This is a genomic window from Enterobacter sp. CC120223-11, assembly GCF_900215375.1.
In the GTDB taxonomy this organism is placed as follows: Bacteria; Pseudomonadota; Gammaproteobacteria; order Enterobacterales; family Enterobacteriaceae; genus Scandinavium.
On sequence record NZ_OBEF01000001.1, the window covers coordinates 286,847 to 342,789 of the forward strand.

General features: G+C 55.9%; 58 protein-coding genes (2 of these 58 running past the window's edge). 29 read left to right on the plus strand and 29 right to left on the minus strand.

From position 1 onward, the window contains the following. Positions 1-730, plus strand: the 3' portion of a protein-coding gene (locus CRO87_RS01290) for an L-cystine transporter (protein WP_097161119.1). It extends 662 nt beyond the left edge of the window; only the last 730 of its 1,392 coding nucleotides appear in the window; the start codon falls outside the window, past its left edge; the stop codon is at positions 728-730. Positions 731-785: 55 nt separating this feature from the next. On the opposite strand, the gene dpiA is transcribed toward CRO87_RS01290, so the two are convergent. After that, positions 786-1,472, minus strand: a complete 687-nt coding sequence (gene dpiA / locus CRO87_RS01295) for a two-component response regulator DpiA (RefSeq protein ID WP_097161302.1) — start codon at positions 1,470-1,472, stop codon at positions 786-788. Continuing rightward, the gene (dpiB, locus tag CRO87_RS01300) at positions 1,441-3,102 is read right to left on the minus strand and encodes a sensor histidine kinase DpiB (protein ID WP_097161120.1); all 1,662 of its coding nucleotides are present in this window, start codon (positions 3,100-3,102) and stop codon (positions 1,441-1,443) included. Before dpiB ends, dpiA begins: the two co-directional genes overlap by 32 nt. Before the next feature lie 364 nt (positions 3,103-3,466). On the opposite strand from dpiB, the gene citC reads away from it, so the two are divergent. Genes citC through CRO87_RS01335 form a run of 7 tightly spaced genes read left to right on the plus strand, consistent with a single transcriptional unit; the run spans position 3,467 to position 10,159 of the window. Beyond that, entirely contained in the window at positions 3,467-4,525 is a 1,059-nt protein-coding gene (gene citC / locus CRO87_RS01305; protein WP_097161121.1) for a [citrate (pro-3S)-lyase] ligase, read from the plus strand. Beyond that, the gene (gene citD, locus CRO87_RS01310; RefSeq protein ID WP_097161122.1) at positions 4,522-4,818 is read left to right on the plus strand and encodes a citrate lyase acyl carrier protein; all 297 of its coding nucleotides are present in this window, start codon (positions 4,522-4,524) and stop codon (positions 4,816-4,818) included. The genes citC and citD overlap by 4 nt, the downstream gene beginning before the upstream one ends. Further along, positions 4,815-5,723, plus strand: coding sequence for an aldolase/citrate lyase family protein (locus CRO87_RS01315; protein WP_097161123.1), 909 nt, complete (start codon positions 4,815-4,817; stop codon positions 5,721-5,723). The genes citD and CRO87_RS01315 overlap by 4 nt, the downstream gene beginning before the upstream one ends. A 9-nt stretch (positions 5,724-5,732) precedes the next feature. Continuing rightward, positions 5,733-7,253 (plus strand): citrate lyase subunit alpha, encoded by a 1,521-nt coding sequence (gene citF, locus CRO87_RS01320; protein ID WP_097161124.1) that lies wholly within the window; start codon positions 5,733-5,735, stop codon positions 7,251-7,253. Positions 7,254-7,256: 3 nt separating this feature from the next. Then, positions 7,257-7,808 carry a citrate lyase holo-[acyl-carrier protein] synthase gene (gene citX / locus CRO87_RS01325; RefSeq protein WP_097161125.1) on the plus strand — a complete coding sequence of 184 codons (552 nt, stop codon included), beginning with the start codon at positions 7,257-7,259 and terminating at the stop codon, positions 7,806-7,808. Next, positions 7,780-8,664 carry a triphosphoribosyl-dephospho-CoA synthase CitG gene (gene citG / locus CRO87_RS01330; protein WP_097161126.1) on the plus strand — a complete coding sequence of 295 codons (885 nt, stop codon included), beginning with the start codon at positions 7,780-7,782 and terminating at the stop codon, positions 8,662-8,664. Before citX ends, citG begins: the two co-directional genes overlap by 29 nt. 31 nt (positions 8,665-8,695) lie before the next feature. Next, entirely contained in the window at positions 8,696-10,159 is a 1,464-nt protein-coding gene (locus CRO87_RS01335; RefSeq protein WP_097161127.1) for an anion permease, read from the plus strand. A gap of 33 nt (positions 10,160-10,192) precedes the next feature. Here the strand turns inward: CRO87_RS01335 and cedA are convergent, their stop codons facing one another. The 8 genes from cedA to osmE all read right to left on the minus strand — a co-directional run bounded on the left by cedA (position 10,193) and on the right by osmE (position 16,519). Next, a complete protein-coding gene (gene cedA / locus CRO87_RS01340; RefSeq protein ID WP_097161128.1) occupies positions 10,193-10,435 on the minus strand; it encodes a cell division activator CedA in 243 nt (80 codons plus the stop codon). 203 nt (positions 10,436-10,638) lie between these two features. Continuing rightward, positions 10,639-11,397 carry a chitin disaccharide deacetylase gene (gene chbG, locus CRO87_RS01345; RefSeq protein ID WP_097161129.1) on the minus strand — a complete coding sequence of 253 codons (759 nt, stop codon included), beginning with the start codon at positions 11,395-11,397 and terminating at the stop codon, positions 10,639-10,641. A gap of 12 nt (positions 11,398-11,409) precedes the next feature. Beyond that, positions 11,410-12,756, minus strand: coding sequence for a 6-phospho-beta-glucosidase (locus tag CRO87_RS01350; protein ID WP_097161130.1), 1,347 nt, complete (start codon positions 12,754-12,756; stop codon positions 11,410-11,412). 98 nt (positions 12,757-12,854) lie between these two features. Further along, on the minus strand, positions 12,855-13,679 hold the full coding sequence (gene chbR, locus CRO87_RS01355; RefSeq protein ID WP_097161131.1) for a transcriptional regulator ChbR: 825 nt from the start codon (positions 13,677-13,679) through the stop codon (positions 12,855-12,857). 30 nt (positions 13,680-13,709) lie between these two features. After that, on the minus strand, positions 13,710-14,060 hold the full coding sequence (gene chbA / locus CRO87_RS01360) for a PTS N,N'-diacetylchitobiose transporter subunit IIA (RefSeq protein WP_097161132.1): 351 nt from the start codon (positions 14,058-14,060) through the stop codon (positions 13,710-13,712). Between the two features lie 55 nt (positions 14,061-14,115). After that, positions 14,116-15,474, minus strand: coding sequence for a PTS N,N'-diacetylchitobiose transporter subunit IIC (gene chbC / locus CRO87_RS01365; protein ID WP_097161133.1), 1,359 nt, complete (start codon positions 15,472-15,474; stop codon positions 14,116-14,118). Positions 15,475-15,565: 91 nt separating this feature from the next. Beyond that, on the minus strand, positions 15,566-15,907 hold the full coding sequence (gene chbB / locus CRO87_RS01370) for a PTS N,N'-diacetylchitobiose transporter subunit IIB (protein ID WP_097161134.1): 342 nt from the start codon (positions 15,905-15,907) through the stop codon (positions 15,566-15,568). Positions 15,908-16,180: 273 nt separating this feature from the next. After that, positions 16,181-16,519, minus strand: coding sequence for an osmotically-inducible lipoprotein OsmE (gene osmE, locus CRO87_RS01375; protein WP_097161135.1), 339 nt, complete (start codon positions 16,517-16,519; stop codon positions 16,181-16,183). Between the two features lie 221 nt (positions 16,520-16,740). On the opposite strand from osmE, the gene nadE reads away from it, so the two are divergent. Together nadE and cho are read left to right on the plus strand one after the other, a co-directional pair. Further along, complete coding sequence (nadE, locus tag CRO87_RS01380) at positions 16,741-17,568, plus strand: ammonia-dependent NAD(+) synthetase (protein ID WP_097161136.1); 828 nt, start codon at positions 16,741-16,743, stop codon at positions 17,566-17,568. Between the two features lie 92 nt (positions 17,569-17,660). Beyond that, entirely contained in the window at positions 17,661-18,533 is an 873-nt protein-coding gene (gene cho / locus CRO87_RS01385) for an excinuclease Cho (protein ID WP_097161137.1), read from the plus strand. Here cho and ves read toward each other — a convergent pair. From ves to CRO87_RS01420, 7 genes are all read right to left on the minus strand, one after another. Further along, positions 18,489-19,091, minus strand: a complete 603-nt coding sequence (gene ves / locus CRO87_RS01390; RefSeq protein WP_097161138.1) for an environmental stress-induced protein Ves — start codon at positions 19,089-19,091, stop codon at positions 18,489-18,491. The two genes, cho and ves, sit on opposite strands and share 45 nt — an antisense overlap. A 290-nt stretch (positions 19,092-19,381) precedes the next feature. Continuing rightward, the gene (gene spy, locus CRO87_RS01395; RefSeq protein ID WP_176504243.1) at positions 19,382-19,870 is read right to left on the minus strand and encodes an ATP-independent periplasmic protein-refolding chaperone Spy; all 489 of its coding nucleotides are present in this window, start codon (positions 19,868-19,870) and stop codon (positions 19,382-19,384) included. Positions 19,871-20,230: 360 nt separating this feature from the next. After that, positions 20,231-21,190, minus strand: a complete 960-nt coding sequence (gene astE, locus CRO87_RS01400; RefSeq protein ID WP_097161140.1) for a succinylglutamate desuccinylase — start codon at positions 21,188-21,190, stop codon at positions 20,231-20,233. Between the two features lie 10 nt (positions 21,191-21,200). Continuing rightward, entirely contained in the window at positions 21,201-22,526 is a 1,326-nt protein-coding gene (gene astB / locus CRO87_RS01405) for an N-succinylarginine dihydrolase (protein ID WP_097161141.1), read from the minus strand. After that, positions 22,523-24,001 carry a succinylglutamate-semialdehyde dehydrogenase gene (gene astD, locus CRO87_RS01410; protein WP_097161142.1) on the minus strand — a complete coding sequence of 493 codons (1,479 nt, stop codon included), beginning with the start codon at positions 23,999-24,001 and terminating at the stop codon, positions 22,523-22,525. Before astD ends, astB begins: the two co-directional genes overlap by 4 nt. After that, positions 23,998-25,032: an arginine N-succinyltransferase gene (gene astA / locus CRO87_RS01415; protein WP_097161143.1), complete on the minus strand. Its 1,035-nt coding sequence runs from the start codon at positions 25,030-25,032 to the stop codon at positions 23,998-24,000. Before astA ends, astD begins: the two co-directional genes overlap by 4 nt. Beyond that, positions 25,029-26,249: an aspartate aminotransferase family protein gene (locus tag CRO87_RS01420; protein ID WP_097161144.1), complete on the minus strand. Its 1,221-nt coding sequence runs from the start codon at positions 26,247-26,249 to the stop codon at positions 25,029-25,031. Before CRO87_RS01420 ends, astA begins: the two co-directional genes overlap by 4 nt. A gap of 394 nt (positions 26,250-26,643) precedes the next feature. Between CRO87_RS01420 and CRO87_RS01425 the strand changes: the two genes are divergently transcribed. Both CRO87_RS01425 and xthA read left to right on the plus strand, forming a co-directional pair. Further along, the gene (locus tag CRO87_RS01425) at positions 26,644-28,041 is read left to right on the plus strand and encodes a mercuric reductase (protein WP_097161145.1); all 1,398 of its coding nucleotides are present in this window, start codon (positions 26,644-26,646) and stop codon (positions 28,039-28,041) included. A gap of 99 nt (positions 28,042-28,140) precedes the next feature. After that, positions 28,141-28,947: an exodeoxyribonuclease III gene (gene xthA / locus CRO87_RS01430; protein ID WP_097161146.1), complete on the plus strand. Its 807-nt coding sequence runs from the start codon at positions 28,141-28,143 to the stop codon at positions 28,945-28,947. On the opposite strand, the gene CRO87_RS01435 is transcribed toward xthA, so the two are convergent. Next, entirely contained in the window at positions 28,937-29,197 is a 261-nt protein-coding gene (locus CRO87_RS01435) for a hypothetical protein (RefSeq protein WP_097161147.1), read from the minus strand. The genes xthA and CRO87_RS01435 overlap by 11 nt on opposite strands. Between CRO87_RS01435 and CRO87_RS01440 the strand changes: the two genes are divergently transcribed. From CRO87_RS01440 to CRO87_RS01465, 6 genes are all read left to right on the plus strand, one after another. Continuing rightward, positions 29,123-29,782, plus strand: coding sequence for a TVP38/TMEM64 family protein (locus CRO87_RS01440; protein WP_141398651.1), 660 nt, complete (start codon positions 29,123-29,125; stop codon positions 29,780-29,782). The two genes, CRO87_RS01435 and CRO87_RS01440, sit on opposite strands and share 75 nt — an antisense overlap. Then, positions 29,779-30,462: a TVP38/TMEM64 family protein gene (locus tag CRO87_RS01445; protein ID WP_097161149.1), complete on the plus strand. Its 684-nt coding sequence runs from the start codon at positions 29,779-29,781 to the stop codon at positions 30,460-30,462. Before CRO87_RS01440 ends, CRO87_RS01445 begins: the two co-directional genes overlap by 4 nt. 23 nt (positions 30,463-30,485) lie before the next feature. After that, on the plus strand, positions 30,486-31,628 hold the full coding sequence (locus CRO87_RS01450) for an ABC transporter substrate-binding protein (protein ID WP_097161303.1): 1,143 nt from the start codon (positions 30,486-30,488) through the stop codon (positions 31,626-31,628). Beyond that, positions 31,601-33,136, plus strand: a complete 1,536-nt coding sequence (locus tag CRO87_RS01455; RefSeq protein WP_097161150.1) for an ABC transporter permease subunit — start codon at positions 31,601-31,603, stop codon at positions 33,134-33,136. Before CRO87_RS01450 ends, CRO87_RS01455 begins: the two co-directional genes overlap by 28 nt. After that, entirely contained in the window at positions 33,136-33,768 is a 633-nt protein-coding gene (locus CRO87_RS01460; protein ID WP_097161151.1) for an ATP-binding cassette domain-containing protein, read from the plus strand. Before CRO87_RS01455 ends, CRO87_RS01460 begins: the two co-directional genes overlap by 1 nt. A gap of 75 nt (positions 33,769-33,843) precedes the next feature. Beyond that, the gene (locus tag CRO87_RS01465; protein WP_097161152.1) at positions 33,844-35,151 is read left to right on the plus strand and encodes a rhodanese-like domain-containing protein; all 1,308 of its coding nucleotides are present in this window, start codon (positions 33,844-33,846) and stop codon (positions 35,149-35,151) included. 68 nt (positions 35,152-35,219) lie between these two features. Here the strand turns inward: CRO87_RS01465 and CRO87_RS01470 are convergent, their stop codons facing one another. Together CRO87_RS01470 and CRO87_RS01475 are read right to left on the minus strand one after the other, a co-directional pair. After that, positions 35,220-35,831, minus strand: a complete 612-nt coding sequence (locus tag CRO87_RS01470; RefSeq protein WP_097161153.1) for a CDP-alcohol phosphatidyltransferase family protein — start codon at positions 35,829-35,831, stop codon at positions 35,220-35,222. Continuing rightward, positions 35,824-36,390 carry a carboxymuconolactone decarboxylase family protein gene (locus CRO87_RS01475; protein WP_097161154.1) on the minus strand — a complete coding sequence of 189 codons (567 nt, stop codon included), beginning with the start codon at positions 36,388-36,390 and terminating at the stop codon, positions 35,824-35,826. Before CRO87_RS01475 ends, CRO87_RS01470 begins: the two co-directional genes overlap by 8 nt. 78 nt (positions 36,391-36,468) lie before the next feature. On the opposite strand from CRO87_RS01475, the gene CRO87_RS01480 reads away from it, so the two are divergent. After that, complete coding sequence (locus CRO87_RS01480; RefSeq protein ID WP_097161155.1) at positions 36,469-36,885, plus strand: pyrimidine (deoxy)nucleoside triphosphate diphosphatase; 417 nt, start codon at positions 36,469-36,471, stop codon at positions 36,883-36,885. Here the strand turns inward: CRO87_RS01480 and CRO87_RS01485 are convergent. Further along, positions 36,845-37,120: a DUF1496 domain-containing protein gene (locus CRO87_RS01485; RefSeq protein ID WP_097161156.1), complete on the minus strand. Its 276-nt coding sequence runs from the start codon at positions 37,118-37,120 to the stop codon at positions 36,845-36,847. The genes CRO87_RS01480 and CRO87_RS01485 overlap by 41 nt on opposite strands. Positions 37,121-37,354: 234 nt before the next feature. Between CRO87_RS01485 and gdhA the strand changes: the two genes are divergently transcribed. Beyond that, the gene (gene gdhA / locus CRO87_RS01490; protein ID WP_097161157.1) at positions 37,355-38,698 is read left to right on the plus strand and encodes an NADP-specific glutamate dehydrogenase; all 1,344 of its coding nucleotides are present in this window, start codon (positions 37,355-37,357) and stop codon (positions 38,696-38,698) included. Positions 38,699-38,788: 90 nt separating this feature from the next. On the opposite strand, the gene CRO87_RS01495 is transcribed toward gdhA, so the two are convergent. Next, positions 38,789-40,720: a DNA topoisomerase III gene (locus CRO87_RS01495; protein WP_097161158.1), complete on the minus strand. Its 1,932-nt coding sequence runs from the start codon at positions 40,718-40,720 to the stop codon at positions 38,789-38,791. A 4-nt stretch (positions 40,721-40,724) separates the two neighbouring features. Continuing rightward, positions 40,725-41,768 carry a selenide, water dikinase SelD gene (selD, locus tag CRO87_RS01500; RefSeq protein WP_097161159.1) on the minus strand — a complete coding sequence of 348 codons (1,044 nt, stop codon included), beginning with the start codon at positions 41,766-41,768 and terminating at the stop codon, positions 40,725-40,727. Between the two features lie 257 nt (positions 41,769-42,025). Here selD and phoC point away from each other — a divergent pair, with 257 nt between their 5' ends. Then, a complete protein-coding gene (gene phoC / locus CRO87_RS01510; RefSeq protein ID WP_097161160.1) occupies positions 42,026-42,772 on the plus strand; it encodes an acid phosphatase PhoC in 747 nt (248 codons plus the stop codon). Between the two features lie 45 nt (positions 42,773-42,817). On the opposite strand, the gene CRO87_RS01515 is transcribed toward phoC, so the two are convergent. After that, positions 42,818-43,369, minus strand: coding sequence for an NAD(P)H nitroreductase (locus CRO87_RS01515; protein ID WP_097161161.1), 552 nt, complete (start codon positions 43,367-43,369; stop codon positions 42,818-42,820). A 163-nt stretch (positions 43,370-43,532) separates the two neighbouring features. Here CRO87_RS01515 and sppA point away from each other — a divergent pair, with 163 nt between their 5' ends. From sppA to CRO87_RS01535, 4 genes are all read left to right on the plus strand, one after another. Beyond that, positions 43,533-45,386, plus strand: a complete 1,854-nt coding sequence (gene sppA, locus CRO87_RS01520) for a signal peptide peptidase SppA (RefSeq protein WP_097161162.1) — start codon at positions 43,533-43,535, stop codon at positions 45,384-45,386. 51 nt (positions 45,387-45,437) lie between these two features. Next, positions 45,438-46,454 (plus strand): asparaginase, encoded by a 1,017-nt coding sequence (ansA, locus tag CRO87_RS01525; protein ID WP_097161163.1) that lies wholly within the window; start codon positions 45,438-45,440, stop codon positions 46,452-46,454. 9 nt (positions 46,455-46,463) lie between these two features. Then, a complete protein-coding gene (pncA, locus tag CRO87_RS01530; protein ID WP_097161164.1) occupies positions 46,464-47,105 on the plus strand; it encodes a bifunctional nicotinamidase/pyrazinamidase in 642 nt (213 codons plus the stop codon). A gap of 236 nt (positions 47,106-47,341) precedes the next feature. Continuing rightward, a complete protein-coding gene (locus CRO87_RS01535; protein ID WP_097161165.1) occupies positions 47,342-48,598 on the plus strand; it encodes a glycoside hydrolase family 18 protein in 1,257 nt (418 codons plus the stop codon). A gap of 72 nt (positions 48,599-48,670) precedes the next feature. Here the strand turns inward: CRO87_RS01535 and CRO87_RS01540 are convergent, their stop codons facing one another. Beyond that, complete coding sequence (locus CRO87_RS01540; protein WP_097161166.1) at positions 48,671-48,946, minus strand: YeaC family protein; 276 nt, start codon at positions 48,944-48,946, stop codon at positions 48,671-48,673. A 42-nt stretch (positions 48,947-48,988) separates the two neighbouring features. Continuing rightward, positions 48,989-49,402, minus strand: a complete 414-nt coding sequence (gene msrB / locus CRO87_RS01545) for a peptide-methionine (R)-S-oxide reductase MsrB (RefSeq protein WP_097161167.1) — start codon at positions 49,400-49,402, stop codon at positions 48,989-48,991. A gap of 338 nt (positions 49,403-49,740) precedes the next feature. Between msrB and gapA the strand changes: the two genes are divergently transcribed. Both gapA and CRO87_RS01555 read left to right on the plus strand, forming a co-directional pair. Next, a complete protein-coding gene (gapA, locus tag CRO87_RS01550) occupies positions 49,741-50,736 on the plus strand; it encodes a glyceraldehyde-3-phosphate dehydrogenase (RefSeq protein ID WP_097161168.1) in 996 nt (331 codons plus the stop codon). An 86-nt stretch (positions 50,737-50,822) separates the two neighbouring features. Then, a complete protein-coding gene (locus CRO87_RS01555) occupies positions 50,823-51,707 on the plus strand; it encodes a D-hexose-6-phosphate mutarotase (RefSeq protein ID WP_097161169.1) in 885 nt (294 codons plus the stop codon). A gap of 78 nt (positions 51,708-51,785) precedes the next feature. On the opposite strand, the gene CRO87_RS01560 is transcribed toward CRO87_RS01555, so the two are convergent. From CRO87_RS01560 to CRO87_RS01570, 3 genes are all read right to left on the minus strand, one after another. Continuing rightward, complete coding sequence (locus CRO87_RS01560) at positions 51,786-52,535, minus strand: MipA/OmpV family protein (protein ID WP_097161170.1); 750 nt, start codon at positions 52,533-52,535, stop codon at positions 51,786-51,788. Positions 52,536-53,037: 502 nt separating this feature from the next. Continuing rightward, positions 53,038-53,259 (minus strand): DUF2188 domain-containing protein, encoded by a 222-nt coding sequence (locus CRO87_RS01565; protein WP_097161171.1) that lies wholly within the window; start codon positions 53,257-53,259, stop codon positions 53,038-53,040. Positions 53,260-53,350: 91 nt separating this feature from the next. Beyond that, positions 53,351-54,061: a methyltransferase gene (locus CRO87_RS01570; RefSeq protein ID WP_097161172.1), complete on the minus strand. Its 711-nt coding sequence runs from the start codon at positions 54,059-54,061 to the stop codon at positions 53,351-53,353. Between the two features lie 70 nt (positions 54,062-54,131). Here CRO87_RS01570 and CRO87_RS01575 point away from each other — a divergent pair, with 70 nt between their 5' ends. Together CRO87_RS01575 and CRO87_RS22445 are read left to right on the plus strand one after the other, a co-directional pair. Next, a complete protein-coding gene (locus tag CRO87_RS01575) occupies positions 54,132-55,094 on the plus strand; it encodes a hypothetical protein (protein WP_141398652.1) in 963 nt (320 codons plus the stop codon). A 694-nt stretch (positions 55,095-55,788) separates the two neighbouring features. Continuing rightward, positions 55,789-55,943, plus strand: the start of a protein-coding gene (locus CRO87_RS22445; protein ID WP_141398653.1) for a hypothetical protein. Its footprint extends 418 nt past the window's final position; the window shows 155 of its 573 coding nt (coding positions 1-155); its start codon is at positions 55,789-55,791; its stop codon lies beyond the right edge, outside the window.

The following is a 55,943-nucleotide window of genomic DNA, read 5'->3' on the forward strand; positions in this document are numbered from 1 at the left end:
CCTGCAGGGCTGGGTGATGAAGCTGGTGCGTCTGGTGATGCAGCTGACTCCTTACGGCGTGCTGGCGCTGATGACCAAAGTGGTTGCAGGCTCTAACCTGCAGGACATCATCAAGCTTGGCGGTTTCGTCGTGGCGTCCTATCTCGGTCTGGCCATCATGTTTGTGGTTCACGGCCTGCTGCTCGGCGCAAACGGCGTTAACCCGCTGAAATACTTCCGTAAAGTGTGGCCGGTGCTGACCTTCGCCTTCACCAGCCGTTCCAGCGCCGCGTCCATTCCGCTGAACATTGAAGCGCAGACCCGTCGTCTTGGCGTGCCGGAATCCATCGCCAGCTTCTCTGCTTCCTTCGGCGCGACCATTGGTCAGAACGGCTGTGCGGGCCTGTACCCGGCCATGCTCGCGGTGATGGTTGCCCCAACCGTCGGCATTAACCCGCTCGATCCGCTGTGGATTGCCACCCTGGTTGGCATTGTTACCGTCAGCTCTGCCGGTGTGGCAGGCGTGGGCGGCGGCGCAACCTTCGCTGCGCTGATCGTGCTGCCTGCGATGGGCCTGCCGGTGACGCTGGTTGCCCTGCTTATCTCCATCGAACCGCTGATCGACATGGGCCGTACCGCCCTGAACGTCAACGGCTCCATGACCGCCGGTACCCTGACCAGCCAGTGGCTGCGCCAGACCGATAAAGCGGTAATGGCAAGCGAAGATGAAGTGGAACTGGCGCACCGCTAAGGTCGCTTCTTCTTAAAAAAAACGGTGAGCCAGACACGTTCTGCTCACCGTTTTTTTATGTCTCAGCCCCTCGGTAACTGCGCTGCGGCCGCCCGACCTTGCCGTAGACAATCTCAGCCCGAATCCGCTGCTGGCCTGCGGCATACTCCAGATAGCGCCTGGCCGTCGTCCGACTTAGCTTAAGCGTCTGAGCAACCGTTTCTGCGGTATGGCTGATTTCATCGTCAGGAAACAGCGCCAGAACCTTCTCAAGCGTCAGGCCATCGATACCGACCGGAAGCTCCGCCCTGGGCTCACCGCGCGCGTAGGCGTTGAACATCTGGTCAATCTGACGCTGGCTGGCGCTGGCGGTATGCGCCAGCATTTGCATCCGCTGCTGGTAGCGCATCAGCGTCTGATGAAGTCGTTCATAGGAAACCGGCTTCACCAGATAGTCAAAGACCCCGCCGCGTACCGCTTCTGAGACGGTATCCATATCGCTCGCTGCGGTGGTAAAAATCACGCCGCAAGGTGTGTGGGCCTGGATCAGTTCATGCAGTAAGGTGATGCCCTTGCCATCCGGCAGATAGTTATCAAGCAGAATGAGCGAAGGACGCAGACGGGCGATCATCGCGCGCGCCTGAGTCAGATTCCCAGCCAGCCACACCTGGCTGCATTCGGGAAACTGGCGAATAAACTCGGCATGCATTTCGGCAAGCGTCGTCTCATCTTCAACAATCAAAATCGTCAGAGGTTGTGCCATCATTGCGTTTCACTTTCGGTATAAAAACGGAAAACAGAGCCCCTGTGGGATCGTTATCTTCGAGCGTAATCACGCCTCCGCAACGCTCCACATAGCCGGAAATCAGATATAAGCCAAGGCCGTGTTCGCCAGCATCTTTCTCCCGTGTGCTCACGCCCTTGTTGAAAATGGTGTGACGCAGCGCATCCGGGACGCCGCAGCCGCGATCGCTCACTTCAATCACCACCTCCGGCCCCTCATCGCTGAGCCAGAGCTCAACGGTTTTATCGCCTTCAGGGTTGTGCAGGCTTGCCTCGAATGCGTTATCCAGCAGGTTGCCGACAATGGCGGAAAATTCGGTACTGTCCAGTCCTGGCGGTAATTGCAGGAGCTGGCTGCCTTCCACAATATGCAGATTAAGCCCCAGCTCGTGCGCACGTTGTACCTTGCCGAACAGCAACCCGGCGACCTGGCGATCGCAGAAAGCACCGCGCAGGCGATCTATCAGCGCCTGCTGGGCCTGAGATTCGCCCTTCACCATCTCCAGTACACGGTCATATTCTTTCATCTGCAGTAGGCCGCTCAGCGTAGACATCCAGTTCAGATGCTCATGCCGCAGCACCCGCAGGCTCTCCACGTACTGTTTAATCTGCGTCAGTTGAGCATTCAGGGCACTCATTTCATCCTTGCTGCGAAAGCTGATAATGGCCCCAAGCATTTCGGTCCCGGAACGTATTGCGCCCCTGTTGGCGATGACGTTCAGACCGTTCAGGGTACACATGACATCTTGCCGTTTTTCAGCAATGCTCTCGGTAAAAAACGCGCTTGGATGGACCACTTCCGCAACGGGCCTGCCGAGCCACTGCCGCCCCGGCGAACTCAGGCCCAGCATCTTGCGGGCGTTACGGTTAATCGCGGTGATGTGTCCTTCGGGGTCGACCGCAATCAGCCCCTCAAATACGGAGCCAAACAGCGCCTCCTGCTGACGTACCACCCGCGCAATCTGCCGCGGCTCCATCCCCAACATCTGGCGGCGAATGTGGGCGGCAAACAGCCAGGAGAGCAGCAGCAAAATCAGCAACAGCAGCACAAACACGCCCGCCATCGGCAAAATAAAATCCAGCCGCCAGCTGTCGATTTTACTGACCAGGTAGCCCAGCGACACCACGCCGATAACCTGCCCGCGTTCATCAAATACTGGCGTTTTTGCCCGCATTGCCATGCCTATCGAACCTTTGCCGGTAATAAAGTAGCTTTCACCCTTTTCCAGCGCGCCTGGCCTGGTCCACTGCATTGGCTGCCCGATTTTCTCAGGATTAGGGTGATACAGACGAATGGAGTGCTTATCGCCAATGACCACATAATCGAGATCTGAGCCCCCGGCCAGCTTGCTGGCTATCGCCGACAGACGGGCGGTATCCCTGCTTTTCACCGCCGCCACGACGCTGTCGTTGGCCGCAATAATTTTGGCCTGATTCATCGCCATATCGCGCACCTGCCGGGTGAGATAATCTTCAAAGCTTGCCGAGAGATACTGGCCGAGGGCCGCGACTAATAGCGAGGACATTAACAGCAGCAGCAGAAAAATACGCAGTGGAAAAGCAAGACGATAAAAGAAAGCCAGTCTTCCTCCCGATTTTTTTTCTGACATGATCGTTTCCTTGTGCCGGACCTGGCCTCTCCCTGATAACCCTGAAAATGTAATGGTTTTGCTTTCGCTGCGTCCAGTGATTCCCACCCGTTTCGTTATGGATTGCACAAATAAAAACAATTAAGAAAATAAGCACCACCTTATTAACTGCATTAAAAATAATTAAATAAATAAAAACCATTAGCCAATTTAAAACAGCCTGTCGTTTGTGAAACAGCTCAACAATTAAATCAAAAACAGCTCGTATTATCGCGGCATGCGTGATGAAGAATCGTTTTAGCGTTGCAAATGTTATTAATTTGCAACGCATTGTTATCAGTCTCGTTGCCAAATCGGCAGCGTAAAAAACAGGATGTTTTGCCCCATGCTGTCCCAACCCGTATTTACGCAGGTCAAACGTGCGGAAAATAAAAAAATCGCCGCCATTACGCAATTCCTGCGCGAAAACGACCTGAGTATCGATACCACGGTAGAGGTTTTTATTACCGTAACTCGCAATGATTCGCTGATAGCCTGCGGCGGTATAGCCGGGAATATTATTAAATGCGTCGCCATCAATGAATCAGCGCGCGGTGAAGGCCTGGCCCTGACGCTTGCCACCGAATTAATCAATCTGGCGTATGAAAAGCAGCGCACAAATTTATTCATTTACACCAAAAGCCATAACGAAGCCCTGTTTAAGCAATGCGGTTTTTATACGCTCGCAAGCGTTCCGGCCGTGATGGTATTAATGGAAAACAGCGCAACCCGGCTGCAACGTTATGCCAGCTACCTGACGACGCTGCGCCAAAGCGGCGACAAAATCGGCTGTATCGTTATGAATGCGAACCCCTTCACCAACGGACACCGATACCTGATCCAGACCGCAGCGGCGCAGTGTGACTGGCTGCATGTGTTTCTGGTGAAGGAGGACACGTCGCGTTTTCCTTATGAAGATCGCCTGGCACTGGTGCGTGCCGGTACCGCTGATATTCCGGGTATTACCGTGCACCGCGGTTCGGAATACATGATCTCGCGCGCCACTTTCCCCTGCTACTTCATCAAAGAGCAGAGCGTGATCAACCACTGCTATACCGAAATTGACCTGCAAATCTTTCGTCAGCATCTCGCCCCGGCGCTCGGTATCACGCACCGCTTCGTCGGTACCGAGCCCTTTTGTACGGTCACTGCAGGCTACAACCACGATATGCGCCAGAGGCTGGCCGATCCGGCATGGCATTCACCGCCCATTCAACTGGTTGAAATTGAGCGTCTGCAGTATCAGGGCACAGCAATTTCCGCATCCTGGGTACGTCGGCTGTTGGTGAAAAAAGATTTAGCGACTATCGCCCGGCTGGTCCCGAAAGCCACCAGCGCTTATCTGCAACAAATGATCGCCGTGAACAAAGAATCCCTTTCCGCATCAATGACAGGTGAAAAATGAACATTACCCATGCAGCCGTCGCCGGCACCCTGGAGTCAGGCGATGTGATGATCCGCATTTCCCCTCTGGACAGTGAAGAAATAGACCTGCAAATCAGCAGCAGCGTCGAAAAGCAGTTTGGCGAGGCCATTCGCGCCACGCTGTACGAAATTCTCAGCCGCTACGACGTGCGCGGCGTACAGCTCATCATCGACGATAAAGGTGCGCTCGACTGCGTGCTTCGGGCTCGTCTCGAAACCCTGCTGGCCCGTGCCAGCGGGCTCAGCGCCCTGCCATGGGAGGATCGAGCATGACCCCGACTTCCGCCCAGCTACGCAAATCTCGCACCCGACGCAGCATGCTGTTTATTCCCGGAGCCAACGCCGCGATGGTGAGTAACGGCTTTATCTACGGCGCGGATGCACTGATGTTCGACCTTGAGGACTCGGTCATCCTGCGCGAGAAAGATGCAGCCCGCCGCCTGGTGTATCACGCCCTGCAGCACCCGCTTTACCGGGAGCGTGAAACCATCGTCCGTGTAAATGCCCTGGATTCGGCGTATGGCCTGGCTGACCTGGAGGCCGTTGTACGCGGCGGGGCAGACATTGTGCGCCTGCCGAAAACCGATACCGCGCAGGACGTGACGGATATCGAAAGCGAAATCGCCCGCATTGAGGCAGAGTGCGGCCGCGAACCCGGCAGCACAGGGCTTCTGGCGGCCATCGAATCGCCGCAAGGGATCACCGAAGCCGTCGCCATTGCCAACGCTTCGCCGCGGTTGATCGGCATAGCATTAGGCGCTGAAGACTACGTCAGGAATTTACGCACAGAACGTTCAGCGGAGGGCGTGGAGCTGCTCTTCGCGCGCTGTGCCATTTTGCAGGCGGCCCGCGCCGCCGGGATCCAGGCATTCGATACCGTCTACTCCGATGCCAGCAACGACGCCGGTTTTCTTCACGAGGCCGCGCACATCAAACAGCTGGGTTTTGACGGCAAATCACTGATCAACCCACGTCAGATTGAGCTGTTGCACAACCTCTATGCGCCTACCCGAAAAGAGGTTGATCACGCACAGCAGGTTATTGAAGCCGCTGAGGCTTCAGCGCGCGAAGGGCGCGGCGTGGTGTCGCTCAACGGGAAGATGGTGGACAGCCCGGTTATCGAACGTGCGCGTCTGGTGCTATCACGCGCGACGCTTTCAGGCATTCGTCAAGAATAAGGACTCATCATGACACTGACCTCCCGACAGGAACGTACAGCCATCTGGCATAGCCGAGTGGACGGTACGCCCCCACTCTATGTACCTGTTTCCAAACTGAACCTGCAAACGCAAAAGCCCCGCGACCGGAAGCTTTGCACCAGCCTTGAAGAGGCGATCCGTCGCTCCGGGCTGCAAGACGGCATGACGATTTCGTTTCACCACGCCTTTCGTAATGGCGATCTGACGCTGAACCAGGTAATGGACGTGATAGCCAGTATGGGATTCAAAAACCTGACGCTGGCCTCCAGTTCCCTGAGCGACTGCCATGCCCCGCTGGTCGAACACATCCGCAATCAGGTCGTTACCCGGATTTATACTTCCGGCCTGCGTGGCCCGCTGGCGGAAGCTATCTCTCGCGGCCTGCTGGCTGAACCGGTGCAGATTCACTCCCACGGCGGGCGCGTACATCTGGTAGAAAGCGGGGAGCTGAACATTGATGTCGCCTTTCTCGGCGTACCCTCCTGCGATCCTTTTGGCAACGCCAACGGCTTTACGGGCAAGGCCTGCTGCGGTTCTCTGGGCTATGCCAAAGTCGATGCCGAAAACGCGCGGCAGGTGGTGTTACTCACCGAAACGCTGCTGCCCTACCCGCACACGCCTGCCAGCCTGAGCCAGGATCGGGTCGATTTAATTGTGCAGGTTGCACAGGTCGGCGATGCGGACAAAATCGGGGCCGATGCCACACGCATGACCTCCAATCCCCGCGAGCTGCTGATCGCCCGTAGCGCCGCCGACGTTGTAGTGAACTCCGGTTTTTTCAAAAACGGTTTCTCCCTGCAAACCGGCACGGGCGGTGCGTCGCTGGCGGTCACCCGTTTTCTGGAAGATAAAATGCGCCAGCGCAACGTCCAGGCCGCGTTCGCCCTCGGCGGCATTACCTCCACCATGGTTGATCTGCATGAAAAGGGGCTGATTCATACGCTGCTCGACGTGCAGAGCTTTGACCGGGCGGCCGCAGAGTCCCTCGCCCGCAATCCGAAGCACATTGAAATCAGCGCTAATGAGTACGCCAACTGGGGATCAAAAGGTGCCTGCGTTGACCGGCTGGATGTGGTTGTCCTCAGCGCGCTGGAAATTGACACGCGGTTCAACGTTAACGTCCTGACCGGCTCAGACGGCGTGCTGCGCGGCGCCTCCGGCGGTCACTGTGACACAGCCGTCGCCGCTGCCGTGTCCATTATCGTTGCCCCGCTGGTGCGTGGCCGCATTCCCACTCTGGTAGACCAGGTCACCACCTGCGTCACGCCGGGTTCAAGCGTGGATATTCTTGTCACCGATCACGGTATCGCCGTCAATCCGGCGCGCCCTGAACTGGCAGATCACCTCAAAAATGCAGGACTGAAGGTGGTATCCATTGAGTGGCTGCGCGAGCGGGCAGACATCCTCACCGGGCAACCGCACCCTATTGAATTTACCGATCGGGTTATCGCCGTGGTGCGCTATCGCGATGGCTCAGTGATTGATGTTGTTCATCAGGTGAAGGAGTAAACCATGCCGCTCTATGTCACCTGCGCGAACCGTCGCACGATCGCACTGCCCGAACTGCTTGCCAGCCGGGATGCCCGGCAGACACGCCAGCAGCAATGGCAGACAACGTATGCCACTCCGTTGATTTCCTTTACCACAGTGGCACCAGGCCCAATCAAGGACAGCGAACTGTCGCGCCGTATTTTCAACCACGGCATCCGTTCTCTGCGCCAGATGCTTGCCGCGTCCGGCTGGCAAATAGTTCACCAGCGCTGCTTCGGGCTGGCAACAGGCGCTGAAGGGTTACTGGCCGTTGATGCCCCCGCTCTGGCACTCAAGCAGGCCTGCATCGCCCTGGAGCAGCATCACCCGCTGGGCAGGCTGTGGGATATCGACGTCTTCATGCCTCAGGGAGAATTGCTGACCCGTCAGGCGCTTGCGCACCCCCCTCGCCGCTGCCTGCTGTGCGAAAGGGATGCCCGCCTTTGCGCCAGGGAGCGTGCGCATTCGGTCAACGAATTGCTCAACCACATGGAGAGACTACTGCATGATGCCGAAAACGCACCGCAGCGCTGAGGATTCGCTGGCAGAACAGGTGGCTGAACTGGCCTGGCGGGCAATGATTGCCGAAGTGGAGCTTTCCCCTAAGCCAGGCCTTGTGGATCGCCACAACAGCGGCGCGCACAAGGATATGACGCTGAGGGATTTCTATCTCAGCGCAAATGCCATTCATCCCTGGCTTGCCGATTTTGTGCGCTATGGCGCCATAAGCGCGGGGCTGGCTGAAACAGCCGTTTTGCCCGGGTTGCGGCAAACAGGCCTTGCCTGCGAGGCCGATATGTTTCGGGCAACGGGAGGGGTGAATACCCATAAGGGCAGCATCTTTTCGCTTGGGCTGCTTTGCGCGGCAGTGGGACGCCTGCATGAGCATCGCCTGCCTCTTACTTCGGAAAGCATTTGTTCGACTGCGGCGGCATTTTGCCGTGGGCTAACCGCTCGCGAATTGCAATCCGGCAACCTGCAGGGAACCGCAGGCCAGCGCCTGTATCAGACGCTGGGCCTCACCGGGGCTCGGGGTCAGGCAGAAACCGGCTATCCGCTGGTGCGTAATCTTGCGCTACCGCATGTGCAAAAATTGCGCAGCCTGCGCCTTCCCTCCGGTCGGGTATGGCTCGATACGCTGCTGGTGCTGATGGCATACAACGGCGACACCAACGTCGCTTCACGTGGCGGTCTGCAAGGGCTGCTTTGGATGCAGCAACGGGCAAGAACCCTGCTGCATCATGGCAGCGTCCGTCGGGAGGTGGACCTGCGCTCCCTGCACGAATTCAACCGGCAGTGTATTGCCCGCAACCTGAGCCCGGGCGGCAGCGCCGACCTGCTGATTGTCACCCTCTTTTTAGATGAACTGTCCCGCTTAACCGAAAGGTAACTCTATAAAAATCCTTACAGGAGTTTCAGCTATGTCCGTATCAAAAGAGAACATATGGAAATTGATAGCCCCTCTGCTGGTGATGGCCGTGATGTTAATCATTCCGGTACCCGACGGCATGCCCCCGCAGGCATGGCACTTCTTCGCCGTGTTCGTGGCGATGATTGTTGGCATGATCCTCGAACCCATTCCGGCTACTGCGATAAGCTTTATTGCCATGACGATATGCGTTATTGGCAGTGATTACCTGCTCTTTGATGCCAAAGAGCTGGCCGATCCGGCGTTTAACGCAGGAAAAGAAGCACTGAAATGGGGGCTGGCTGGTTTTTCCAGCACCACCGTCTGGCTGGTGTTTGGTGCCTTTATCTTCGCGCTGGGTTATGAGGTCACCGGCCTCGGCAGACGTATCGCCCTGTTTATGGTCAAATTCATGGGAAAACGCACGCTGACGCTCGGCTACGCGATTGTGATAATCGATATCCTGCTGGCACCATTCACTCCTTCAAACACCGCGCGCACTGGCGGTACCGTTTTTCCGGTGATCAAAAACCTGCCGCCCTTATTTCAGTCTTTTCCCAACGATCCCTCTTCCCGCCGCATCGGCGGCTATCTGATGTGGATGATGGTGATCAGTACCAGCCTTAGCTCCTCCATGTTTGTGACGGGAGCGGCGCCCAACGTGCTGGGGCTGGAGTTCGTCAACAAAATCGCGGGTATACAAATTAGCTGGCTAACGTGGTTTCTGAGCTTTTTGCCCGTCGGCATCCTGCTGCTGATCGTTGCCCCGTGGCTCTCATACGTGTTGTACAAGCCCGAAATTACCCACAGCGAAGAGGTTTCCGGCTGGGCGGGCAATGCGCTTAAAGAGATGGGCGCCCTGTCGCGAAAGGAACTCACGCTGATTTGCCTTGTTCTGCTGAGCCTGGCGCTTTGGGTATTTGGCGGCGACTTCATTGATGCAACGGCGGTGGGTCTGCTGGCCGTTTCCCTGATGCTTGCGCTACACGTTGTGCCGTGGAAAGAGATAACCCGTTATAACAGCGCCTGGAATACGCTGGTGAATCTGGCAACGCTGGTCGTTATGGCGAGCGGTCTGACCCGCTCAGGGTTTATCGGCTGGTTTGCTGCCACCATGAGCACGCATCTGGAGGGCTTCTCCGCCAATACCACGGTTATCGTGCTGGTGCTGGTTTTTTACTTTGCCCATTATCTGTTCGCCAGCCTCTCCGCACATACGGCCACGATGCTGCCGGTGATCCTGGCCGTAGGCAAAGGGATCCCTGGGGTGCCGATGGAGCATCTCTGCATTCTGCTGGTGTTGTCGATTGGGATTATGGGCTGCCTGACGCCCTACGCCACAGGTCCGGGCGTTATCATCTACGGCTGCGGCTACGTAAAGTCGAAGGACTACTGGCGGCTGGGGGCCATTTTTGGCGTGATTTACATCTCGCTGCTGCTGCTCGTCGGCTGGCCCATCCTTGCGATGTGGAACTGATCTGTACTCACGCTTCCCCGCGATGGGGAAGCGTTACTCTTCTACTTCCCCTTCCTGACGCATCTGCACCGCCCAGCGCTGAGCTGATTCCGGCACGCTAAACGCCTGCGAACGCTTAAAACGGTTGTCCATCAGCACGAACGCCACGTATTTTCCCCGCAGCAGCCACACGTCACGAAAGCCATCTACTTTCGAGGCATGATCGGGCGGAGCCGGTTCGACACGCGGCACATAGCTGATAACTGGACGGTTGTTTTGTTGACGCAGCGGTTTCATAAGCGGAAAAGCACCAGAACGGAAAACAGAGTCGGGAAAGCCCTATCATAGCCGATCGTGGCGGCAATCGTCGCGCTCTGCGTGTCATTGTTGCGGAAAAACGGTGAGCGGGTTAGCGTCAGGCAAAAAAATGCCGGGAACAGTCGCCCGGCCTAACCCCTAACACGGTGCCCGCAACAAAACCGGGCACCAGGCGTGACATTCTATACGTCGCGATAGCTACCGAGACGGTAACCCCGCTCCGCCACCGCGTATTTCAGCGAAGGCGAAGTGAGTACGTCCAGTTCCGTCAGACGTGGGTAGCAGTAAGCGCTGCCCATAATGGTGTTGTCGACAAAAGCCGGATGGCACATCACTTCCAGCGACGATTCACCTGCCTGAGCAGAGGCTTCCAGCGTTTGCAGGAACAGCGCTTCGGTGATGGCCTCGCCGTAGAACTCGCTGGCAAAACCGTCACTGCTGCGCACGCCCTGATCGTCCAGGCCGTGCAGCTTCTGTACCTGCCGATCAACGCGCATCGCCACCCCTTTTGCTTTGGCGAATGCCGCCACAATCGGGAAAATCTGCGGGATCATATGCACATGGTGGTGGCTGTCGAAATGCGTGGGCTCGCAGCCGAACAGATCGACAAAACGGTGATACTGACAATCCAGCTCGCGGGCAATTTCCTCGAGCGGGAGGATGTCTTCTTCCGCCATCTGCCAGATCCACTTCCCGAGCTTGCCTTCGCGCGTCAGGCCCGGCATTGAAGACAATGGCATCCCGAGCGTCAGCACAAAGTGCATTCCCACGGCCAGCTCCGGTAAACAGCGGCTCAGCTGGGCCGCGTGTTCGATAGCCGCGCCGTTAACCAGCGCGGTAGTAGAGGTGACCAGACCGTTTTTGCAGGCATCGACAATGCCGTAGTTCTGCCCTTTGCTCAGGCCGAAGTCATCGGCGTTAACGATTAGCACGCGTTCCATCTGCAACTCCTTTTACTGCTTGAGGGTTTTCACCGTTTCGGCAAAGTTCGGCAGCCACTTCTCGTGGGCGAGGATCAGCTCGCGGGCCAGGACCTCAGCGTCTTTGTCGGAATGAATCAGCGGGCTCAGGTTCAGCGCCAGCAGCACATCGTTAAATTCACCGCTCAGCGCTGCATGGCTGGCCGCCACTTCAAAGCCTTTAATGGTGTGGATAAGACCCAGCACTTTATCATCGAAGTGAGTCAGGCGTGGGTGTGGCTTCGCGCCTTCGCTGCCGAGAATGCAGGTCATTTCTACAGCCCAGTCTGCCGGAATATTATCGACGTGGCCGTGATGCGGCACGTTGACGTAATGCTCGGTCTGCTTGTTATTGTAGATAGCGTTAATCACTTCGCATGCGGCATCGGAATAGTATGCCCCGCCGCGCTGCTCCAGCTCTTTCGGCTTGATGTTGAGGTCCGGATCTTTGTAGAGATCGAACAGCTGCTTCTCAACTTTCTGCACAACCTGCGCACGCGCGCCGCCTTTGTAGTATTCGCCCATTTCAATCGCCAGCATCTCTTTCTGCTTGAAGTAGTACAGCAGATAAGAGCACGGCAGCAGGTTCAGGGAGCGAATCAGCCCTTCGCTGAACGGCATATCGAAGATGTTCTTCACGGTGTTAGCGGTGAGCTTGCCGGAGGCTACGCCGTCCAGCAGTTCAGCAAAGCGGGACTCACCGTTTACGATAACGTCGCGGATGAACACCATGTGGTTCAGGCCGAACAGATCGATGGAGAGATCGTCGCTTTCAGAGAGCTTCAGCACGTCGGTGATGAACATTTTCATCCCCACCGGAATGTTGCACACGCCGATAAAACGCTTGAAATTGGTGTGACGGTAAACGGCTTCGGTCACCATCCCGGCCGGGTTGGTAAAGTTAATCACCCACGCGTCCGGGCAAATTTCCTGCACGTCTTTAATGATGTCGAAAACCACCGGAATGGTGCGCAGCCCTTTGAACAGGCCGCCTGCGCCGTTGGTTTCCTGGCCGAGATAGCCGTGGCTCAGTGGAATACGCTCATCTTTCTCACGCGCCTGCAGCTGGCCGACGCGCAGCTGAGTAGTGACGAAGTCCGCATCCTTCAACGCTTCACGACGGTTGAGGGTTTTGTGCACGGTCATCGGCACGCCCGCTTTCTGTACCATGCGTTCGCACAGGGCGTGGATGATGTCGAGCTTCTCCTGACCGCCCTCCACGTCCACCAGCCACAGTTCTGTCACGGGCAGTTCGTGATAACGCTTGAGAAAACCTTCCAGTAATTCCGGGGTGTAGCTGCTGCCGCCGCCGATGGTCACAACTTTTAATTTATGGCTCATAACTTTCTCCCTCGTGATCCGCAATCCAGGTGTGGCGAAACCTCCACGCAGATGCGGATAGCTAAACGAATTCGGTGCGTGCGGTAAACCGCACGGCGTTAATTAATCACGGTGAGCTGTTTGCGATACTGGCTTGGGGTGAAAGAGGTCAGCTTTTTAAAGGTCTTAATAAAAAGACTCGGGCTGCTGTAACCTGATTCATACGCAATATCGGTCACCGTGTAATTGGTAATTTCAAGCTGCTTCATGGCGAAGTTAATGCGGATGTCATTAATTATCTGCATTGGCGTTTTACTGTAATAACGCTGGGTTGCCCGGGTCAGATATTCCTGAGACTTTTCGGACAGCGCCACCATATTTTCCAGCGCACCTTCACCAAATTTATGTTTATCGTGCATCTCTTCCACGGTGGTTTTTAACCACTGAGGGACAACGTCCAGTGCCTGTTCTTCACGGAAATGGCGCAGGCGGTTAATCACATAAAATGAGACAACTTCAATAAACTCATCAAATTCACTTTCACGGAAATTGAGCGAAGCAATTACCGACTCTATATAGCTGAGAAAGGGACTCTTAACCGAGTAGACCTGAGAGGCCACCAGAAAGCCCGGCAGCAGCGGCTGATAGTGCTCTTCAAAGAAGCGCTTGCTGATGCCAACGTTCAGAATGCGGGTCGCGCCGAACTCGTAGAAGCTCTGGTGGTGCGACCCCATCGGGATGAAGACGAAGTCTCCGCGCTCCAGCATCACCCGTTTGCCATTGATTTCCTGATAATAGCGCCCGGTCAGTACGAGGGTGTACTCGTAGTAGTCATGCTGATGCAGCCCGCTGATGCTTTCGGTTTTGTTGTAGATAAAGACATGGAAATTTTTCCCGTTAAACAGCTGCTGTTCAAGCGCGGTACTGATTTCCAGGGTCGTCATCTTAGGTTGCCTCATCGTGGTATCTGCCCGTTATTGTACCTTCTCGTGAAGCTCAATCAATTCGGCAACCAGCTCGCGAGCGAGCATTGAGGTCATAAGATGATCCTGCGCATGAACCAGCACCAGGCTGACCTTCATTTTGCCTTCACCTTCGTCGTTTTCAATCAGCTGGGTCTGTACGCGATGCGCTTCGCTCAGCGCCACGCGGGATTGTTCCATGGTGGCTTTCGCCGTAACGAAATCGCCCTGCTTGGCCTGCTTCAGTGCGGTGTAGGCCAGGCTGCGTGCCTGTCCGGAGTTGATGATAAGGCCCATTACCACTTCTTCGAGGTCGCTTTCCTTAACCTCTGTGTCTGCCACGATATGATCCAGATCGAACATATTTATTCCCTCTTACGTCTGGCGGTACGGGGCGCTAACCCCGCACCGCGTTACATCAGAATTTCAGTGCGTTAGCGATGTCTTCTTCGCTTTCTTCTTCGTCAATGACGGCCTGTGCTTTGTTCGACACCACCACGAATGGCAGGTAAACCAGAACCGAGATGCCGAGGTTGAAGAGTGCCAGCAGCAGTGCAGCTACGCTTCCGTTGGTGTTAAAGAACGCGCCCAGACCGGTTGGCATCGTCCACGGTGCCAGGTTGGTGATTGGCGGGATAAGCCCCAGACCGTAGGCAGACATGGTGATGGCGGCCAGCAGTGGCTGAATCAGCACGAACGGGATGAACATAACCGGGTTCATGATGATTGGCAGGCCAAACAGAATCGGTTCGTTAATCTGGAAGATGCCTGACGGCAGCGCCAGCTTCGCAACCTGACGATGGTCAGCGCGGCGTGAAGCGATAAAGATGGCGATAATCAGACCCAGTGTTGCACCTGTACCGCCGAGGAAGATATAGGAATCCAGCATCGGCTTCGCCCACATGTGGAACGATTTGCCTGCCGCCAGCGCCGCTTCAACAGAACCGTACTGCTGGTAAATCTGAATGTTTTCCAGCGCCCATGGCGTCATGATGCCGTTGTCCAGCGCGGTGAGCGCCAGAGAACCGTGCACGCCGAAGAACCACAGCAGTGAAGTAAAGATGACATACGCCCAGCCCACTACGGCACCCATCGACGCCAGCGGCGTAGAAATGGAATCCATGATGATCTGGTGGAAGTTGGTCTGCCAGTGGGTCAGCGCCCAGGCAATCACGCCGAAGATAGAAAGGATAATGAAGCCAGGGATTACCGCTGAGAACGAGCGGGAAACGGAGCCCGGCACGCTGTCTGGCAGCTTAATCACCCAGTTACGACGAACGATAAAGGTGAACATTTCCGCGACCACGAGGCCAATGACAATACCGGAAATGATGTTTGCCCCACCGAGCCAGTTCGCCCCTACCGCATAGGCTTCGCCCACGCTGTACGGCGTCACGGTCATAAATGCTGCTACGGACAGCAGTCCGGCTGCAAAAGGATCGACTTTACGTTCTTCAGCTAACGCCATGCCTATGAAAAAAGGCGCCATCAGCGACATAATGCCCAACGTACCGTTGTACACGTTGCCGCCGATGGCTTTAAAACCATTCAGGGTCTCAATGGTGGAAGCGTCTAACCGAATGCCCATCGAATAGAAAAACGAACCTTCGCCAAAACTCAAAAACACGTTGTTGATAAGAACAAACATGGCCCCTGCGAGGGTCAACGGCATTAACTTAATAAAGCCGTTTTTAATCGCATTGACGTGCGGCTGCTTTCCTATTTTTACAGCAAAAGGAAGGAGTACCTTTTCAAGAGAGCTAATAACTTTACTCATAGAAAATACCCTTAATGACCGTCATCCAATGACGACGGCGATTGTGTGTGAAATTACTCTTTGACGGGAAAATTAAATCAAAATAAAAAAATTATTGCGCTGCGGCTTTCTTAATGGCGGCAACAGCGGCTTTAAGCACACCTAAACCATCTACTTTGCCGTACAAAATAGAATCGATCACTTCCACTGGCTTATTTGGCAGCAGACGTTGAATTTCTGGCAACATATACGCAATTTGTGGGCCCAGTAATACGACATCGGCCGCTTCGCCTTTTTCGCCCGCGAGGGTTTCAGGGAATGCTTCAATAATGACCGGTACTTCGTATTTCTCAGCCTGGGCTCGCATTTTCGACACCAGCAGAGAGGTGGACATGCCCGCAGAACAGAACAGATAGATATGTTTCTTTTCCATACTCGCTTCCTCAATTTGCATTTTCTGACCACTACCTGCTGATGCATCCAGTCTCAACAGGGGGTGTAATGATGGTAACGAATTGTTACTTTGTGTTTATGGGGTCAGTATACGGCATTGAATCGGGGCAAGATAATTCCTGGTAGACCTAAATTGTCTCTCATTGACCTTCGGTTATGACTACCCTCACATTTTGGCCAAATAATTCGCGCAATTAAATAAGCATGATTTCTCAACAAAAAGCCCGACTCAAAGGTCGGGCTTTCGCATAACTCAGCAGATTATGTGAGTTGGCTACTTGGCAGCCTGCGGGTCGGTATCGTACTCGGCACAGGTCTGATAGCCGGAATTCATCACGTGTCCGGTGTTATCCAGTGCGACGAAGTAGGTTTCAGCTTTACCATCCCGTTGACCCAGGATGTAGGTCTGACAAGTCCCCTTCGCATGAATCATTGTGATCTCAGATGACGGCTTACCGGCAATCTGCATAACCTGGTCACGGCTCATGCCTTTTTTGACGTCTTTAACGACCGGCTGCGTGAACTGATCCGTGGTCCGATCGTAAGCGGTACAACCCGCCAACATGGTCAATACTGCTGCTGCACCTAAAATTCCCGCTACGTTCTTGTTCATATTCCGTCCTCTTTTTTATCAGTGTGTTATAAGCCTGGAATAAAGAGTGGTATTTTTCAACCTCAGGTCTGAAATGGGATAACTTTAGGAAAGTTCTACTAAAAATGAGATTTCCTGTTGAATCGCCTCATTTTGCGCCACTCAAAACTGTGATCCTTGTCGTTTTCCCGGCAAAGAGGTAGCTTTAGCAGATACACGACGAATCATTCTGGGAGGGGTAAATGGCTCTGCAGCAAGAGATTATCGCGGCACTCGGGGCGAAACCGCAGGTTAACAGCGAGGAAGAGATCCGCCGCAGCGTGGACTTTCTCAAATCCTATTTGACGACATATCCGTTCATTAAATCACTGGTGCTTGGCATCAGCGGCGGCCAGGACTCTACGTTGACCGGCAAACTGTGCCAGATGGCCATCAGCGAGCTGCGCAAAGAGAGTGGCGACGACAGCCTGCAGTTTATTGCCGTGCGCTTGCCGTACGGCGTACAGGCTGATGAGCAGGATTGCCAGGATGCCATTGAGTTTATCCAGCCGGACCGCGTGCTGACGGTCAATATTAAAGGCGCTGTGCTGGCAAGCGAGCAGGCGTTGCGCGAGGCAGGTATTGAGCTGAGCGATTTTGTGCGCGGCAACGAAAAAGCGCGCGAGCGCATGAAGGCGCAGTACAGCATTGCGGGCATGGTTAAGGGCGTAGTGGTTGGCACCGATCATGCCGCTGAGGCCATCACCGGTTTCTTCACCAAATACGGCGACGGCGGCACCGACATCAACCCGATTTTCCGCCTTAATAAACGCCAGGGCAAACAGCTGTTAGCGTCCCTCGGTTGCCCGGAGCATCTCTATAAGAAAGCCCCAACGGCTGACCTCGAGGACGACCGCCCTTCTCTGCCGGACGAAGCCGCACTCGGCGTGACTTACGATAACATCGACGATTATCTGGAAGGCAAAACGGTTGACGCCGGAACCGCCAAAATCATCGAAGGCTGGTACCTGAAGACGGAGCACAAGCGCCGTCCGCCGATCACGGTGTTTGACGATTTCTGGAAACGTTAATCTGCCACGCCCTGTCATCAGGGCGTTTTTTCACCTTCCGCATTTCATTCCTGGCTGCTACACTGGATAAATAAACAGCATCAGGAGTACCTGTGGCCCGTCGTCAGTCTGTCCCGCGGCTGGAGTTTGAAGCAGCGGCAATCTATGAATACCCCGAACATCTGCGTCCGTCGCTTGAAGCGCTACCCTCCCTGCCCGGCGTTTATGTTTTTCTCGGCGAAAGCGAGACGCTGCCGCTCTATATCGGCAAAAGCGTCAATCTGCGGAGCCGTATTCTGTCGCACCTGCGCACCCCCGAAGAAGCCAGCCTGCTTCGTCAGTCCCGGCGTATCACCTGGACCCGCACCGCAGGCGAAATCGGTGCGCTGCTGCTGGAGGCACGGCTTATCAAAGAACAGCAGCCGCTGTTCAACAAGCGTCTGCGCCGCAACCGCCAACTCTGCTCCCTGCTTCTGAAAGATGCACAGCCGCAGGTGGTGTATGCCAAAGAGATAGATTTCGCCCATCAGTCGGGCCTGTTTGGCCTGTTCGCCAACCGGCGCGCAGCGCTGCAAGCCTTGCAGGCTATCGCCGATGAAAATCAGCTGTGCTATGGATTATTGGGGCTGGAAACGCTCACTCGTGGGCGCGGCTGTTTTCGCTCTGCCCTGAAACGCTGCGCCGGAGCCTGCTGCGGGAAAGAAAGCCTGGAAGCGCACCAGCAGCGGCTGATGGCTGCGCTGGCAAAACTGCAGCTCACCTGCTGGCCGTGGAAAGGCGCAATAGCGCTAAAAGAGAGCAGCGAGGAGATGACCGAGTACCACATCATTCACAACTGGCTGTGGCTGGGCTCGGTCGGTTCACTTGCGGAGGCAGAAGCACTGAGCCGTCTGCCTGCCGGGTTCGATCACGACGGCTACAAAATTCTCTGCAAGCCTTTGTTATCCGGCGAGGCTGAAATTCTCGATCTGACTGACCGCCTCTGACGGCCAGGCTGGATTCAGGCTAATCGCGGTATAGAGAATTTTTCCTTCATCTTTCAGCAGGCGTATCGTGTGTTGCTCGTCCTGCCAGAATGCGCCCTGATCGGCGGTCAGCAGCTTATCGCCAAGCTGCCATGCCCCGCTCAGCACCAGCACCATGCCACCGCGTGCACCAAAGGTAGTAAAGGTCCGGTCTGCCACGCGCACTTTTGCCTGACAGCGCTCACGGCGGGTCATGATATTCAGATCCGTCGACATCTGCCCTTCGGAAAGCTCTGCACGCACCGTTTGCTCTCCGGCAAAGCCGAACGGCTGAAAACGCTTCAGCCTGTGATGGAAAGCCTTGCCGCCGTCCAGCGTCACCTCGCCGCCTTCCAGCAGCGTTACGACCCTGTCGACGCCTGGGAATGCCGAAAACTCGCCGCTACCCGCAATAGAAGCGATGCTGGCACGCCAGGTAAAATCGCGGGTGCCGGGCGGGAAGCAGCAAAGTTCGCGCGTTTCACCCGCGCCATTTTTCCACAGACTGATCGGCATCGTGCGAACGTCAAAATATTCCATCATCACTCCTGAAGAACGACTCAGGCCGCGTCAAAGGCAGCCCTGGTTATTATCATTTTTTTCACCACAGACGGAGTATCGGCACAAGGAGGTCGGAGCCTTAGCAGCTTTACGCGTGTTTAGGGTAATCGCCTGATATCCGGGAAAAAAGAGTCAACGGGTGGTTGCTAAGGAGCATACCGGGAATGCGGCAACTGGCAAGAGGCAGACAAAGAAAAACCGCCGGTCCTGCCCACAGCCTGATTTGGCGTATGGGCAAGACCGGCGGTCTTTAAGACTGTGAGGCTGAATTACTCAGCGTCGGGTGCCATTTTACCTTCCGGCGCGTGACGTTCTGTCAGACGCTTCTCAAAATTGGCATTAAACTGTTTTTTCTGTTCCGGGGTCAGAATGTTGTAGATCTTGTTCTGCGTTTCCATGCGGGAGACAGCCATCTCTTTGTGCTGTGCTTCCATTTTGCTCACCATCTCTTCAGCTTTCGCTTTGTCGAAGGTGTCGCTGGCAATCAGGCTATGCATGGCGCGACGTTCGTCGAGGGACGGACGCTGCATTTTGCCGCGCTGCTCTTTCATGATGTCGCGGATCTGCTGTTTCTGTGCATCGGTCAGGTTCAGGCCTTTGAACATCATGTCATGGTGCATGCCCGGCTTGCCTTTGTGATGCATCATCGGTGCGGCATCAGTGGTACCCGTTACCGTGGTTTCAACTGCGTGTGCCAGGCCGGTTGCGCCCAGCGCCAGGGTAGAGGCAAGAATCAGAGAGGTCAGCTTTTTCATCATACGTTCCTTACTATCAGTTATTTTTTACGGCGCGTTTTACTGCGTTCTTAACAACAGTGCGCCGTGTTGACGTGATTAACTTTACGGGCTTAAACGTCAATCAGTCAGAGCAAGCGTAAAACAATGAAAGTATAAAAACGGAGTTTTAACCAATTATGAAGAAAATAAGGAAAAATGATGGAGAGTGATAAAAATTAATATCTAACTTACTGTTCTGGAAGGAATTATGAAGAAGTCTAGCGCAATCGCGATTAATTAAAAAGCGGTTTATAAGAATAGTCCGCAATTTTGCCTTAAAAGAGATTTATTCAGATAAAAAATAAAACGGCGATAAGCCTGTTCATCGCCGTTTTTTTCTCACTACTCCTCCCGTATCAGCATCAGCCCTGCCCGCAGGCCGGGTGCCACATTGGGATTGGGGAACAGGACGTACTCTGTTTCATGCTTCACCCGCCAGCTTGCCTCGCCCTCTTCTGCCAACAGGGTCCCTTCGCTGAAGGGCGTGAAGTTCAGCGTCTCGTTCGACATATGCAGCACAAAGCGGTCATCATGGCGGGTGATTTGCTGCGCCACGCGATACTTCAGCGGCAAAGGCGCAGAGGCGATGTCACCGCCCAACAGTTGAGCCAGCGCCTGCTGCGTAGCGGCAAACTGTCTCAGGTCGTTATGACCAAACGGCAGCGCTTTGCCAAGCTCAAGGGTACAGGCCAGTGCGCTGAAGCGCTCGGTGCTGTAGTGGGTAAAAGTGCCGCCCGGGCTCTGATGAAACACCAGCGCTTCAAGCCCTGCGGCCCCGAGCCAGTGCAGGAAAGCCTCATCCCACGGCTCTTTGCGCAGCGGCAGCACACCGAAACGGACATGGTGCGACCCGCGGATCGCGGTGTGCAAATCCAGATGCCAGCGCACGGTATCCAGCGGCTGCCAGAACTGCGACAGTGCGTGCTCAAGCCTCGCCGCACGCGCCGTCTCAAGCGACGGCACAAACTCATGCCAGCGCCCGCCGAACATCCGGTTCATATCGCTGTGTAAATAGCGCTTATTGCTCGCCAGCGCGGGCGGATTGCCCAGCACCACCAGCAGCCGCCAGTTCAGCGTGATTGCGCCCGTAAACAGGTTCTGCAACAGCGAATCCAGCATTTCTACCGGTGCCGTTTCGTTGCCGTGAATGCCTGCCGAAAGCACCATCGCCCGCGAGCAGGGTGCAAACGGCGTTAGCTCCAGCAGACCCACCTCATGCCATTGCCAGTAAAACTGTTCCGTTTCACCCTGCGTCTGCGCCGGTTTTTCGCCATCGAGCGTCAGCGCCAGAAAGTCCTTCATGCCGCCTCCTTTATTGCTGGAACGGATAAACCGAACCCAGACCCAGAATCTGCGTCAGCTGATCGAGCGCTTCGCGCCCTTCGCGCAGCAGCTGCGGATCGGCTAAATCTGCCTGAATCAGACGATCGCGATAGTAACGGTCAACCCAGGTGTTCAGGGTGTCAAACAGACGATCGTTCATCAGAACCGACGGGTTCACTGCCTGCATTTCCACTTCGTTCAGCACCACGCGCAGGCGCAGACACGCCGGGCCTCCGCCATTGGCCATGCTTTCACGCAGGTCAAACACTTTCAGCTCATTGATCGGGTTATCCTGCGCCAGTACATCATTGAGATAAGACCAGACGCCCTGATGCTCCTGCGACTCTTTCGGCAGCACCAGCATCATGCTGCCGTCGGGTTTGCTCAACAGCTGGCTGTTGAACAGGTAGGTCGCCACCGCATCATTGACTGATACGCGGGAAGTCGGCACTTCAACAGGCGTGAAGCCCGGCACGCGCTCGCGAAGCTGCGCCAATAGCTGCGGCTGATTGAGGAAAGCCTGCTGATGGCAGAACAGCACCTGACGGTTGCTGACCGCGATCACGTCATTATGGAACACGCCCTGGTCGATCACGCCCGGGTTTTGCTGCGCAAAAACAACCTGCTGCGGATTCACCTGATTGAGTCGTGCTACGGCCTGGCTGGCCTCCAGCGTCTGACGTGCCGGGTAACGCTGTGGCTGATGATGGCCGCTCTCTTCGCGACCATAAACAAACAGCTGCAGGCCCGGCTGACCATACTCACCGCCCAGGCGGTTATGGTTCGCCGCCCCTTCATCGCCAAACATCGCCACCTGCGGCAGCGCGCCGTGAACGGCGAAGGCCTGTTCATTGCTGAAAATCGCCCGCAGCACCGCCTCAGTGGTTGGTGCCTCGCTGGCGCGGTGGAATTTGTTATTCAGGTTAGCCACCGTCAGATGCACCTTGCCGTCGAGCGCATCCGCAGAAGGACAAACCGTCGCGGCGTTTGCCACCCACATTGACGAAGCAGAACTGACCGAAGAGAGCAATTGAGGAGCCTGAGCAGCAACCTTCGAAAGCACCTGCTCATCGCTGCCGGTGAAACCCAACTGACGCAGCAGCAGCACGTTCGGGCGCTCCTGCGGCGGCAGCACGGCCTGCTTATAGCCCAGATCTGCCAGCGCCTTCATCTTCAGCAGCCCTTGCTTCGCGGCCAACTGCGGGTTGGAGACGCGGAAACGGTGCTTCGTCGACGCCTCATTGCCGAACGACAGTCCGGCGTAGTGGTGCGTCAGCCCGGGCAGCCCGTCAAAGTTCACTTCCCAGGCTTTCATGATGCCACCTCAGAGGAAAAATCCAGGCCAGGGTTCAGGGTGCCCGGCAGCACCAACGCGGGGGATTCAAGCGTTGCCATCGGCCATGCGCAGTAATCTGCGGCATACCAGGCTCCGGGACGATGGTTGCCCGAAGCGCCCACGCCGCCAAACGGCGCGGTGCTGGCGGCGCCGGTCAGCGGTTTGTTCCAGTTGACGATCCCGGCCCGCGCTTCCAGCAGCAGCTGGTCGAATTTTTCACGTTCGGCGGACACCAGGCCACAGGAAAGGCCATAGCGGGTATTGTTGGCAAGCGTGATGGCCTCATCGAACTCGTCATACCGCCACACGCACAGCAGCGGGCCAAATACTTCTTCATCAGGCACATTTTGCACCTGGGTCATGTCGATGATGCCCGGCGTGACCAGCGATGTGCCAGGCTCCAGCAACCGCGGTTCCAGCAGCGTTACACCCCCGTTAGCCACGTGCTGTAGCCATGCGGTACGCACGTTCTGCGCCGCCTGTTCGGAAATCAGGCCGCCGATAAACGGCTGGGGTTCGGCATTCCAGCTGCCAGGGATAATGCGGCGGGTCACTTCGGCCAGGCGTTTGAGGAAAGCATCCCCCGCCTCGCCGCGCTTGACCAACAAACGACGTGCGCAGGTGCAACGCTGCCCGGCAGTAATGAATGCAGACTGGACGGCGACGTGAACGGCGGCATCCAGATCCTGCGGTTCATCGATAATCAGTGGGTTATTGCCGCCCATTTCGAGGGCGAGGATTTTCTGCGGCTGCCCGGCCAGCTGGCGGTGCAGGGTGAAACCGGTGTTCGAGCTGCCGGTAAACAGCAGGCCATCGAGATCCGCCTGTGAACTCAGCGCCTCTCCCACCGCGCGGCCGCCCTGAATCAGGTTCAGCACGCCCGCCGGTAATCCCGCCTGCTCCCACAGCTTCACCACGGCTTCGCCGCTCATCGGCGTCAGCTCACTCGGTTTGAAGACCAGGGTGTTCCCCGCCAGCAGCGCAGGCACGATGTGTCCGTTCGGCAGATGACCGGGGAAATTATAAGGACCAAATACCGCCAGCACGCCGTGCGGCCGATGACGCAGGGTTGACGTGCCGTCGGCCATCGGGGTTTCCTGCTCGCCGGTGCGGCCGTGATACCCTTTCACCGAAATCGCAATTTTATTGATCATCGCCCCGATTTCCGTGGCCGCTTCCCAGCGCGGCTTGCCGGTTTCGCGGGCGATGACTTCAGTCAGTGCTTCCTTGTGTGACTCCAGCAGAGCCGAAAATTTTTCCGCAATTTGCTGCCGGGCGCTGAACGGCAATTTCGCCCATGCAGGAAACGCAGCGCGGGCCGCTTTCACCGCTTCATTGACCTGATCTGCATCCGCATCATTCCCGCGCCACACGGCTTCGTGGGTGACAGGATTGGTTTTGCTGCGTGCCTCTGCGCGCCCGGCGACCCAGTCGCCGTTGATCCATAGACTCATGCTTTTTTCTCCTCAGGGCAAAGACGAACCAGTCGTACACGGTCGCCCGCGTGGCATTTCAGGGCATCCAGTTGTTTAGCGCTCAGCAACAGTTTATTGGTGTGCGGATCGGCCTGCACCAGCATCACGCGGAAGTGCTCGTAGTTCTCGTTCGCCACCATGCATGTCGGCAGCTCCCCCGGCGCGGGCTGTCCTTCACCAACCTCCACCATACGGCTTTTTCGGATCGCACGAATGCGGTCCACGTCGCACTCAAGCGTCGGGCCACCGTCGAAAATATCGACGTAATTACGGTAACGGAACCCTTCTTTCTCCAGCACGGCACGGGCTGGCGCAGTTTGCGGATGCACTTCGCCAATCACCGCCCGCGCCTCTTCGGTGAGAAAATCGGTATAGATGGGGTGCTTCGGCATCAGCTCGGCGATAAAAGCTTTCTGGCCGGTACCGCAGAGGTAATCTGCTTTGGCAAACGGCATGGAGAAGAAGCGCTGGCCGAGGCTTTCCCAGAATGGCGAATAGCCGTGCTCGTCGATAACGCCGCGCATTTCGGCCACGACTTTTTCGTTGAAGCGGTCGCGAAAAGCCGCCATGAACAGGAATCGGGATTTCGACAACAGATAGCCGTTGCCCTCTTTGCGCCAGTCCGGATCGAGAAACAACGTGCACAGTTCGCTGCTGCCGGTGTGATCGTGCGTCAAAAACAGCGTTGGCAATGCGTTGTAAACGTTCAACTCTTTTGAGGCGTGGACCAATGTCCCCACGCGGTAGTTGTACCAGGGATCGTGCAGGCCAACGGCCACTTCAATGGCGCAGATCCCCGCGACGCGCCCCTGCTCGGTATCTTCCAGCACGAAAACGTAGCCCTGATCGCCTTTGTCCAGGCTGCCGTTCCAGGTATTAATAGAGCGCTCAATGCGATCCGCGAGCGTCTTTTCATCCACGGGAAGCGACGTCAGACCGCCGCCAGTTTTCCCTGCCAGTGCCATCACGCCGGACAAATCCTCGCGTCCGACCGGGCGGATCACCATCATGATGACACCTCAGAGACAAAGCGTTCGCAGGTTTTCGCGAAGCGGTCGAGGCCGGTGTTCACCTCTTCTTCGCTGATGACCAACGCAGGCGCGAAGCGAACCACGTTGCCCCCGGCGATCAGCACCATCAGGCCATTTTCGGCCGCGAGCTGGCTTATCTGTTTCGCTTTACCGGCATATTCCGCTTTCAGCACACAGCCAATCAGCAACCCCATGCCGCGAATGTCGTCGAACAGGCCAACTTTGGCGTTGATTGCCGTCAGACGTTCGGTGAACCACTGGTGACGCTGTTTGACGCCGTTCAGCACTTCGTGGGTGTTGATCATGCCCAGTACTACGCCTGCCACAGCACAGGCCAGCGGGTTACCGCCGTAGGTCGTGCCGTGTGTGCCAACAACCATCACGCTTGCGAACTCATCGCGGGTTAACAACGCCCCAATCGGGAAGCCGCCGCCCAGCGCTTTCGCCGTCGAGAGCACGTCCGGGGTGACGCCATAATGCATATAGGCATACAGTTCGCCCGTACGGCCCACGCCGGTCTGGACTTCGTCGAAAATCAGCAGCGCATTGTGCTTGTCGCACAGCGCGCGCAGCTCTTTCAAAAACGCCGGGGTGGCAGGCACCACGCCGCCTTCGCCCTGGATCGGCTCGACGATCACCGCGCAGGTATCATCGTTAATCAGCGCCCGGGCGGAATCGATATCGTTATAAACCGCATGCTGGATCTGCGGCGGCAGCGGCGCGAAATCCTGCGAATAAGCAGGCTGACCGCCCGCGCTGACGGTGAACAGCGTGCGGCCGTGGAACGCATTTTTGAAGGCGACAATGCCGCTTTTCTGCGGGCCGAATTTGTCATGGGCGTATTTGCGCGCCAGCTTCAGCGCCGCTTCGTTCGCTTCCGCCCCTGAGTTACAGAAGAACACTTTGTCGGCAAAGGTGGCGTCAATCAGCTGCTTCGCCAGCTTCAGCACAGGTTCGTTGGTGTAGCCGTTGCCGGTGTGCCAGAACTTCCCGGCCTGCTCTGTCAGCGCCTGCACCATTGCCGGATGCGCATGCCCCAGCGCGTTCACCGCAATTCCGCCTGCAAAATCAATGTACTCTTTGCCCTGCTGGTCCCACAGGCGCGATCCTTCCCCACGTATCGGAATAAAAGGCGCCGGGGCGTAAACCGGCATCATCCAATCATCAAAATTTCCACGCGTCACTGACTGATTCATAGCAACCTCTTCCGGTAACAATTACGTTATTGTGATGTTAATAAATATGAGTACTTGTGCTGTAAATGTATATTGCACGCATCGTGCCAGCCAGCGACAAAAGTGCATAAACGGAAGTGGTTAACCAAATATCAATAAGTTACAACCTGACGCCATTCACTCAATTTGCATAAAAAGTGAATAAAAAAGCGATAACAAGCCATTAGTAGCATTAATAATTGCTGCATTATGCATTAGTAAAACTTAATTCGTGATTTGTGAAGGCTGCGACATTTATCGTAAGTCGTTGCCCCAAAACGGAGCGCAATGCCCTGTAAAGGGGCGAATTTGTCACCCTTAATCCCCTGCACTACGCTCATTCTGATTCTTTCGCAAACCGCTAAGTGGGGAACTCATGCGGCACTTTGATGCAATCCTGATTGGCGCCGGCCAGGCCGCGCCCTCCCTTGCCGTTGAGTTGGCTCAAAGGGGCCAGAGGTTGGCGCTTATCGAAGGCAATTTATTGGGAGGGACCTGCGTCAACGTCGGCTGCACGCCGACCAAAACGCTGCGCAAATCTGCCCGCGTGGCGCATATGGCGCGCCGGGCGGCGGAATTTGGCGTACTCACCGGGACAGTTAGCGTTGATTTTGCGGCAGCCATGCAGCGTATGCGGGCGCGGGTTGAAACATCCCGCCAGGGGCTTACCGGCTGGCTTCAGGCGACCAAAAATATTGATACGATCCACGGCTGGGGCCGTTTTATCGGACGTGACGGTGACAAATTTCTGATCGAAGTCAACGGCGAAACGCTTTCTGCCGATCGCGTCTATCTGAACACGGGGGCTCGGGCGGTAATCCCTGAGCTGCCCGGAATAGACAAAGTTCCGTATCTCGATAACGTCAGCGTGCTTGCCCTGACGCAATGCCCTGAGCATTTGCTCATCGTGGGTGCCAGCTATATCGGCCTCGAAATGGGGCAAATCTTCCGCCGCCTTGGCGCAGAGGTTTCCATCATTCATCGCGCCGGACGCATTGCCGAGCGTGAAGATGAAGAGATAAGCGAGCACATTGCGGCCTTTCTGCGCGCCGAAGGCATCGCTTTCCATCTGAACAGCAGCGTCAGCAAGCTTATCGGTGAAGATCGCGGTCTGACCGTGCAGCTGAGCGATGGCCGGACCCTCAACGGCAGTCATATTCTGTTTGCCAGCGGACGACGGCCCAACACAGAACGCCTGAACCTTGCCGCCGTGGGCGTGGAAACGGATGCACGTGGATTTATTCGTACCGATGCTCACTTCAACACCAACGTGAAGGGGATCAAAGCGCTCGGCGACGTTAATGGCCGCGGAGCGTTCACCCACACCAGCTATCACGATCAGCAAATTGTGCTGGCGGAAATCGACGGCGAACACCCGACAGGGCAGTGGCAGGATGCCGACAAGCGCGTGCTGAGCTATGCCATGTTCACCGACCCGCCGTTAGGCCGCGTGGGCATCACGCTTGCCCAGGCGCAGGTACTGGCAGGCAAAGGGCAAAAGATTCTGGTGGCGGATATCGCCATGGCCGACGTCAGTCGTGCGAAAGAAGAAGATGAAACCCTGGGCATGATGCGGGTTATCGTGGATGCCGAAAGCGAGCGCTTTCTCGGCGCGGCCATTCTCGGCATTGGCGGTGACGAAATTATCGCGGTCATCACTAACTTTATGGCGACAGGCGCCAGCTATCGGCTAATGCAGCAGGCGCTGCCCGTTCACCCGACCGTTGCGGAATTTTTCCCGACGCTGCTGGCCCGGCTGCGGGAGCTGACATGATCCCCCCGACCTGATGATGAAGCGCGAATCGGCGGAGGTCAGCCGCCGTAAATTCTGCTAACATCCGTGCATCATTCATCTGACACAGTGGCAGCGACTATGAAATTCGTCTCTTTTAATATCAACGGCCTGCGTGCCCGCCCGCATCAGCTGGAAGCCATCGTTGAAAAGCACCAGCCGGACGTGATAGGCCTTCAGGAAACCAAAGTTCACGACGATATGTTCCCGCTGGAAGATGTGGCAAAACTCGGCTACAACGTGTTCTACCACGGCCAGAAAGGCCACTACGGCGTGGCTCTGCTGACCAAAGAAACGCCGATCTCCGTGCGCCGTGGTTTCCCGGACGACGGTGAAGAGGCCCAGCGCCGCATTATCATGGCGGAAATCCCTTCCCCGTTCGGCAACGTGACGGTGATTAACGGCTATTTCCCGCAGGGCGAAAGCCGCGACCATCCGACCAAATTCCCGGCCAAAGAGCTTTTCTACCAGAACCTGCAAAACTACCTGAACAGCGAGCTGAAAAAAGAGAACCCGGTGCTGATCATGGGCGACATGAATATCAGCGCCACGGACCTGGATATCGGCATCGGCGAAGAGAGTCGCAAGCGCTGGCTGCGCACCGGCAAATGTTCTTTCCTGCCGGAAGAGCGCGAGTGGATGGACCGCCTGATGGGCTGGGGCCTGGTGGACACCTTCCGTCATGCAAACCCGGAAACCCAGGACAAGTTTTCGTGGTTTGACTACCGCTCCAAAGGCTTCGACGACAACCGCGGGCTGCGCATAGATCTGCTGCTGGCAAGCCAGGGCTTCGCGCCGCACTGCGTTGATACCGGTATTGATTATGATATTCGCGGGATGGAAAAGCCGTCAGACCACGCGCCAATCTGGGCAACCTTCAAAAGCTGATCCTGACCCGGCCTGACGCTATCACAGCGTCAGGTTTTTCCCCTCCAGCCATTTTTACTTGCGTAACATCAAAGACGTGGGGCGGGCGAAGCAGGGTAAAATGCCGTCCTGATAACCCCGACATAACGGAGAGACGGATGCCAAAGAAGTTCTGAGGAGGAAAGACGCACAGCTTCTGCTGCTGATTGTCCTTTCCGGCATCCTGATTTTTGTTGTGCATCGCAGCGGTCTTGCCGATCTCCTGCTTCATCTTCAGCACCTCCAGACGTTTATTCGCCAGAGCGGTTCAGCGGGTGCTGCGCTTTATATTCTGCTGTTTGTGGTTGCCGCCATCTGTTTCATGCCCGGCAGCCTGCTGGTCATCGCCGGTGGCGTGATTTTCGGCCCGCTGTACGGCACCCTGCTCTCTTTGATTGCCGCCACGCTGGCAGGCTCAGTCTCTTTTTTACTGGCGCGGGCGCTTGGGCGGGAGATGCTGATGCGCACCTTCGGGCATACCGCCGCGTTTCAGGCCATAGAGCAAGGCATCGATCGTAACGGGCTGGATTTTCTGTTGTTCACCCGGCTGATCCCGCTGTTTCCCTGGAACATCCAGAATTTTGCCTACGGCCTGACCGCCATCCGCTTCTGGCCCTTTACCCTCGTGTCCGCCCTCACCACCTTTCCCGGACTGCTGATTTACACACTGATGGCTGACGATCTCGCCACGCACGGCATCACCCGGCTGTTTTTCCTGAAGCTCTGCGTGGCGGGTGCCCTCCTGTTCGCGCTTGTTCAGACGGCAAAAGTATGGGCGCGCCGCAGGGGCTTAGGCGTCACAGGGCCGTGGCAATGAGCCGATTTTCCCGCATCGGCCTTCTGATAGTCGTCTTCGCGCTGGTGATGGCGTACTGGTTTTCCCCGACGGTGAAAGCGGTCACGGACGGCAGCCTGGCAGCCTTTGCCACGCTCGATCAGGCCGCCATAGAGCGTTTTATTCAGCAATGGGGGCCGCAGGCCGCCGCTGTGTCGTTCTTTCTGATGATCCTGCAGGCAATCGTTGCCCCGCTGCCCGCATTTCTCATCACTTTCGCCAACGCCTCGCTGTTTGGCGCTTTTTGGGGCGGCGTCCTCTCCTGGACAAGTTCGATGGCGGGGGCCGCGCTCTGCTTTTACCTCGCCCGCATTCTCGGCCGGGAGGCGGTGGAAAAACTCACCGGCAAAACCGTCCTGGAAAGCATCGATGACTTTTTCACCCGCTACGGCAAACACACCATTCTGATTTGCCGCCTGCTGCCCTTCGTGCCCTTCGACCCCGTGAGCTATGCCGCCGGGCTGACCTCCCTGCGCTTTCGCTCGTTTTTTGTAGCAACCGGACTCGGGCAGTTGCCCGCCACCGTGGTGTACTCCTGCGTCGGCGGCATGCTGGCCGGCGGAACTTACTGGCTGGTCACCGGCCTGCTGATCCTTTTTGCCCTGGCTATCCTGATTATGATGGTCAAAAAAATCACCCAACAACGCCAGAAGAGACGCTGATGATGTCGAAACTTTCCCGGAGTATGTTATGGATGACGCTGCTGGCGGTGACCCCGCTTTCTTTTGCGTCCACCGAGTGGCAGCAGACAGAGAAGGAGGCCCAGGGGCAAACGGTGTGGTTCAACGCCTGGGGCGGCGATCCGGCGGTTAACCGCTATCTCGACTGGGTCAGCGGTGAGGTCAAACGCGACTATGGCGTTACCCTGAAAGTCGTACGCCTTGCCGATGCCGCCGATGCAGTGAAGCGTATTCAGACGGAAGCGAAGGCCGGGCGCAGCACAGGCGGCTCGGTTGATTTACTGTGGGTGAATGGCGAAAACTTCCGCACGCTGAAGGAAGCTAATTTGCTGCAAACGGGCTGGGCGCAGCAGCTGCCCAACTGGCGCTATGTGGACCTGAAAAAACCCGTACTGGAAGATTTTTCTGTCCCGACCGAAGGAGCCGAATCCCCCTGGGGCAGCGCGCAGCTGACGTTTATCGCCCGCCGCGAGCAAACGCCGCAGCCGCCAGAATCGCCTGATGAATTACTGAAATTCGCCAGCGTACATGCAGGCACGGTGACCTATCCACGCCCACCAGACTTCACCGCCACGGCATTTCTGGAACAGCTGCTTTTGACGCTCACTCCCCGGCCTGATGCGCTGAAGCAGCCGCCGGACGAAGCCACCTTCGCCGCCGTCACCGCGCCGCTGTGGGCCTATCTCGATAAATTGCACCCGTTACTCTGGCGTGAAGGCCGTGATTTCCCTCCGTCGCCTGCGCGGATGGACGCGATGCTTGCCAACGGCACGCTGCGCCTGTCGCTGACGTTTAACCCGCTGCACGCCAGTCAGAAAGTCACCAGCGGTGAGCTGCCAAAGGACAGCTACGGTTTTGGCTTCACCCAGGGGATGATTGGCAACGTCCATTTTGTCACTATTCCGGCGAATGCCCGGGCGACGGCTGGCGCGAAGGTGGTGGCGAATTTCCTGCTGTCGCCGGACGCGCAGCAGCGTAAAGCCGATCCTGCCGTCTGGGGCGACTCAAGCGTGCTGGATATGGGCAAGCTGCCGAAACCCTGGCCGGTTATGCAGCAGCAAGCCACGCCGCCGGTCCTTGCCGAACCGCACGCCGCCTGGGTTAACGCGCTGGAGCAGGAATGGCTGCGCCGCTACGGTACACACTAACAGGCCTGCTGTGGGCGGCCATGGGGCTGATTTATCTTCCCCTGCTGCCCGCCGCCGTTCAGCTTTTTGCCCCCGCCTTCTCGTCGATGTACTGGCAGGTGCTGTTGGACGATCCACAGCTCCCGCAGGCCGCGCTGGCCACGCTCATCTCCACGTTGATTGCCCTCATCGGTGCGCTGAGCATTGCCCTGTGCGTGGTGTCTGCCCTTTGGCCGTCACGGCTCTGGCAGCAGCTGGCCACTCGCCTTCCTTTGCTGCTCGCCGTGCCGCACGTGGCCTTTGCGAGCGCCGCATGGTTGCTGTTTGCTGAAGGCGGCTGGCTGTTTCGCCAGTTTCCAGGCCTCACACCGCCTGTCGATCGCTACGGAGTCGGCCTCGGCCTGACGCTGGCGGTCAAAGAGAGCGTATTTTTGCTGTGGACGATGTATGCCCTGCTGGGTGAGAAACGGCTGGCGGAGCAGAGTCTGACGCTTCGCAGCCAGGGTTTTGGCCGCTGGCAGTGTCTGGCCTGGGTTGTCGTGCCGCAGCTTTTGCCACAGCTGCGTATTGTGCTGCTCGCCACCACCGCCTGGACGCTGTCGGCGGTGGACGTGGCGCTGATTCTCGGCCCCGGTAATCCGCCCACGCTTGCCGTGCTCGCCTGGCAGTGGCTCTCCCAGGGCGATGAACTGCAGCAGGCAAAAGGGGCGCTGGCCTGCCTGCTGCTGCTTTTGCTACTCGCCGCGCTGATTCTGCTGGCTCAGGGGTTGTGGCGGCTCTATCGCACCCGAATACCTGATTTTCGCGGCATCCGCCATCCGGGATCATTTGTCCTGCCCGGTAAAGCGCTTGCCGTAATTCTCCCGCTTCTCAGCCTGCTCTGCGTGACGACGCTGGCCCTGCTGGCCAACAGAGAAATGGCGAACGCTGACAGCATCGGCAACAGCCTAGGGCTGGCGCTGGGCTCAACAATTATCGGCGGCGTGCTTTGCCTGCTCTGGCAGGAGTTTGGGGCAAAACGCTTTACCGCCTGGATTTGGCTGCCGCTGGTGTTGCCCGCGCTGCCGCTCGCCTCCGGGCAATATCAGCTGGCCCTGCTAAGCTGGCAGGATGGCGAATGGCTGACGGTGCTGTGGGGGCACCTGTTGTGGGTCATGCCCTGGATGCTGTTTATATTGCAACCGGCCTGGCAGCGTCTCGATCCCCGACTCACGACCATCGCACGAACGCTGGGCTGGGGCCGCTGGCGCTGCTTCTGGCGGGTGAAATGCCCGCTTTTACTGCGTCCGCTGCTGGCCGCGCTGGCGGTCGGATTCTCGGTCAGCATCACGCAATATCTGCCAACGCTCTGGCTGGGTGCCGGACGTGTCGCTACGCTCACCACCGACGCGGTGGCACTCAGCAGCGGCGGCAGCACGCCGATGCTGGCGACGCAGGCGCTGTGGCAGCTTTTACTCCCCGGCCTTTTTTTCCTGGCCATCGCGCTCCTGTTGCGCCTGGTGGGACACTACCGACAAGGACTTCGCTAATGCTGAAAGTGGATAATCTGACACTGCGGCTCACGCACGAAACGTTGCTCAGCGACGTCAGCTTTCAGGCCGACAACGGTGAGACCCTGACGCTGATGGGCGCATCCGGCAGCGGAAAATCCACCCTGCTTGGGTGGATGGTCGGCGCATCGGAGAGCAATCTCCACGCCCGTGGCGAGCTGTGGTTGAATGACAGACGCTGCGACACACTGCCGACGGAGGCGCGGCGCATCGGCATTCTTTTTCAGGACGCGCTGCTGTTTGACCACTTCAGCGTCGGGCAAAATTTGCTGCTGGCCCTGCCCGGCGCCGTGCCCGGTGGCCTTCGCCGTCAAAAGGCAGAGGCGGCGCTGGAGCAGGCGGGGCTGGGCGGCTTTTACGCCCGCGACCCTGCCACGCTTTCAGGTGGCCAGCGGGCGCGCGTGGCTCTGCTGCGTTCGCTACTTGCTGAACCCGAAGCTCTCCTGCTGGATGAGCCCTTCAGCGGGCTGGATGCCGTCCTGCGTGACAGCTTCCGCCAGTGGGTTTTCGCAGAGATTAAGCGGCGGCAGATCCCGGTCATTCTCGTTACTCATGACGTCGCCGACATCCCGCCAGAAGGGCGCTGCCTGCGCCTTGAAAGCTGGCGCTAAACTGCGCTAACGCAAGGTATTTCTTAAAACGGAGGTTCAGAATGGCGCTTCAATTTTCCTCTGACGGGCAATTCGATGAAACGTGTTTCTCAACTGACCGCGCTGGCCCTGCTGATCGGGCTTTCCTCCTCGGTTTCTTTTGCGGCTGATATGGCCTCTGCTCTTACCCTCAGCCAGCTGCAACAGCAGAAAGGTGTCGCCATTGATACGCGCCTCAGCGCGTTCTACAACGGCTGGCCTCAGGCGCTGAACGGGCCGGAAGGCCATGAACCGGCGGCGCTGAACCTCTCGGCAACCTGGCTTTCCGCGATGAACGATACGCAGCTTGCCGAATGGGTCAAACAACATAAACTCCAGCCATCCACGCCTGTGGCGCTGTACGGTGCGCAGAAAGATAACGCTGCGGTTGCGGAGCGCCTGCAAAAGGCGGGCATGACCCGCGTCAGCGTGCTCAGCGATGCCCTGACTCAGCCCGAACGCCTGCAAAAGCTGCCGCACTTCGAACAGCTGGTTTACCCACAGTGGCTGCATGATTTGCAGCAAGGGAAAGCGGTGACCGCTGCGCCGACAGGTGACTGGAAGGTGATTGAAGCCGCCTGGGGTGCGCCGAAATTTTATCTGCTGAACCACATTCCGGGCGCGGGCTACATCGACACCAACGACGTGGAAAGCGAACCGCTGTGGAACAAGGTTTCAGACGACAAGCTGAAAGCACTGCTGGCGAAGCAAGGTATTCGCCACGACACCACGGTGATCCTGTACGGTCGTGACGTCTACGCCGCCGCACGCGTGGCGCAGATCCTGTTGTACGCAGGAGTGAAAGACGTTCGCCTGCTGGATGGCGGCTGGAAAACCTGGTCTGACGCTGGCCTGCCCGTTGAACGCGGCACGCCTGGCAAAGTGAAAGCCGAGCCCGATTTTGGCGCAACCATTCCGGGCCAGCCACAGCTGATGCTCAATGAGGAACAGGCGCGCGGCCTGCTGCATCGCAAGGATGCATCCCTCGTGAGCATTCGTTCCTGGCCGGAGTTTATCGGCACCACCAGCGGCTACAGCTACATCAAACCAAAAGGTGAAATCGCCGGCGCGCGCTGGGGCCACGCGGGCAGTGATTCCACGCATATGGAAGATTTCCACAACCCGGACGGCACCATGCGCAGCGCCGACGACATCGCGGCGATGTGGGCAGAGTGGCACATTCTGCCCTCGCAGCAGATCTCCTTCTACTGCGGCACCGGCTGGCGTGCGTCAGAAACCTTTATGTATGCGCGCGCCATGGGCTGGCAGAACATTTCGGTGTACGACGGTGGCTGGTATGAGTGGAGCCAGAATGCGAAGAACCCGGTCAGCAGCGGCGAACGCGGCCCTGATTCAACACTTTAAGTTTTAATTTCCGAGTATTGCCCGGCGGCGATGCCCTGCCGGGCCTGCAAATTCAATGTCGTCTGGCATTAAAAACGTGACAATGTCACATACCCACTCCACACCCGCGTCAGCGTTGTCAGCCAGCACAGCGCGCCAAACACCCACGCCAGCCACGCAAACGCCTCAGGAAACAGGCAACTCAGCACGAACAGCGCGATCGTTTCCGTCCCTTCCGTTAAGCCGCCGAGGTAATAAAACGACTTATGCGCATAGCCGGGGTTGTCGATATTGTGCTTCGCCGCCAGGGCCGCAAAGGCTAAAAAGCTGCTGCCGGTGCCGATGAAGGCAAACAGCAGCCAGCCGCCCGCCAGCCCGTTCGCCAGCGGGTCGGCAAGAATAAAACCAAAAGGCACCAGCGCGTAGAACAGAAAATCCAGCGCGATATCCAGGAAGCCACCGGCATCGGTCAGGCCACGCCTTCGCGCCAGCGCGCCGTCCAACCCGTCGAGAAGACGATTAAGGACGATCGCCAGCAGCGCATGGAGATACCAGCCCAGCGCCAGCAGCGGCAGCGCCAGCACGCCAATCGCGAACCCGACAAGCGTGATGCCGTCCGGCGTAATGCCTGGCCTGTCGAGTTTCTCCGCCAGTTGGCCGAGCAAAGGTTTGATGCGGGGATGCAGGTGGCGATCAAGCATGGGGTTTCCTCTGCGCGTCGCACAGGCCCTGCGAAGGAATATCCAGCGCGGCATTAAAGCGTGCGGACAGATTCTGAAACGCCACAAGCGCAGTCATTTCACAGATAGCTTCGTCGTCATAGAAGCGTTTGAGCACGGCTTTTTGTTCATCGCTCACTTTCGGCGGCGTGGCGGTAACCGCCTCAGCGTAGTCCAGCGCTGCACGCTCCGCCTCCGTGAACAATGTGGAACTGCGCCACTCGGCAACCGCCAGCACTTTGTCCATCGCATTACAGCGCTGCGCCAGCCGCAGGCTGTTGGCATCAATGCAAAACGCACAGTCACACTGCTGTGAGACTCGGGTCATCAGCAGCGCGCGCAGCTCAGGCGGGAGGCGGGCTTTTTTCCTTTCCAGCCAGCCAACGAACAGCGCCACCAGCCAGAACAGGCGCGGCATTCGGCCCCACCAGCGGGTGGGGTTCAGCACGTCACCATAATGTTTCTTCTGCATTTTTACGATGGGCGCTAGCGAGGCGGGAAGATTTCCCAGCGGCGGCACCCAGGGTTGACGGTTTTTCACCCGATCACTCCAGTCCATCTTCTGATTTTTCAACGGCAGAGATAGTATGACACGCCCAATACTGGAACCTTGACCTCTATGCTGAAAACAATTGATGTGGTGGCGGCAATTATCGAACGCGATGGCCTGATTTTACTGGCTCAGCGCCCGGCGCATGCCGACCAGCCAGGAATGTGGGAGTTTCCGGGAGGAAAAGTGGAAGCCGGAGAATCCCAGCCCGAGGCGCTTGTTCGGGAGCTCAGGGAAGAACTGGGGATCCATGCCCTGCCCGCCGCATACGTGGCGAGCCATCAACGGGAAGTCTCCGGACGGATTATCCATTTGCATGCGTGGCACGTGCCTGAATTCAGCGGCGAACTGACCGCGCATGAGCACAGTGAACTGGTATGGGTGACGCCGGAATCTGCGTATCAGCGTGAGTTAGCCCCCGCCGACATTCCACTGCTCGACGCCTTTATTGCCTTACGCGCCGCCAGACCAGCGGGTTCGTGCTGATCGTTTTCTCGTCTCGCTGGCACTGCAATAAAACGCCATCAGCCTTCACCACGGCGCCTTCGCTGTAGTTCTGATCCTGATAGATGCAGCACTGGGAGCACGGCTGCGCACGCTGACCGCCGCTGCTGAACACTTCCGGTGGTACGTTCACCTCCACGCCAGAGCCATACCGTTCCGCTGCCTGTGCGCTGACGCCCGCCAGCAGTAACAGCCCCGCCATCAGATATCGTTTCATCGTCGTTCCTTTTTGCAAGTTCTCTGTTAACTATATCGGCCCGGGCTGCGTTTTCTTAAATTTTCGCCTTCATCGTTTTTTGTTATGACGACTCCGCCATTATAAGTTTTCCTGCCTGATTGAGATTTTTCCTTGCCTGCCGCTGCGTCAGCGGAGATAGTCGGGTTAACACACCTCGCGAAGAATAAACACACAAACATCATACCGTTATAGCCATAAGAGGAACTTATCGTAATGGAATCGACTCTCTCTCTGGAATCTTTCCTGTCTCGCGTGCAGCAGCGCGACCCGCATCAGCCCGAGTTTGCCCAGGCCGTGCGCGAAGTTATGAGCACACTGTGGCCATTCCTCGACGAAAACCCGCGTTACCGTCAGATGGCTCTGCTTGAGCGCCTGGTCGAACCCGAGCGCGTCATCCAGTTCCGCGTGACCTGGGTTGACGATCGCAACCAGGTGCAGGTCAACCGCGCCTGGCGCGTGCAGTTCAGTTCGGCGATTGGGCCCTTCAAAGGCGGGATGCGTTTCCACCCGTCGGTAAATCTGTCGATCCTCAAATTCCTCGGCTTTGAACAGACCTTCAAAAATGCCCTCACCACCCTGCCGATGGGCGGTGGCAAAGGCGGCAGCGATTTCGATCCGAAAGGCAAAAGCGAAGGTGAAATCATGCGTTTCTGTCAGGCGCTGATGAGCGAACTGTATCGTCATCTTGGCGCTGATACGGACGTTCCCGCGGGCGATATTGGCGTCGGCGCGCGGGAAGTCGGCTTTATGACCGGCATGATGAAAAAGCTCTCCAACAACACCGCCTGCGTGTTTACCGGCAAAGGATTATCCTTCGGCGGCAGTCTGATCCGCCCGGAAGCCACCGGCTATGGCCTGATTTACTTCACCGATGCGATGCTCAAGCGCCACGGCCTCGGCTTTGAAGGCATGCGAGTGGCGGTTTCCGGCTCTGGTAACGTCGCGCAGTACGCTATTGAAAAAGCCATGTCGCTTGGCGCACGTGTGGTCACCGCCTCGGACTCCAGCGGCACGGTGGTCGATGAAGCAGGATTCACTACTGAAAAACTGAAACGTCTGGAAGAGATCAAAACCAGCCGCGACGGACGCGTTGCGGACTACGCCCGTGAGTTTGGCCTGCAATACCTGGAAGGCCAGCAGCCCTGGGCCGTGCCGGTAGACATTGCCCTGCCGTGTGCGACGCAAAATGAGCTTGATGCAGACGCAGCCCGCGTGCTGATCGCCAACGGCGTGAAGGCTGTCGCCGAAGGGGCCAATATGCCAACCACCATCGCGGCGACGGATCTGTTCCTTGAAGCGGGCGTACTGTTTGCGCCAGGCAAGGCGGCAAATGCGGGCGGCGTGGCGACTTCCGGGTTAGAAATGGCGCAAAACGCGGCGCGCATGGGCTGGAAGGCGGAGAAAGTGGACGCGCGTCTGCACCATATCATGCTGGACATTCACCAGGCCTGCGTGGAATTTGGCGGTGAAGCGAAGCAAACCCATTACGTGCGCGGCGCGAATATCGCCGGGTTTGTGAAAGTGGCCGATGCCATGCTGGCTCAGGGTGTGATTTAAGAAAGAATCGCCCGGCGGCGTAAGCTTGCCGGGCCTACAGCACCGCGCGATCCCGTAGGTCTGGTAAGGCAAAGCCGCCACCCGACACTCTTACGACTCGGCTGGCGTCTCCGGTTTTTTCTTCCGGGCCTTACTGAACGTTTTCTTCTTCGACTCGCCGCCCGGAGCCACCAGCCCACGGAACTGCTTCACCGGCGTGCTGCGCGCCTGCTGAATCAAGTCAAACAGCGTGCCCACCAGCGGCTGCATGAAATCCTGATAGAGACACTGCTTTTCGCTGATTTTCGTCAGCACCGACTCCCAGTGCGCGGTCATGTCCGGGCGGCCCGCCATTTCCGGCAGGGAGTGGATCAGCGCCCTTCCGGCTTCCGCCGAATGGATGTAGCGCCCTTTTTTGACCAGGAAACCGCGTTTGAACAGCAGCTCGATAATGCCCGCGCGCGTGGCTTCTGTGCCTAATCCGTCCGTCGCACGGAGGATCTTCTTCAGGTCTTTATCCTGAACGAAGCGTGCGATCCCGGTCATCGCGGAAAGTAGCGTTGCGTCGGTGAAATGACGCGGAGGCTGCGTTTGTCGCTCCACCACTTCGCCTTTCTCACAGAGAAGCTCATCGCCTTTGGCAACCACCGGCAGCGGCGTGCCGTCGTTCTCTTCGTCACGCTCTTTGCTGCCAAGCAGCGTGCGCCAGCCTGCTTCCGCCAGGAAACGCGCCTTGGCGACGAATTTACCGTTGGCAATATCCAGGTCTATCTGGCACTTGCGGAACACCGCGTCCGGGCAGAACTGCATCAGATACTGGCGCGCCACCAGTTCGTAAACCTTCGCTTCGTTATCGGTCAGGTTCACCGAAGAACTGCGGGCCGTCGGGATGATGGCGTGGTGCGCATCCACCTTTTTGTCGTCCCAGCAGCGGTTGCGAATTTCAGTGTCGACCACCGGCTGCGGCAGTAAACCGGACGCGTGCACACTGATGGCATTCATCACCGCCTGGCGTCCGGCGAAATGTTCTTCCGGCAGATAACGGCTGTCGGAACGCGGATAGGTTATGAGCTTATGGGTTTCGTACAACTTCTGGCAGATATCCAGCACGTTCTGCGCACTGAAGCCAAACTTTTTGGCGGCTTCAATCTGTAACGCCGAAAGCGAGAACGGTAGCGGCGCGGGTTCAGAATCACGCTTGTCGTTGTACGCAGTGACAACTGCCGGTTGCCCGGCAATGCGCGCCACAACGTGATCGGCCAGGGGACGATGCAGCAGGCGCCCTTCTTCATCCTGATAGGGCTCGCAGGCTTCGCTGGGCTGCCAGGTCGCGGTGAAGCGCTCCTCGGCAGGCGTGACGATATGCGCTTTTACGTCGAAGAAATCTTTGGCGACAAAGTTTTCAATCTCTTCATCGCGCCGCACCACCAGGCCCAGGACCGGCGTCTGCACGCGCCCTACGGAGAGCACGCCCTGATAGCCCGCATTGCGGCCCAGCAGCGTGTAGGCGCGGGTCATGTTGATGCCATACAGCCAGTCTGCGCGGGCACGTGCCAGCGCCGAAACGCACAGCGGTATGAAGTCGTTGTTGGGGCGCAGGCGGGAAATAGCGCGCTCCACAGCCTGCGGGTTAAGGTCGTTGATCAGGCAGCGCTGAACCTGACGGCGCTTTTCCATCGGCATATTGAGGTAGTCGAGCACTTCATCCACCAGCAGCTGCCCTTCGCGATCCGGGTCACCGGCGTGAATGACTTCGCTGGCCTCACCGAGCAGGCGCTTGATCGCGTTCAGCTGTTTGGTGACCGACGGCCTCGGCTGAAGCCGCCACTTCTCGGGCACGATCGGCAAATCCATCAGGTTCCAGCGCGCGTAGCGGCTGTCGTAGACATCCGGCTGCGCCTGCTCGAGCAGATGGCCGATACACCAGGTCACCACCTGACCGTTGCCACATTCGATGTAGCCATCGCCACGGCGATGAGGCTTAGGCAGCACATCGGCAATGGCGCGAGCCAGGCTTGGTTTTTCCGCGATAAACAAGCGCATGCGGCTAACGGATCTCAATCATAGGGCGACCGCCGCGAGCGGTAACAAGTTCGCCGATGGCGGTCAGCGTGATGCCATATTCCGCCGCCGTGGCTTTGGTTTCGTTCTCCGCTTCCGGCAGCACCGCCAGCAGCAGACCGCCGGAGGTTTGCGGATCGCACAGCAGGTTACGCCACTCTTCAGGCATGCTGCCCATCAGGTGACCGTAGCTCGCAAAGTTGCGCGAAGTTCCGCCTGGCACCGCCCCCTGGGCGATGTACGCTTCCACCCCTGGCAGTTTTGGCACGTCGGCAAAGCGAACCTGTGCCTGAACGCCCGCGCCCTGACACATCTCGCTGAGGTGCCCGAGCAGGCCAAAACCGGTGACGTCGGTCATCGCTTTGATGCCATCAATGTTGGCGAACGCCGCCCCGGCGAGGTTCATCTGGCACATGACTTCCGTCGCCAGGCCTTTGTGCTCAGGCTTAAGCAGCGATTTTTTCTCTGCGGTCGTCAGCACGCCGATCCCAAGTGGCTTGGTGAGATACAGCTTACAACCCGCCTGCGCAGTGCTGTTTTTCTTCACGCGCTCTGTCGGCACGATACCGGTGACGGCGAGGCCAAAAATCGGCTCCGGTGCATCAATGGAGTGGCCGCCCGCCAGCGCAATGCCCGCCTGCTGGCAGGCAAAACGACCGCCTTCAATCACTTCGCGAGCGATTTCCGGCGCCAGGGTGTTGATCGGCCAGCCGAGGATCGCGATCGCCATGATTGGCTTGCCGCCCATCGCAAAAATATCGCTGATAGCGTTTGTGGCGGCGATGCGCCCGAAGTCGAAAGGATTATCGACAATCGGCATAAAGAAATCGGTGGTGCTGATAACCGAGGTGCCGTTACCCAAATCGTATACCGCCGCGTCATCGCGGGTTTCGTTGCCGACAAGCAGGTTCGGGTCGACAAACTTCGCCTGTTCAGAATGCAGGATGGTTTCCAGCACTTTGGGGGAAATTTTACAACCGCAACCGGCTCCGTGGCTGTATTGCGTCAAACGAATGGCTTGCTCGCTCATGGACATCTCCTGTCATTGCAATCCTGCTATGTTAGCGCCCATTTGCAGAGGTGATAAGTACGACAATCTGATTTCGCGCACTGTTGCTCATTAAGCGCGCGATTGAGTGTTTTAACCGCTGTCGGGTCATCACCCAATTCATTCACAAAATTTATGAATCAGCCGTTTTGCGAGTTACCGCACCCTTTTTCCGCGCCATTTATGACAGAAATGTGACAGCTTTCCCCCTGGACGATTTCAAACAATAAGGAACACTCATGAAGAAGAGTCTTTTGGCCTTTTGCGTCGCTGGCCTGTTTTCCGTCAACGCCTTTGCCCTGGTGCCTTCCGGCAACGATGCCACCACCAAACCTGACCTCTATTACCTGAAAAATGCGCAGGCTATCGACAGCCTCGCCCTGCTCCCGCCACCGCCAGAAGTCGGCAGCATTGCTTTCCTGAACGATCAGGCGATGTATGAGCAGGGCCGTCTGCTGCGCACGACCGAACGCGGTAAGCAGGCAGCGGAAGATGCCAACCTCAGCAGCGGCGGCGTGGCTAATGCCTTCTCTGGCGCGTTTGGTTCGCCAATTACCGCGAAGGACAGCCCGGAGCTGCACAAGCTGCTGACCAATATGATTGAGGATGCAGGGGACCTGGCAACCCGTTCGGCGAAGCAGAAATATATGCGTGTTCGTCCGTTTGCCTTCTACGGCGTGCCGACCTGCAACACCAAAGAGCAGGATGAGCTGTCGAAAAACGGTTCTTATCCGTCGGGTCACACTTCAATCGGCTGGGCGACTGCCTTGGTGCTGGCGGAAGTGAACCCGGCGCGGCAGAACGAGATCCTCAAGCGTGGATACGATCTGGGTGAAAGTCGAGTGATCTGCGGTTACCACTGGCAGAGCGATGTCGATGCCGCACGCATCGTGGGTTCTGCGGTAGTGGCCACGCTGCACACCAATCCTGAGTTCCAGCAGCAGCTGCAGAAAGCAAAAGAGGAATTTGCGAAGGGTCAGAAGTAATCTTCAGGATTCCCCCTCCCTTTGAGTGAGGGGGAAACCTGTTATTTAAAATCGAACCACAAACGGCGCGGTATCCGGCACGGATACGGTGGTAGAGGCTTTCAGCTGCGGGGTGCCGAGGTAGAGGAAGCCGACGATTTTGTCCTGCTCGCGGCACTGTAATCCGTCACGCACCACCGGGCTGTCGGTTAATGCGCCACTGCGCCAAATCCCGTTAAACCCTTGCGCCACTGCCGCCATTTGCATGGCCATCACCGCACACCCGGCGGACATCTCCTGCTCCCACTTTGGCACCTTGTGGTGCTCCTGGCATTTTGCGACAACGGCGATGATCATCGGTGCGCGGAAAGGTGCGTTTCGGGCCTTCTCAATCGCTTTTTCATCCTGCCCGGCCGCCTGAGCAGCTTTTTCCAGCAGCTGGCTGAAGCGCTCGCGCCCTTCTCCTTCGATGACAAAGAATTGCCACGGCGTGAGCGTGCCATGATCCGGCGCGCGCAGGCCCGCACGGAGAATATTTTCCAGCTGTTCAGCCTGGGGAGCCGGTTCAGCCAGACGGGAAGCGCTGCGGCGATTGACCAGTAAATCGAGTGCATCCATTGGAGGGTCTCCTGTCATAGTGTTTTCACAAAATTAACATGACAGCAGAATTTGTTACAGCGCCGGAGGCGATTCCTGCTGACAACCGTCGGCGGTGTCTTTAGGATAGCCTCACGTCGCGCCTTTGCGGGCGGACCTCTATTCATTCAGGCAGGGAGAAAACATGCGGACCCTTTGGCGATTTATTGCCGGTTTCTTTAAATGGACATGGCGCTTACTGAACTTTGTTCGTGAACTGGTGCTGAACCTGTTCTTTATTCTGCTGGTGCTGGTTTGCGTCGGCATCTGGATGCAGTTCAGCAGCTCCACAACGGAAAGCTCAGGCCGCGGTGCGCTGCTGATGGATATCACCGGCGTGGTGGTCGACAAGCCCTCGTCCACCAACAAATTTGGCGCCATAAGCCGTCAGCTTTTGGGCGCGAACTCCGACCGCCTGCAGGAAAACTCGCTGTTTGACATCGTGCAGACCATTCGTCAGGCCAAAGACGACCGCAATATCACCGGGATCGTGCTGGATCTGAAAAACTTTGCCGGGGGCGATCAGCCTTCAATGCAGTATATCGGCAAGGCGCTGCGTGAATTCCGCGACAGCGGCAAACCTGTCTATGCCGTGGGCGACAGCTACACCCAGGGCCAGTACTACCTGGCGAGCTTCGCCAACAAAATCTACCTCTCGCCGCAGGGCACCGTGGATTTACACGGTTTCGCTACCAACGGCCTGTATTATAAATCCCTGCTCGACAAGCTGAAGGTCACCACGCACGTGTTCCGCGTCGGCACCTATAAATCAGCGGTCGAACCGTTTATCCGTGACGATATGTCCCCTGCGGCCCGTGAGGCGGACAGCCGCTGGATTGGCGAGCTGTGGCAGAACTATCTGACTACCGTTTCTGCCAACCGTCAGACCACGCCGGAGCAGATTTTCCCGGGTGCGCAAGGCATGCTCGCAGGTCTGCGTAAAGTGGATGGCGATACCGCGAAATATGCGCTGGATAACAAGCTGGTTGACGAGCTGGCCTCCAGCGCGGACATCGAAAAGGCGATGAGCAAACAGTTTGGCTGGAGCAAAGCGGATAACGACTATCGCGCCGTCAGCTATTACGACTATTCGCTGAAAACCCCTGCGGACAAAGGTGCGAGCGTGGCGGTTATCTTTGCCAACGGCGCCATCATCGACGGACAGGAAACCCCTGGCAACGTCAGCGGCGATACCACCGCTTCGCAGATCCGCGACGCACGTCTTGACCCGAAAGTGAAAGCCATCGTGCTGCGCGTTAACAGCCCTGGCGGCAGCGTCAGCGCTTCCGAAGTTATCCGTTCTGAGCTGGCTGCGGCCCGCGCAGCGGGTAAACCGGTTGTGGTTTCGATGGGTGGCATGGCGGCCTCCGGTGGCTACTGGATCTCCACGCCTGCCGATTACATCGTCGCCAACGCCAGCACGCTGACGGGTTCTATCGGTATCTTCGGCGTGATCAACACCGTTGAAAACAGCCTCGATACGATTGGCGTGCATACCGACGGCGTGTCCACTTCTCCGCTGGCCGAGATTTCGATGACCAAAGCGCTGCCACAGGAAGTGCAGGAGTTGATGCAGCTGAGCATTGAGAACGGCTACAAGCGCTTTATCACGCTGGTTGCTCAGTCGCGCCACAGCACGCCGGAGCAGGTAGATAAAATCGCCCAGGGCCACGTCTGGACCGGCCAGGATGCGAAAGCCAATGGCCTGGTCGACAGCTTAGGCGACTTTGATGACGCCGTGGCGAAAGCGGCGGAGCTGGCGAAGCTCAAGCAGTGGCACATTGATTACTATCAGGAAGATCCGTCGCTGTTCAGTTCGGTCATCGACAGCCTGAGCGGCTCGGTGCGCGCCGCGCTGCCGGAAGCCTTGCAGGCTTACCTGCCCGCGCCTCTGGCCAGTGCCGCAAGCGTAGTGAAAGCGGAAAGCGATAAGCTCGCCGCCTTCAATGACCCGCAGAACCGTTACGCATTCTGCCTGACCTGCGCTAACATACGCTAATTCATATCCCCTCTGACGAGGGGATTTTTCTATCTGGTTCAGTCACTCATCATGCAAAAAAAATCAATCTACGTAGCCTATACCGGCGGGACCATCGGGATGCAGCGCTCTGAACAGGGCTATATTCCTGTTTCAGGCCATCTACAGCGTCAGCTGGCGCTGATGCCTGAGTTCCACCGCCCCGAGATGCCGGACTTCACCATCCACGAATACGCCCCGCTGATGGACTCCTCCGATATGACGCCGGACGACTGGCAGCATATCGCCGAAGATATTCAGGCGCACTATGACGAATACGACGGCTTCGTTATCCTGCACGGCACTGACACTATGGCGTTCACCGCCTCGGCGCTCTCCTTCATGCTGGAGAATCTCGGCAAACCGGTTATTGTGACAGGGTCACAAATTCCGCTGGCGGAGCTGCGCTCGGACGGCCAAATCAACCTGTTGAATGCGCTGTACGTGGCGGCAAATTATCCGATTAACGAAGTAACGCTGTTCTTCAATAATCGCCTCTACCGTGGGAACCGCACCACCAAAGCCCACGCCGACGGCTTCGATGCTTTCGCCTCACCTAACCTGCAGCCGCTGCTGGAGGCAGGGATCCATATCCGCCGTCTGGGCACCCCACCCGCACCGCACGGCACCGGAGAACTTATCGTTCACCGCATTACGCCGCAGCCAATTGGCGTGGTGACCATCTACCCGGGTATCTCCGCCGACGTGGTGCGCAACTTCCTGCTCCAGCCGGTGAAGGCGCTGATCCTGCGCTCTTACGGCGTCGGCAATGCGCCGCAGAACGGTGAGTTTTTGAAAGAGCTGGCTGAAGCCAGCAATCGCGGCATTGTGGTGGTCAACCTGACGCAGTGCATGTCGGGCAAGGTCAATATGGGCGGTTACGCCACCGGCAACGCCCTCGCCCATGCGGGCGTGGTCAGCGGGTTCGATATGACCGTGGAAGCGACGCTGACCAAGCTACACTATCTGTTAACGCAGGGGCTGGATGTGGATGCCGTGCGCACCGCCATGCAGCAGAACCTGCGCGGTGAATTGACGCCTGACGAATAAGGAGCAACGATGGACGCACGAGCGCTGTTACTGGTCGATCTCCAGAACGACTTTTGTGCCGGAGGCGCGCTGGCCGTAGCGGAAGGTGACAGCACCGTGGACGTGGCAAACGCGATGATCCACTGGTGCCTGGTGCGCGGCGACGCCATTGTCGCAAGCCAGGACTGGCACCCGGCGAACCACGGCAGCTTCGCCAGCCAGCATGGCGTCAAGCCTTACGCGCAGGGCACGCTCGATGGTCTGCCGCAAACCTTCTGGCCCGATCATTGCGTGCAGAACAGCGAAGGCGCAGAACTGCATCCGATGCTGAACTCGCAGCACATCGACGTGGTGTTCCCCAAAGGCGAAGCGGTAAATATCGACAGCTACAGCGCGTTTTTTGACAACGGTCATCGGCAGAAAACCGGCCTTGATGCATGGCTGAAGGCACAGAAGGTTTCCGAGCTTATCGTGTTGGGCCTTGCCACAGATTACTGCGTCAAATTCACCGTGCTGGATGCGCTGAAGCTCGGTTATGAAGTGAACGTCATTACCGACGGCTGTCGCGGCGTCAATCTTCGACCGCAGGACAGCGCGGAGGCGTTTATGGAGATGGCAGCCGTTGGTGCCACGCTGTACACACTGGCCGACTGGCAGGAAACGCAGGCCTGATTTTCTGCTATCGCCGGGCGGCACTGCGTTTGCCCGGCCTACGAGATCGAGTGATTTTGTAGGCCCGGTAAGCTTCAGCGCCACCGGGCTATAGCCGCCCACAACCCCCTCATTTTTCTCCAATTTGAACCCTTCTCGCAGTTTTAGCGCAGCGGCAGTGCTACGCTGCTTTGGCTGTTTTTTCGTCACGCCGCGTTGTGTGGCGTGTTTATTTTTTAAGTCAAAGAGGAAACTGTATGAAGCTAATGCCTGTTCTGGCAGCCTTACCCCTGCTCTGCGCACCGTACGTTTTCGCGGCCGATATGATGTCCGTCGGCTACTTCAACGGCGGCGGTGACGTGACCGCCGGTCCCGGTGGCGATATCGACAAGCTGGACGTGCGTCAAATCACTCACCTTAATTACTCTTTCGGCCTCATCTATAACAACGAAGCGGGCGAAACGAATGAAGCCCTGAAGGATGCCAGCAAGCTGCATCAAATCTGGCTGTCGCCAAAAGTGATCGCCGACCTGAAAAAAATCCCTGAGTTACGTAAGCAAAACCCGAACCTGAAAGTATTACTGTCGGTGGGTGGCTGGGGGGCTCGCGGCTTCTCAGGCGCGGCGGACGGTAAAGAGAGCCGTGAGATCTTTATCCGTTCAGCAGGCGATATTGTGAAAACCTACGGCCTGGACGGCATCGATCTCGACTGGGAATACCCGGTTAACGGCGCATGGGGCCTCGTCGATAAGAAACCTGAGGACAAAGACAACTTTACCGCCCTGCTGAAGGAGATGCGTGAAGCATTGCCGAAGGAGAAGCTCGTCACCGTTGCGCTGGGCGCGAATGCGGAAAGTCCGAAAAGTTGGGTCGACGTGAAGGCCATCGCGCCGTATCTGAACTACATCAATCTGATGACCTACGACATGGCCTACGGCACGCAGTACTTCAACTCCAACCTGTATGACTCCAAACAATGGCCTACGGTGGCGCAGGCGGATAAATACAGCGCCGATTTTGTGGTGAACAACTACCTGGCCGCCGGACTGAAGCCCCAGCAGCTGAACCTCGGAATTGGCTTCTACGGTCGCGTACCGAAGCGCGCCACCGAGCCGGGCATCGACTGGAACAAGCCAGACGCACAGAAGAACCCGGTCACACAGCCTTACTTTGGCCCGACGGAAATCGCGCTGTTTAAATCGCTCGGATTCGACCTCAGCAAAGATACCTACGTGAAGTACAACGACATCGTCGGTAAGCTTATCAACGACCCGCAGAAGCGCTTTACCGAACAGTGGGACAACGAGGCGAAGGTGCCGTGGCTGGCGCTGAAGTCAGCTGACGGAAAGAATCTGTTTGCGCTGTCGTACGAAAACCCACGCTCAGTGGATTTGAAAGCCCAGTATATCAAGGAGAAAGGCCTCGGCGGCGCGATGTTCTGGGAGTATGGTGCGGATGACAATAACCAGTTAGCGAAGCAGCTGGCGACGTCGCTTGGGATTAAGCACAAATAAGAGGTTGGGAGGGGGTTCTCCCCTCTCCCTAACCCTCTCCCCAAAGGGGCGAGGGAACCGTTCTGAGCAGAATTAAAGCTTCACCGTCGCGATCGGCTTCGGCGCAATACCGAAATCCTCTTTCAGCTGCTGCTTACTCTTCATCACCATCTGCCCCTGGGTGTCGATGGTCATGTGCTGCGCGTCGGTGTTGTTTCGGGCCTGCCACAGCATCACCAGCTGCAAACAGTTCTCTTTTTGCTCCGGCGTTAAGGCAACGCCGTCCGGCCATTTCCCCAGCTCAACGGCGGTCGCCAGACGCTGGTAAACTTCCTCTGTCATGCCGTCGATCATTTGTTCAATATTCACCCTCAGCTCCATTGTTCAGGAATAATTTGCTGAATCGATTTTTCAACCTTTGGTTTGCTCGCCGTTTTGCTCATCGGTGAAGCTCAGCGAGGCAGAATTTACGCAGTAGCGCTCCCCTGTTGGCTGCGGGCCGTCCGGGAACACGTGGCCGAGATGTGCGTCACAGTTTCCGCAGCGGATCTCCGTGCGCTGCATGCCGTGGGAGTAGTCGTTCAGGTAGCGGATAGCCGTATCGCTGACGGGCTCGTAAAAGCTCGGCCAGCCGCAGCCAGAGTCGTATTTGCTTTCGGCGGTAAACAGCGCGGCATCGCACACCAGGCAATGATACACGCCGTCACGCTTGTTATGCAGCAGGCGGCCGGTGAACGGCGGCTCGGTCCCGTGATTCTGCGTCACGTAGAACTGCATTTCGCTGAGCGAGCCTTTCAGCTGCTCCGGGGAAGGTTTGTCGGTCATGGCTCACATCTCGCTATAAAAAGGGACCACTTTCGCCTCGATTCTAACAAAACATTAACAATGAAGTGCGAACTTTTGTTCTAAACTTATCCGGTGCGAAAAGGCAGCCAGAGAATTGTGACCAAAGTCACACTTTAAACTCCAGTGACCTTTAAAATTTCCGCAGCAGGCCCCATATGGATGTTGGCCCAATGGATGAGTGAGGCAGTCAGCCGTGCAAAGGTTGTGCAGAGGATTGATTTGTCGCAATGATTGACACGATTCCGCTTGACGCTGCGTAAGGTTTTTGTAATTTTACACGCAACCTTTTATTCACTAATAAATAGCTGGTGGAATATATGACTATCAAAGTAGGTATCAACGGTTTTGGCCGTATCGGCCGTATTGTTTTCCGTGCTGCTCAGGAACGTTCTGACATCGAAATCGTTGCAATCAACGACCTGTTAGACGCTGACTACATGGCTTACATGCTGAAGTACGACTCAACTCACGGTCGTTTCAACGGTACTGTAGAAGTCAAAGACGGCCACCTGGTTGTTAACGGCAAAACTATCCGTGTTACCGCTGAGCGTGACCCGGCTAACCTGAAGTGGAACGAAGTGAACGTTGACGTTGTTGCTGAAGCAACGGGTCTGTTCCTGACCGACGAAACCGCTCGTAAGCACATCACTGCTGGCGCGAAAAAAGTGGTTCTGACTGGTCCTTCCAAAGACAAAACTCCAATGTTTGTTAAAGGCGCTAACTTTGACAAATACGAAGGCCAGGACATCGTTTCCAACGCATCCTGCACCACCAACTGCCTGGCACCGCTGGCAAAAGTTATCAACGACAACTTCGGCATCATCGAAGGTCTGATGACTACTGTTCACGCGACCACCGCAACTCAGAAAACCGTTGATGGCCCGTCTCACAAAGACTGGCGCGGCGGCCGCGGCGCAGCTCAGAACATCATCCCTTCTTCTACTGGCGCAGCTAAAGCAGTAGGCGTTGTTCTGCCAGAGCTGAACGGCAAAATCACCGGTATGGCGTTCCGCGTTCCAACTCCAAACGTATCCGTTGTTGACCTGACCGTTCGTCTGGAAAAAGCAGCGTCTTACGAAGAAATCAAGAAAGCCATCAAAGCCGCTTCCGAAGGCGCAATGAAAGGCGTTCTGGGTTACACCGAAGATGACGTAGTTTCTACCGACTTCAACGGCGAAATCTGCACTTCCGTGTTCGATGCTAAAGCGGGTATCGCACTGAACGACAACTTCGTGAAACTGGTTTCCTGGTACGACAACGAAACTGGCTACTCCAACAAAGTTCTGGACCTGATCGCTCACATCTCCAAATAAGTTGAGATGAGAATCTGATCCAAAAAGGCGACTTCGGTCGCCTTTTTTTATGGCTTTACGTTACGGCTCACCATTAGGATTGCACCATGATTAACAAAATTTTTGCTCTCCCGGTCGTTGAAAATCTTACCCCTGTCCTCTCCCGCCGTCAGCTTGATGATTTGGCGCTGATCGTTGTCGATCACCCTCAGGCGAAGGCCTCTTTTGCACTGCAGGGCGCTCATCTGCTCTCCTGGAAACCGGCGGGCGAAGAAGAAGTGCTGTGGCTCAGCAACAACACGCCATTTAAGAACGGTGTCGCCCTGCGCGGCGGCGTACCAATCTGCTGGCCTTGGTTTGGCCCAGCGGCTCAGCAGGGCCTGCCTGCTCACGGCTTTGCCCGTAACCTGCCGTGGACGCTGAAAGCACATAATGAAGATGACAACGGCGTGGTGCTGACCTTTGAACTGCAAAGCAGCGAAGAGACGAAGAAGCTGTGGCCGCACGACTTCACGCTGTACGCGCGTTTCAAAGTCGGCAAAACCTGCGAAATGGAGCTTGAAGCCCACGGTGATTTCGAAACCACCTCTGCCCTGCACACCTACTTCAACGTCGGTGATATCAGTGCAGTGAAAGTGAGCGGCTTTGGCAATCGCTATATCGACAAAGTGAAGAATGCGGAAGAAGGCGTGCTGGCTGATGGCGTGCAGACCTTCCCGGACAGAACTGACCGCGTGTACCTGAATGCTGAAGCCTGCAGCGTGATCCACGATGGTGCACTTAATCGCAATATCGATGTGGTTCACGGCCATCACAGCAACGTGGTTGGCTGGAACCCGGGCCCGGCGCTTTCCGTCAGCATGGGCGATATGCCAGACGACGGCTACAAAACCTTTGTTTGCGTGGAAACCGCCTGCGTGACCAAACCGCAGAAAGCCTCTGAGGAAAAACCGTCTCGTCTCTCCCAGTCGATTCGCGTGGCTAAGCGTTAATCTCTCGCACCATCACATAGCAAAACAGGGCGTTTCCGCCCTGTTTTATCGCACTCTGCGCACCATTACGGTGCATCATCAGAAGCTGTAGGTGATCCCGGTAGACAGCAGTCCGGTCCAGGTCTTGTCGACCATTGGGCTGTCGGTCACTTCATCCGAAAGACGTGTATAACGGCCAACGCCGTATACGGCCCAGTCATCCGTCAGCTTATAGCTCACCGAAAGCTCTACGTACGGGTTCCAGCCGTTCTCCGGATCGTAGCTGCGCAGGCCGCTTTTCCGTGACTCGTTTTTGGAGACGCCATAGTAGTATTCGTTTTGATTCTCGCTGTTCCACTGAACGCCAATCCCTGGAGTGACCGTCAGCTTGCCCGCGTTGTAGCGGTAAAGCCAGGCGGTGTCCCAGGTGATGCCGTTACTTTTATCCAGCGTGTCGCCTGCAAGCGTGGTGCGCAGGAAGCCGTACTGGGTAAAGTGCATATACGACAGGCCAGCCATCATCGTTGACTGACGACGATCGAGCTTGCGCAGCTGATTGTTGTCGCTGTCGCCTGGCTTGAAGTACAGCGGCGACCAGTAAGCGGTGATGGAGAGCTTATCGGCCTTATCATTCCAGAGGTAATAACCGCCGCCAAGGCCGTGGAACCAGAAGTTCTCGCTTTCATAATCGATAGCCGGCACCGGATAATAATCAGTGTGATACTGCTTATACGGATGGCCGACCACGCCAACGCCAGCTCCCAGCGTTAATTTGCTGTCTTCAGCGTGTACAACGGTGGCTGCTGTTGCGAGGAGCAGGCCCGTTGTAAAAAGTTTAATTGTCTTCACGTTGCATATCCCTTTCAAAATACAAGCGGCTGAAGTTTACCCGCCCGCCCCGCTTACCTCAAATTCTTTACTTCCACTGACGTTGATTAACCCGTCAGCCTGCCACCTATGTATGACACTCGGCTTGCAGCTGAATGACGGCCCGATGAAGCCCTGAAATTTCTTCATCTTTAAGTCGCGGTATTTTTTGATGAGTTATTGATATGTCATTGAAATTGACTTTTCCTCACATGCAAGTTTTCCAAATGCCATCTACGCTTAAATTCAGAAGGTGTAAACGCGTGGCACGTTTACCACAGCCTGCCTAGCAACCTGGCATAAGGGGTGCTGGAATGAAGGTAAGAGCGTGAGTGAGCGTCGTTCCGCTTACCCCTTCCGGGAGCCTCTATTACATATACGAACGGCTCTCATCCTGTGCTAAAAAACGAAAGGACGCATACATCTATCAATGGGAACATTTGAATTTGCGTAAAAAAAGAGGCCACATGGCCTCTTCTGTGTATCAACCCTTTGGCGGGAAGGGATCATTCCCGTAAGAATCTCTCTCACGTATCTGTCCATCACGCCCATGAATTAACAATTCACTTTGTTGATGGCGAGCTATCTCACGAGCCGCTTCTATGGCTTTAGCTTGCGTTGAATGTACAGAAGTTGCTCGTTCATTACCTTCACCTTTTACAGCCCATCCATCAGGATGTGTTACTACATGTTGGTTTTTACCCATCTAAGTTACCTGCTGTGTGAAATACACCATATGGTGTCATTATTAATTATAGATACTATATGTAGCATTGCGTTTGTGCGGAATCAGATTTTTAATACTCAACAATAACCACCTCACACACAACGCTCGTTCCGTGCCATTCGTCCTTATAGATTGAAGTATCGATACCGCATCCCGGCTCAAGCGACCATCCCGTATCGTTAACAAACTTCTTGTACTTCGCAGAATCCCTACGCTCGTAGCAATGTACACCACTGTACTGAAACCCTGCTGAACCTTGTGGTACGATCCATACGCCATAAGGGGCTAATGTCGCTCCATGTGTGATCACCTTGTACTCAAATTCACTACCCGTATAACGGCCTGTAATGGCTTCTGAGGTTTTGATCTTACCAAATCGTGGATTGCCATAGACCACATCGTAGCGTTCACTGGTGGAGTACTGGAGAGCGTCACCAACGAGCCATTCAGCCTCTGGAAGTACCCTTTTCCCAATCATGACGTATTCTGGATTCAGTTCTACGCAGGTAATGTGTTCTAGTCGGTTGCGTTGGTACTGATCGAATGACAACCGCCCTATCCCGGCACATAGTTCAATGCAGCGTCCTGTACACCCGGCATCAATGATGAAATCCCATGAGAGCATTTCGAGTGTTACGAATGCACCAGTAGCCCCAACGGCATCCCCGGCGTAGTTCTGAAGGATGAATTCTTTTTCATCGTATGTGAGTGACTTATCGGAATAGACAAGACCCAGTACTTGTTGATGTAGTTTTGTTTCTTTTTTTGTCAGTTTTGCCATAAAATACCCTTGTACAATTTCTGTGCTGGTATTTATGGAACTATAAAAATCTTAGTAGAGGTGAATTAGCGTGAGTGCAATAAAAATAGGGTGCAGTAATGGGATTGTTGGGACACAAATGTTCTCAAAAAGCAAACATGGTGATGCAACCAAGATTGAAATCATCAATACCGGAACATTTAAGTCGTACAAAATCCCTTCCGTTATTGTATTTTGCGAGGACAAAGTTGCAGAAGAACTAATTATTAACGCCCTTAGTCATAAAGAAAAAAATGTTGGATCTTTTAAATTCAGAAGATGTGGCTCTTGGACCAACATAATTATATCTTTAGCTGGATGCATTCTCTACTCGCAGGAGTTAATAAAATCAGGGAATTCAAAGGTATTAGAGGTAGTAGGCGTTATTGATGGCGATATCAATGATAATGACATATCACAAGTAATATCAGGTACCTTCGAAGGCGAATTCATTCCCGAACAATTGCAAGAAATCACTCGTTTAATAAGTAATCACATCATAAGCTTTAAAATACCAACCGCAGTCTTATCTAAAAAGAATATTAAAGGAAAACCAGAATTAAATTTAAAAAACATGGTGGATGAAATTACTTCGGACATGGTAAGGGAGCCTTCTAAAAAAAGAGTGAACGACTTGTGCGGCTTTTTAGAAAAAACAAAAGACGATGAGCTTAAAAGAAATATTGAATTTGAGCTCAATGACATCTATAAAGAGCAAGAAGAAACCCTCAAAATAATTAAAATATCCAACGATATTATTTTTCATGAAAATGATGGGATAATCAATTATCATTCTTACTTCAAAAAACTTCAGAAGAAAATTGGTGATGTTTTTTATAGAAGTTACAGCTTCACCCATCAGCCTATTTATCTGGTCTATAGAATAGTTTCCAAATACAATAAAAACCGCTGGGAAGAATATATCAATCCAGTAATTGATTTTTTAGTGTCTGCTCAAAAAAGACAAACTCAGTCTTTTAGTCATCATACTTTTAACAATACTAAAATAGATTAAGTAAAAGCCCCACAAGGGGCTTACTTAACTTCCACCGACCATAATTAATAATACTTGCATGAGTTATCCCAATGGTACTTGAATCACAACAATTCCAAAGATAGTCAGTACAGGCACGATAATCCAATTATAAAAAATGATGTTACCATCTGGTGCAGTACCATTCAGCATTATCTCACTCGTAATTTCACCATAGTGTTCTGCAAAATTCATATTATCCCTTTTTTATAACAAACCATCCCTGTATACCTGCAAGAACAAGTCTTGCCCCCTTCTCTGCCTCTGAGTACGGGGAATACGGTTAATGAAGTACTGGTACGTTCAATAATCCTGTATATTTTTTATGATTCGTAAACTGGATTAGCTCACCAACTGCCATTGAATTACTATTGGTAGTGATTACCCTCCTACCCTTTGAAGCGATTGACTGGATTGTTAATTCCCCACTCTGTACTCCTTTGTAAGTACCATCAATCCGAGAGAGAAAGTAAAGGATTCACCCTGAGAATACTGAGCCAGAAAGTTTTGAACCTCTCCTAAACTGGAAGGATTGAAACTTAACTGAAACTGAATCTCATAGTATTGAATCCCCGTACTTCCCATGATAAGTTGACCTGTCCATGTTTGATTTGAGTAAACAGGCTCAGTACTTTTAATCTGGAAATTTGTTATTTGATTTGAAAAGGATGCCATTTTGATATTTCGAATATTTTCTTTTTTTATTTATTTAAAAACCTCTTTTCTTTATTTTTTTAGGAGGCTTGATTGGCAGGCCGCATCGGTTATAGTTGCTATGATTTTGTTTGGAGCACAAATAGGCTATAACACATATGATAAATGGAAGGAAAG

What these genes read in the sequence shown, in the direction of transcription:
- dpiA (WP_097161302.1), bottom strand. Translation starts at nt 1,472, where the DNA reads ATGGCACAACCTCTGACGATTTTGATTGTTGAAGATGAGACGACGCTT.
- dpiB (WP_097161120.1), bottom strand. Translation starts at nt 3,102, where the DNA reads ATGTCAGAAAAAAAATCGGGAGGAAGACTGGCTTTCTTTTATCGTCTT.
- citC (WP_097161121.1), top strand. Translation starts at nt 3,467, where the DNA reads ATGCTGTCCCAACCCGTATTTACGCAGGTCAAACGTGCGGAAAATAAA.
- citD (WP_097161122.1), top strand. Translation starts at nt 4,522, where the DNA reads ATGAACATTACCCATGCAGCCGTCGCCGGCACCCTGGAGTCAGGCGAT.
- CRO87_RS01315 (WP_097161123.1), top strand. Translation starts at nt 4,815, where the DNA reads ATGACCCCGACTTCCGCCCAGCTACGCAAATCTCGCACCCGACGCAGC.
- citF (WP_097161124.1), top strand. Translation starts at nt 5,733, where the DNA reads ATGACACTGACCTCCCGACAGGAACGTACAGCCATCTGGCATAGCCGA.
- citX (WP_097161125.1), top strand. Translation starts at nt 7,257, where the DNA reads ATGCCGCTCTATGTCACCTGCGCGAACCGTCGCACGATCGCACTGCCC.
- citG (WP_097161126.1), top strand. Translation starts at nt 7,780, where the DNA reads ATGATGCCGAAAACGCACCGCAGCGCTGAGGATTCGCTGGCAGAACAG.
- CRO87_RS01335 (WP_097161127.1), top strand. Translation starts at nt 8,696, where the DNA reads ATGTCCGTATCAAAAGAGAACATATGGAAATTGATAGCCCCTCTGCTG.
- cedA (WP_097161128.1), bottom strand. Translation starts at nt 10,435, where the DNA reads ATGAAACCGCTGCGTCAACAAAACAACCGTCCAGTTATCAGCTATGTG.
- chbG (WP_097161129.1), bottom strand. Translation starts at nt 11,397, where the DNA reads ATGGAACGCGTGCTAATCGTTAACGCCGATGACTTCGGCCTGAGCAAA.
- CRO87_RS01350 (WP_097161130.1), bottom strand. Translation starts at nt 12,756, where the DNA reads ATGAGCCATAAATTAAAAGTTGTGACCATCGGCGGCGGCAGCAGCTAC.
- chbR (WP_097161131.1), bottom strand. Translation starts at nt 13,679, where the DNA reads ATGACGACCCTGGAAATCAGTACCGCGCTTGAACAGCAGCTGTTTAAC.
- chbA (WP_097161132.1), bottom strand. Translation starts at nt 14,060, where the DNA reads ATGTTCGATCTGGATCATATCGTGGCAGACACAGAGGTTAAGGAAAGC.
- chbC (WP_097161133.1), bottom strand. Translation starts at nt 15,474, where the DNA reads ATGAGTAAAGTTATTAGCTCTCTTGAAAAGGTACTCCTTCCTTTTGCT.
- chbB (WP_097161134.1), bottom strand. Translation starts at nt 15,907, where the DNA reads ATGCAAATTGAGGAAGCGAGTATGGAAAAGAAACATATCTATCTGTTC.
- osmE (WP_097161135.1), bottom strand. Translation starts at nt 16,519, where the DNA reads ATGAACAAGAACGTAGCGGGAATTTTAGGTGCAGCAGCAGTATTGACC.
- nadE (WP_097161136.1), top strand. Translation starts at nt 16,741, where the DNA reads ATGGCTCTGCAGCAAGAGATTATCGCGGCACTCGGGGCGAAACCGCAG.
- ves (WP_097161138.1), bottom strand. Translation starts at nt 19,091, where the DNA reads ATGGAATATTTTGACGTTCGCACGATGCCGATCAGTCTGTGGAAAAAT.
- spy (WP_176504243.1), bottom strand. Translation starts at nt 19,870, where the DNA reads ATGATGAAAAAGCTGACCTCTCTGATTCTTGCCTCTACCCTGGCGCTG.
- astE (WP_097161140.1), bottom strand. Translation starts at nt 21,190, where the DNA reads ATGAAGGACTTTCTGGCGCTGACGCTCGATGGCGAAAAACCGGCGCAG.
- astB (WP_097161141.1), bottom strand. Translation starts at nt 22,526, where the DNA reads ATGAAAGCCTGGGAAGTGAACTTTGACGGGCTGCCCGGGCTGACGCAC.
- astD (WP_097161142.1), bottom strand. Translation starts at nt 24,001, where the DNA reads ATGAGTCTATGGATCAACGGCGACTGGGTCGCCGGGCGCGCAGAGGCA.
- astA (WP_097161143.1), bottom strand. Translation starts at nt 25,032, where the DNA reads ATGATGGTGATCCGCCCGGTCGGACGCGAGGATTTGTCCGGCGTGATG.
- CRO87_RS01420 (WP_097161144.1), bottom strand. Translation starts at nt 26,249, where the DNA reads ATGAATCAGTCAGTGACGCGTGGAAATTTTGATGATTGGATGATGCCG.
- CRO87_RS01425 (WP_097161145.1), top strand. Translation starts at nt 26,644, where the DNA reads ATGCGGCACTTTGATGCAATCCTGATTGGCGCCGGCCAGGCCGCGCCC.
- xthA (WP_097161146.1), top strand. Translation starts at nt 28,141, where the DNA reads ATGAAATTCGTCTCTTTTAATATCAACGGCCTGCGTGCCCGCCCGCAT.
- CRO87_RS01435 (WP_097161147.1), bottom strand. Translation starts at nt 29,197, where the DNA reads ATGAAGCAGGAGATCGGCAAGACCGCTGCGATGCACAACAAAAATCAG.
- CRO87_RS01445 (WP_097161149.1), top strand. Translation starts at nt 29,779, where the DNA reads ATGAGCCGATTTTCCCGCATCGGCCTTCTGATAGTCGTCTTCGCGCTG.
- CRO87_RS01450 (WP_097161303.1), top strand. Translation starts at nt 30,486, where the DNA reads ATGTTATGGATGACGCTGCTGGCGGTGACCCCGCTTTCTTTTGCGTCC.
- CRO87_RS01455 (WP_097161150.1), top strand. Translation starts at nt 31,601, where the DNA reads ATGGCTGCGCCGCTACGGTACACACTAACAGGCCTGCTGTGGGCGGCC.
- CRO87_RS01460 (WP_097161151.1), top strand. Translation starts at nt 33,136, where the DNA reads ATGCTGAAAGTGGATAATCTGACACTGCGGCTCACGCACGAAACGTTG.
- CRO87_RS01465 (WP_097161152.1), top strand. Translation starts at nt 33,844, where the DNA reads ATGAAACGTGTTTCTCAACTGACCGCGCTGGCCCTGCTGATCGGGCTT.
- CRO87_RS01470 (WP_097161153.1), bottom strand. Translation starts at nt 35,831, where the DNA reads ATGCTTGATCGCCACCTGCATCCCCGCATCAAACCTTTGCTCGGCCAA.
- CRO87_RS01480 (WP_097161155.1), top strand. Translation starts at nt 36,469, where the DNA reads ATGCTGAAAACAATTGATGTGGTGGCGGCAATTATCGAACGCGATGGC.
- CRO87_RS01485 (WP_097161156.1), bottom strand. Translation starts at nt 37,120, where the DNA reads ATGAAACGATATCTGATGGCGGGGCTGTTACTGCTGGCGGGCGTCAGC.
- gdhA (WP_097161157.1), top strand. Translation starts at nt 37,355, where the DNA reads ATGGAATCGACTCTCTCTCTGGAATCTTTCCTGTCTCGCGTGCAGCAG.
- CRO87_RS01495 (WP_097161158.1), bottom strand. Translation starts at nt 40,720, where the DNA reads ATGCGCTTGTTTATCGCGGAAAAACCAAGCCTGGCTCGCGCCATTGCC.
- selD (WP_097161159.1), bottom strand. Translation starts at nt 41,768, where the DNA reads ATGAGCGAGCAAGCCATTCGTTTGACGCAATACAGCCACGGAGCCGGT.
- phoC (WP_097161160.1), top strand. Translation starts at nt 42,026, where the DNA reads ATGAAGAAGAGTCTTTTGGCCTTTTGCGTCGCTGGCCTGTTTTCCGTC.
- CRO87_RS01515 (WP_097161161.1), bottom strand. Translation starts at nt 43,369, where the DNA reads ATGGATGCACTCGATTTACTGGTCAATCGCCGCAGCGCTTCCCGTCTG.
- sppA (WP_097161162.1), top strand. Translation starts at nt 43,533, where the DNA reads ATGCGGACCCTTTGGCGATTTATTGCCGGTTTCTTTAAATGGACATGG.
- ansA (WP_097161163.1), top strand. Translation starts at nt 45,438, where the DNA reads ATGCAAAAAAAATCAATCTACGTAGCCTATACCGGCGGGACCATCGGG.
- pncA (WP_097161164.1), top strand. Translation starts at nt 46,464, where the DNA reads ATGGACGCACGAGCGCTGTTACTGGTCGATCTCCAGAACGACTTTTGT.
- CRO87_RS01535 (WP_097161165.1), top strand. Translation starts at nt 47,342, where the DNA reads ATGAAGCTAATGCCTGTTCTGGCAGCCTTACCCCTGCTCTGCGCACCG.
- msrB (WP_097161167.1), bottom strand. Translation starts at nt 49,402, where the DNA reads ATGACCGACAAACCTTCCCCGGAGCAGCTGAAAGGCTCGCTCAGCGAA.
- gapA (WP_097161168.1), top strand. Translation starts at nt 49,741, where the DNA reads ATGACTATCAAAGTAGGTATCAACGGTTTTGGCCGTATCGGCCGTATT.
- CRO87_RS01555 (WP_097161169.1), top strand. Translation starts at nt 50,823, where the DNA reads ATGATTAACAAAATTTTTGCTCTCCCGGTCGTTGAAAATCTTACCCCT.
- CRO87_RS01565 (WP_097161171.1), bottom strand. Translation starts at nt 53,259, where the DNA reads ATGGGTAAAAACCAACATGTAGTAACACATCCTGATGGATGGGCTGTA.
- CRO87_RS01570 (WP_097161172.1), bottom strand. Translation starts at nt 54,061, where the DNA reads ATGGCAAAACTGACAAAAAAAGAAACAAAACTACATCAACAAGTACTG.